Source organism: Niabella yanshanensis, assembly GCF_034424215.1.
GTDB classification, from domain to species: domain Bacteria; phylum Bacteroidota; class Bacteroidia; order Chitinophagales; family Chitinophagaceae; genus Niabella; species Niabella yanshanensis.
Map to the genome: position 1 here is coordinate 1672470 of NZ_CP139960.1, position 57671 is coordinate 1730140.

Sequence of the window (57671 nt, forward strand, 5' to 3'; positions counted from 1 at the left end):
TCACCTTCAATTGCATAGGCAAATCAAGCTGTACTTTATCGCCACTCTTCCAAAGTCTTTCGATTCTTATATAAGACGATGGTGATGGATTTTTCTTAACCACAACACCATTGACCTTTACCTGCGCATCGGCACACCATTCGGGTATTCTTAAATAAAAAGGGAAACGGGTACTTTTTGACAGGGTGAATGTAAAGTCAGCAGCTTCGTCAAAAGGGTAATGTCCTTTGGAAGCAATGCCCACTTCGGTTCCATTGCCCACTTTTGCTTTTACTACCGCCTCACTATATAGTATTGCTGCAATACCATTATCAGGAGTCGCCATAAAAACATGTTCGGCATAATAAGGCCATCCCTGCGCATGATTGTGCTGGCAACAGCGCGAGCTAAAGGGATTCATCATTACAAAAGGACCGCTGTTATCAATACCAGGATGATGATTCTTACTATCACTAACCGACATGTTGGGACTGGTTATATAGCGTAGCGCTTTGAAGTCGGGCATTACAGCCGCGGGATAAGTATTGAATGCAACGTTCTCGGTATGATCGGCCCAAAAAGGATCACCGGTAATACCCAGCAATATCTCATTGGAAGCCATCTGCTCTACCATGCCACAGGTTTCCACGCCCTGGCGGGGGTCCACATAACCTTTGCGGGCATTTTCATCTGCTCCGAACATTCCTCCCGGCACATTACCAAAACGCTCACGTATCAGATTGAACACATTATAGGTAGCATCCCAATCTTCCCGGCTGCCCGTTTGCAGGTAATAAGTAGCGGGCTCCCGAAATCCCTGTGCAATATTTACATTATGCCAGTTAGGTAAATTGTCTTTTTGCTTCCAGTCGGCTGTATTCCGATGCAATTTGGCTGCCAAATCCAGTAACCATTTTTTATCACCTGTAGTCCGGTTGTACAACCAATATACGCTTAGCATATTATCTCCTCCCCGGCTGTTCTCCCAATAATCCTTCAACATCATGCTATCGGGCAAATTGTATTGCCAGCGGAAATAGTTTTCCATAAAAGGCAACACTCTTTGGTCATTGCTATACTCGTAATAAGATTGCAGGCACCAAAGCATGATCATATTACCCCATAAATCCGGTTTTCCGTTTCTTAGAATCATCGGTCCGAAATAACCATCGGGCCGTTGACTTTTTAATGCGGACTCCAGCCAAATACGCGACTCGTCAATGATCTTTTTATCTTTCAACACGTAACCCAGGTTGGCATAGCCTTTCAACCAGTAAGGCACTTCTTCCCAACCATGGTCGCCTTTGCCATCTGCACTCAGCCAGGCGTTATTTTTTTTGGCCAGCCAGGCGCTGATCTCTCCCAGTTGACCAGTAAGACCATCGCGTTGCAGCTCCAGGTATTTTTGCAACCATCCCCTTGGCTGTATCGACCCAACCGGCAACTTTATAAAGTATAACTGTTGCAAAGGTTTTCTATTGGATGCATAAAACCGGTTCGTATAACTATTATCAGGCTTTTGCACTTCAGTAACTTTAGACTGCGCTGATGCCTGTAAACCACCGGCCAGGCAAAATGAAAGTGCCCCTCCTGTTACAATTGATCTATATAGGTTCATTGACTAACAATTAGTATTGACTGCTATTTAACGGTGACATCATACAATTGCTGGTGCAACTGCTTCAGTGTTTGTTCAGGCATCTTCATTACCTTGCGATCATAAGTAAGAATGCCGTTGGTTTCAATTTCTACATCAGTAGTTTGTGTATATACAGCGGCGGATAAGCCCAATGGAATTAATTTCTTCAAGTCATTCATAGACCTGGTATAACGCTGCAGCAGCTCTTCTTTATTTTTAAAGCTCTGGTAGCCCCAGTTATTTTTATCCTGCCAGGTATGGCCATCTACCGGTAAGCCAAAACCTCCAAACTCACCCAACACCAGTGCCTGTCCGCTTTTCCCAAACACTTCCGGATCGGGCATCTGAGGATCGGGGTAATGGTGAATATCCAGTACATGACCGGTATAGAAGAAGTTCCCTCCGCTGGCGCTGTTTACCAAACGCGAAGGATCATATTTCATGGTCCACTCTGTTATTTCCTTCGTTTTAAATTGTCCCCACGCCTCATTAAACGGCACCCATGATACAATCGAAGGAAAGTTGTGTGCTGCATCCATGATCGCTTTCCATTCTTTCCTGTAATATCCTTCCGATTCAGCAGTACGTTGCTTGTCCCTGTTGAATCCGGACACCTGACCTGAACGCATATCCCAATGATTACCGCCGAGGTCACCGCTTGGCATGTCCTGCCAAACCAGGATGCCTACGCTATCACAATAGTAATACCAACGGGCCGGCTCCAGCTTAATATGCTTACGAATCATATTAAAGCCCATCTCCTTTGTTTTAACAATATCAAATAAAAGGGCTTTATCGGTTGGAGCTGTAAACAATCCGTCAGGCCACCATCCCTGATCCAGCGGCCCATACTGGAATAATATTTTATTGTTCAAAGCCATACGGTTAATGCCCGCAGCATCTTTTAGAAGAGATGACTTACGCATAGCGAAATAGCTTTCAGCGTAGTCAATTTGTTTACCAGCCCTGTATAAATACACTTTCAGATTGTATAAATAAGGAGACGCAGGCGACCATAATTTTGCATTTTCTATTTTAATATCCGCATTCACTCCTGAAGGAACGGTTACCTCTCCTATTGGTTGCACACCATCCAAAGCAACGAACTTCACAATATCCCCTGCCTGGGCACCCTCAACAAGGGCCGATACGCGCAGCTGGCTTGCGTCTACATCTGGTGTATGTTTAGTTGATGCGATATGAGTAGCGGGTAGTATCTCTGTCCAAACTGTTTGCCAGATACCTGTTACAGGGGTATACCAGATACCTTCCGGCTTTTTTACCTGCTTGCCTCTTGGCTGGGGGCCCTCATCGGTAGGGTCCCAGACGTGTAAGGCTATCGCTTGCTGTTTGCCTTTACCCAAATAGCTTGTAATATTGAAAGAAAAGGGATCAAAGCCGCCTTCATGTCTTCCCACTTTTTTGCCGTTTACAAACACATCACACTGCCAGTCTACTGCACCAAAATTCAATATTACCTGGTTGGTTCCTGAGGGCTTAGAGAGCGCAATATTGGTGCTATACCACAGTGCCTGGTCTTTACCCACTGTTTTCCCAACACCGGAGAGAGCCGACTCAACCGGGTAAGGCACTAAAATATCTCCCTGGAATGTTGCGGGGATATTTTGTTCGGATGCGGGAGTAATTGCATACTTCCATAAGCCGTTCCAGTTTTGCCAGTTGGCTCTTTTCAACTGTGGCCTGGGATATTCAGGTAAAGGTTTTGCCGGGTTGACATCTGCCACCCATGATGTTTGAGGTTTACCCGGTACAATTTTCCAGGTACTCTGAGCCTTAGCTGTCACTGATAAAACAACGACTGCCAGGCATGGAAATAGAATTCGCATAATTAATTTTTAGTGAACAATGGCAATGAGTCTAAATATGGCAAACTTAATAGCTACATATTACTATGCAGTTAAAATTTGTTTCAAAAATTATACTTTTTGTACCATATTTTATGGTTCAAGGCCTCTTATTTTTTGAAACAGTACATTATAACTGATACCTAATATTACAACTCAGGTTTTTTCATTTTCCCGGCCGATGGCGTTCCATCGTTAACAACGGGCCAACCATCTGCATCCCAATTTACCTTATCAAGCAATAATGCCCGCTGGTTAACTGTATTGATCATCGCCCGCTCCACATCCATAGCGTGATAGAGCATCCAGTCCTGCTTCTTTTTATCGGTAATCAGCCGGGCATTATGACCCGGTCCGGAAAATTGGGAATTTCTTTGCAAGACTAATGTACCGGCTCCCCGTTCCGTTAGATTTTTACCCGCTTTATCGATATAAGGTCCCATTAAATTTCTGGATCTTCCTACCCGAACCTGGTATACGCTGGCCGCTCCATCACAACAATTATTTTTAGATCCGAAAAAATAGTAATAGCCATCCTTCCTGAAAAGATTTACAGCTTCGAAATCGCCTGCAGCAATTTTTATTTTTTGAGCCGCGTCTTTTACACGTCTGCCATCTTCAGTCAGCTCCACACCATAAGTACCCTGCGTCGCTGAAGTATTGTAACTTCCCCAGAACAGGTATTTTTTTCCGCTCTCTTCATAATAAAAAGGATCGATAGAGTTGGGAACACCAATCTCCGAAGAGAGAAACAGTTTTCCCGCATCAATAAATGGTCCGGCCGGATAAGAAGATACAGCTAACCCGATTCCAGGGTTAGCATCGCCCCAGGTTGAATAAGAATAATACAAATGATACTTACCATTTACGATGGCGATATCGGGAGCCCATATACCACCGGACGACTTCCAGGTTGGTTTACTGGTGAAAGCATCATTTACGTAAGTCCAGTTGATCAAATCCCTTGACCGAACAACCGCCACCAGGTGATTTTTATTGTCGGTATGCCAGAAATCTTCTGTTCCGTAAGCATAATAATAATCCGAATTGGGATCCTTAATCACTGTAGGATCTGCCAGGATGGGCGTGAATACCGGGTTCTGATATTCCGCTACCGGTTTAAGTGGTTCGGGAGCGGGCGTCTCACGCTGAGACTTAGCCTTTGAACAACTTAACAATATACCTGACGTAACTATCGCTCCGTAGAACCACCAACGAACACTATTCAATCCCTGTTTATTTTTCATCATAGTCAATCATTCATTTTTTTTAAAAAGAGATTACCACCCGGGATTTTGAATTACCCATAATGCCCTGTCTATCTCGGTTTGAGGAATAGGCCATAAGTAATGTTTGGGAGCTTCGAAGATTCTTCTCTTCAAAACAACGCGTTGGTAAAACGCATCGTCCTGTATAGATGTTCCCTTGTCATAGCTCAACCTGTAAAAAGTTTTATTGCTGGTTTCGGGCGCTATTTTCCAGCGGTTGCAATCAAAATAACGCTGCGTTTCAAATGCCAGCTCAATGCGACGTTCATGCCTGATGCGCTCTCTCATCTGATCTTTTGACAAGCCGGCAGGTAAGCCTGGCAATCCTGCTCTTTCTCTTACTTTGTTCACATTCGTATATACATCGGCAGTTGGGCCTTGCGCCTCGTTAAGCGCCTCAGCATAGTTCAGGTACACTTCAGCCATACGGAAGTAAATCCAGGTTTTAAAAGTAAAAGTCCCAGCTTGAGTAAGATTAATTTGTTCATCAGCAAACTTGCGAAGTAAGTAGCCCGTAACCGGGTAATCCTGGCCATTACCTACCGCACGTCCGTCACGGCCGGAATTGTGAAGTTCCAGTTGCCTGCCTCTCCATCTTTGCCCATTAAAGTTGACGCTTACATAAAAGCGAGGTTCCCTGTTTACATACATGTTTCTCACACCTGCGGGGTAATTCGCACCAGCAGTAGCCGCATAGCCGGTTTCCTGGTATCCGGATGCCGCATTAATAATCGGACTTCCGTCGGCATTATAGCCGGTAATAGGTGTAGTTCCGTTGGCCATCTGGAATGCGTCTACCAGCTCCTGTGTAGGACAGTATCCGCTCCAACCGCCCATTCCCTTAGCGCCTGATGCGTATTCCAGCCTGTTAAAGTTCCCCATATTCCTTGCAAAAAGCACTTCATCATTCCAACGGTCAATAAAAAGCCTGTAAAAGTTCTGATAGGGGTCATTAGTAGGCTTATAAAGAATATGACCTGCAGCTTCAGCCTGCGTTATACAGTCCCTGGCCGCATCTGCCGCTTTTTGCCATTTGGTAGCATCATAATTAGGCGAAATAAGGTTGCGTCCCTGGTCGTCTTTGAAATTGGCGTAATCGGAGTTGCCATTGTACAAAGGACTGGCTGCATACAATAAGATCCTGGCTTTTAGCGCCAATGCGGCCATTTTGGTAGCGCGCCCCAATTCAACGTCTACTCTTCTGGCAGGCAATAAGGCTGCTGCTTTGTCACACTCTTCGACTACGAAAGCCACGCAATCGTCATAAGGCGATCTTTTAATCTGCGTATAATCATCTGCTGTTGAAAGCGACCTGTTCAGGATTGAAACAGGCCCATGTACCCTCATTTCAATAAAATGATAGAAGGCGCGAAGAAAATGCGCTTCCCCCTTAAATTCCTGCCTTTGCTGCTCGCCTGTTCTGCCCCAAGCTGATGGCTCGCGTTCAGAAAAATCGGTTTTATCAATGTTCTCTATGAAGATATTTACTTTACGGATACCCTCCCAGTAAACCCTGTAGATGTTTTGCTCTACTGTAGCGGCGTTCCAGTTGCCGGTGTTCATTTGATTGCCGAATACGCCCCAGGTACACTCCAGATCATCAGAGGCGGTGGTAAAAGGATTGCGTCCCCACCATTCAATCCACTCCGGCTCTTCGGGCAGAGAGAAATATGCCGAGCTTAAAAACCGTTCCGCATACTGGGCGCTCGCAAATACCGAATCGATCGTCAGGTCCTCATCATATACTTTATCCAGGAACCCTTTTTTACAGGAGCTCAATAATGCCGAGGTCAGAAAAATAGCTAGTACAAATTTTATATATTGTTTCATTGTCTTTTATTTATTGGCGATAAGATGAGACTGTTTTAGAAATTAACCTGAAGCCCGAAATTAATATTACGTGTAAGCGGGTAACGACCTGTTCCGTTGTCTGACTCAGGATCGATGATCTTCACTTTATCCCAGGTGAGTAGATTTAAACCATTAACAAAAAAACGTGCCGTGGAAATTTTATATTTACCTGTTAGGTTCTGAGGAAGGGTGTAGCCGATTTCCGCATTCTTTAAACGAAGAAAACTACCGTCTACCATATATAAGGTGTTGCCCCATCTGTAGTTATTCTCACTTATCATGTCTATCACCAGCGGGTACTTAGCACCAGAATTGTCTGCACCGGGAATAAACCGGTTATCATAATATTCCCGTATCACATTGTTTACACCAAACCCTTCGTTAAATGCATACATAGAGGGCCCCTGCAGAAAAATATTGGTTTTAGCGGCCCCCTGGAAGAACATGCTCAGATCAAAACTTTTGTACACTAAGGTTCCACCGAAGCCGAAGATCATTTGAGGCGTACGAGCAAAACCTGTATAAACCCTGTCATTCGCATCAATTTTACCATCTCCATTCACATCGCGGAATTTGATATCTCCCGGACGGACTGTAGATTGGAAGGTTTGAACAGGGCTGTTTTTGATTTCATCTTCATTCTGGAACAAGCCAATAGCTTCCAGCACATAGGGTTGTCCTATCATAGTACCATTAGGGTGTTGGTATGGGAAACGGGTGGGTGGAACAGCTGATTCGATCACTTTGTTTTTTGCATAGGTAAAAGTTCCCCTCAATGAATAGGAAAGGTCATAAGACGTAGCGTTTTTCAACTCTATCATACCATCAAACCCGCGGTTATTCGCTTTACCCAGGTTTCCATAGGGTATAGTCCAGGGATAAATACCCGTGAAAAAAGGCAGGTCTGCTCTTTGTATCAGGATAGCCGAACGGTCTTCATTAAAGAAATCGGCCTGTACCACAATCTTTCCTTTAAGCAACTCTACATCCAGGCCTATATTCGTTTTATTTGCCACCTCCCAGGTTACATCAGGGTTACCTATTGCATTTTCGTCAATACCCGGATAATTCGTCATATTCTCACCAAACATATAAGACTGTGCTGTAGAAGTATTTACAGAAGTCAGGAACAGGAAGCGTCTTCCACCAATCGCATCATTGCCTACCTTTCCATAAGAACCTCTTATTTTGAGCACTGATACAGGGTTATTCTCCCCCCAGAAATTTTCTCTTGATATTACCCAACCTGCAGAGACAGATGGGAAAAAGCCATATTTCTGCCCGGGAGGAAAATTCTCAGAGCCATTATAACCAAAGTTCCCTTCAATTAAATAACGCTCCATATAATCGTAGGTTACCCTTGCCGCATAGCCGCGCCTGCGGTAAGGCACACTATTTTCACGCACAGTAGTAGTAAGATCATTAAATTCATTCTGATTAAACAATAGTAAGCCCGAGACACCATGAACACCAAAGTTCCTATTGTAATTGAGTTTAGCCTCGTAATAAATATTTTTATTCGCGGTATTACCTACCCCCAGACCGAGCGGTGTTTCTTCCCTTATAACCTGGTATCGGTCTTGTCCGTTTTCTTTATAATATCTACGCATTGCAAAATTCTTCGTACGTGCCTTATTTGCAAAGTAATAGTGGTCATATCCAAATCTACCACTCATTTCCAAACCCTTGGTAACAACACGCGATAGATCCCATTTAGCTGAAGCCGTACCCTGCACCGTACTTTTGTCCTGCTGTGTGTATCCGGAATAACCTACCAGTCCCCATGGATTGGCATTGACTGCAGAACCGGCGCCCAAAGATCCATCAGGATTGTATAAAGGAAAGTTCATGGGTGTCACTTTACGAAGCGCACCGAATATACCATCACTGGATGTGCCCGGGTAATTCTGGCTTTCGATAATGCTTGCGAGGCCCAGCTCCAGCACAAAGCTCTTTGATAAATTCATATCAATATTCGAACGAAAATTATATCTCCTGAAATTAGCGTTGTTATTATACTTGCTGCCCTCAGGCTTTTTCCATATACCATTCTGTTCAGTATAACCGATATTGGCAAAATACCTTACGGTTTCACCACCTCCCGAAACATTCAGGTTATTTATGGTTTGCCAGGTTCTTTTATTCATTACTACATCAGTCCAATCTACATTGGGGAAAAGATAGGGTTCGGATCCATCAAAATACTTGTTCACTTCCTCCTGAGTATACTCAGGTCCTTTACCTACATTGGTACGTGCTTCGTTCATTAAAGTAGCATACTCACCTGCATTGATATAATCCGGCAGACGCTGGGCATACAGATTGGCATATTCCGATCTCAGAACTACCCTGGGCTTACCCGCTTTACCACGCTTGGTTGTAATTAATATAACGCCGTTAGCGCCCCTCACTCCATACACGGCTGTAGCGGAGGCATCTTTAAGAATAGAAAAGGTTTCTATCTCCATGGCATTAATATTATTCAATGGGCGTTCGATACCGTCTACAAAAACGAGTGGAGCGGTACTGGCGCCTGCAAATGTGGCTACGCCCCTGATAAACACCTGGGCTGCATCAGCGCCCGGCTCGCCACTGGATTGCCGGGTTATAATACCAGGCAACCTGCCGCCTATGGCATTGGATAACTGGGCTACTGCCGATCGTTCAATATCCTTAACACTAACGGAAGATACGGCGCCGGTAAGCGTTGTCTTTTTCTGGCGGCCAAAACCTACTACTACCACTTCGTCCATCTTTGCCTTGTTCTCATCATAAATGAGCGTAAAAGTTCTTTCACCCTCAGTACCGGTCAATACGCGAAGTGTAATGTATCCGATGTTGCTGATGATCAGGCTATCATTAGGATCATTTACTTCCAGCAAAAATTTCCCGTTAGCATCTGTGATGGCCGTCTTATTGGTTCTGGGGATCAGAGCCGAAGCTCCCACCAGGACATTTCCGTTACCGTCCTTCACATACCCGTTCAACACGTAAGATTGAGCGCTACTTCCTACGGAAATTAAAAGAAATACAGCAATTAATATCTTGACTCTTCGCTTCGCAGGATCTAATGCAAAAAGCGATAATAATGGCAATATGCCACCATAAGCAACTGTCCGGTTTTTGAACATAGCAAACAATTTTTCGTTAAAAATGATGCACAAATATATTTTTGACTTTAAAAGTCCTATTGAAATTTCATCTCATTCTTTCATCAAACCGTCTCATTTTTCAAAATCCACCCTATTTCGCGGGCAGCTACAACATACTCTTAGTTCTTACACAACCGTCAATGATCTTGTAAGCAAAAAATTGTATGTTTGGTTAAACAGATTGCGTTGAGAACTTTCTTCATCCTGATATCCTTATTAATCAACATAGGCCTGTTCAGCTACCGGTCGTATGCGCAACGCTATTATTTTGAACATTTCCAGGTTGAACAGGGCATTTCCAATAATACCGCCAGCTGTGTTATACAGGACCAAAAAGGATTTATCTGGATAGGCACCAAGGACGGCTTGAATCGTTTTGACGGATACAACTTTAAAATATTCAGGAATGAAAGAAATGACCCTACCAGCCTGGGCAATAATTCGGTATGGAAGTTATTTGAAAGCAGCAACGGTACGATATGGGTGGGCACGGAGCATGGTATTTTTGCTTATGATCCTCACCTCGAAACCTTTTCCCATGCGGCCGGAACACCCAAACAACTGGTGAGAGCAATGGTGGAAGATGCTGAAGGTAACATGTGGTTCATCATAAGCTTCCGGCTTTATGTATTATCAGCCAAAACGAAAAAAGTAACCGCTGTTCAGGGAGCACACCTGGATTTTTGTACCGCAATAACACTTTCAAAAAATAAAGAGATCTGGGTAGCCACCATGTATGGCAATATTGGCAGGTATAACGCGGATACAGAAAAATTTAATTTTTTCTCTGTCTTTGACCATTCGCCTGCACCGGTATCTCCATGGCTTGAACGGATATTTGATACGGGAGAAGGATATCTGCTGATAGGCACTGCTACGCAAGGCATAAAAAAATTCAACCTGGCAAGCAATACTTATGATGATGTACTTATATATAATGCTGATAATACAGAAATATTTGCCCGTGACTTCCTGAAAATAAAGCCAGATGAATACTGGATTGCTACTGAGAGTGGGATATACATTTATAATACAACTCATAATAGTTTTAATAACCTAAAAAAAGATTATCAAAATCCGTACGCCATCAGTGATAACGCAGTGTATTCTTTTTGCAGGGATAAGCAGGGCGGCATCTGGATAGGCACTTATTTTGGTGGTATTAATTATTTGCCTAATAAGGGCCTGGTGTTTCAAAAATATTTCCCCCAATTTGGCACAGGCACTATTAAGGCAAATGCTATCCGAGAAATCACCTCAGACAATCACGAAAATTTATGGATCGGTACGGAAGATGACGGCTTATATAAATTAAATCCGAATACGGGAGTCTTTTCAAACTATAAACCTTCTCAAAAAGGCAAAGGCATTGCACATACGAATATCCACGGACTTGCATTTTCCCAGAATAAACTTTGGGTAGGCACTTTCGAGCATGGCCTCAATGCAATGAACCTACCTGAAGCTACCGTCACTGATCATTACACCAGCAACCCCGCTACCGGCCTCAGAAGCAACTTTATACACAGTCTCTATAAAACAGCGGATGATCGGCTATGGGTAGGTACTTCCAACGGCATTTACATCTACAACCGGAAGCATAATAATTTTATAACACCCGGTTATTTTCCCAAAGATGCATTCTATTCTTCTATACTTGAATTATCGGATGGTTCGATTCTGGCTGGCACTTTCCAGGATGGACTACATTATTATTCACCTGCACGAAAAACCTATGGCCGTATCCAGATAATCAAAAACCATATCAATCTCCTGGCTGAAAATCGTATTACTTATCTTTTTGAATCGAATGATAAAACCATATGGATCGCTTCTGAGGATAAACTATATAATGTAAATACCCAAACGAATAATGTTCTGATCTTCTCCACCAGTACCGGCCTGCCTAGTAATATGATCTACACCATTGTAGAAGATGACCAGCACAACAAATGGATAACAACCTCTAAAGGGCTGGTCTTAATGGATCCCCAATACAAAATATTACGCATTTTCACAAAGATGGATGGCCTTCTGAATGATCAGTTTAATTACTCTTCCTGTCACAAAACCAGGGACGGGACCATCTATTTGGGAAGTGTGAAAGGACTTATAAGTTTCAATCCGGGCAATTTAAGAATGGAGCATTATTCACCCCCGGTATATATAACCAATATTTCTTTTTTTAATAACTCTTTATCAGTGAATCCTGAGAAAGGCCCATTACGTCAGTCTGCACTTATTACAGAAGAAATAACACTTCCCTACGACCAGTCTACCTTTCACATAGATTTTGCGGCTCTTAATTTCACCTCTCCCGGTAACATTGAATATGCTTACAGACTAGAGAACCTGGATAAAAAGTGGAACTATATCAAAACAAATCGGAGGGTTTATTTCACCAATCTGTCACCCGGCTCCTACCTGTTTCGTGTACGATCTACTGATGGCAATGGAGAGTGGTCGGCCCATGAAAAAACATTGCTGATAAAAATACTCCCACCCTGGTGGCGCACCCATTGGGCTTACCTTATTTACGCCCTCTTTGCCGCATTAGGCGTTTATGGCATGGTGAGGTTCTATCATAATCGTCAACTGGAAAAACAACAGCGAAACATGGAGTTGTTTGAACGCATCAAGGAAAAGGAAACCTATGAATCTAAAATAGATTTCTTTACCAAAATAGCTCATGAAATACGAACGCCATTAACGCTTATAAAAGCACCCCTGGAAAAGCTTTTACGCGGCCTGGCATCACCCACCCAAAAGGAGAAGTACCTGGCAGTAATGAATAAAAATACCGACCGCCTATTGGACCTGACCAATCAACTGCTCGATTTCAGGCGCGTAGAAGCCGGAGCATTTGCACTTTCGATGGAAGCAAAAAATATCAATGATCTGGTTAAAAACATCTGGAATAATTTTCACCCTCTAGCAGAAAGCAAAGGAATAAAAATGGAGTTTACGTCACAGGGAGTGTATACCTGTAAAATAGATGAAGAAGCTACTACCAAGATCGTTAGTAACCTTCTGGATAATGCCGTTAAATATTGCCAGCATATTGTTACGGTTTCTATAACCAATGAAGGAAATGATTTTGTAACCATACAAATAAGTAATGACGGACCTCTCGTACCAGCTGATGTAAGAAGCAAAATCTTTCAGCCTTTCTTCCGATCCAAAAAAACAGATAAGATAACAGGAACCGGCATGGGACTGGCTTTATCCAGATCGTTAACGGAATTGCAAGGCGGCAGCTTAATCATGCATGTAGCCAATCATTTAAATGTTTTTGTACTTAACTTGCCAACTGAAGCTTAAATAAATAATGGAAGCCAATTCAGAAAAACCTGCTATATTGATCGTAGATGATAACGAAGACATACTCGACTTTTTACAGGATGACCTGGGAGAGCTCTATACCATTTTCACAGCACCCAATGGAGTTCAGGCTTTATCAGTTTTAGATCACCAGGTGGTGCAACTGGTGATCAGTGATGTGATGATGCCTGAAATGGACGGCATTGAACTGTGTGAGAAAATAAAGTCCAGCTTTGAATTGAGCCATATCCCTGTCATATTGTTAACAGCAAAGAATACCTTGCAGGCAAAAATTGAGGGGCTCAATACGGGTGCTGACGCCTATATTGAAAAGCCCTTTTCGCCCGAACACCTGGCGGCACAGGTTTTTAGTTTACTGAATAACCGCAATAAAATAAAGGACTATTTTGCTCAATCGCCATTAGCTCACATTAAAAGTATGGCACATTCTAAAATGGACGAAGAATTCCTTGAAAAGATGAATAATTTTATTGTGGAACATATTTCAGATACCGACCTGGATGTGGATCACCTGGCGATAGCCATGAATATGAGCCGCGCCACTTTCTACAGAAAAGTAAAGTCCATATCCAACCTCTCTCCTAATGAAATGATCAATATATCCCGATTGAAAAAAGCGGTTGAATTGATGAACACCCGCATGTTCCCCCTAAGCGAAATTGCCGAACGGGTAGGCTACCAGACTTTAACTCAGTTGGGAAGAAATTTTCAGAAGCAATTCAAGCTTACTCCCAGCGAATACCTGCAGATGCAAAAATGATCTCTTATTTACGCAATGCTTTTAAGCGTCCCGAAAACTACTGTAAATGTACTGCCTTCGTTAACGTTGCTTTCAACGTGTATGGTTCCGCCTAAAGACTCGATCTGGGTTTTGGTAAGATAGAGCCCTACCCCTTTACTGTCCATACCCTTATGAAACACCTGGTTTAGCTTGAATATTTTGTCGCCATATTTTACCATATCAATGCCAAACCCGTTATCCCGTACCTGCAGCGCAATAGCTCCGCCCTCAACTATGCGGGTACTGATCCATATTTTTGACGCTACAAGAGGATTACAATACTTTACTGCATTGCTTACAAGATTATACAGAATGCTCTCCAGGTAGGGCCTGGGATAGTACATCTTTCCTACGCCAAGATTTCTTTGAATGTCTATGTTCCTTTTCAGTATATCGCCGGCAAGCTGGTCCACAACCGCATTAATCGCTTCATCGAAATCGCAATTATCAAATGGTACTTCCCGGTTTAGCCTGATCTCTGCTATATTCAACAAGGTTTCGAGGCTGTTAGTCATTGATAAACCCACCGTATCGAGCAAAGACGCCAGCTCGTCAATAGTAAATGAGCCCGCTAAAATATTGGCATCCTCATGATCAGATATCCTGCCACATTTAATGTTTAATACCCGGGTCAATAAATTAATATTTTTCGCCGGCCCGCGGAGGTTATGCGCAATAGCATGACTTATCTCCTCCAATTCCTTCACCTTACCCAACAGTTTTTCCCTGGCACTGTTAAGCTCTATATTTTTTGACCGTAGTTTGTTGGTAAGGTCCTTTCTGGCAGTGATATCTACCAGTTGAGAGATAAAGAACAAAGGATGCGATTGCGCATCTCTCACAACAGAGGTTGTCAATAATATCCAAATAACCCGTCCTGATTTGGTGATATACCTTTTTTCAATATGATAATTGTCGGCCTGGTTATTCAGCACATTTTTCATGAGATGCAGATCCTGGTCCAGATCTTCAGGATAAGTAATATCCTGGAAGGTAAGCCTAAACAATTCTTCCCGTGTATACCCAAGCATCTTACACAGGGCATCATTTACCGCATTCCATTTTCCTTCAGGACTTACTACCGCCATACCGGTACCCGACAAATTGAAATAAGTGGAAAAAGTCTTTTCACTGGCGCGTAATTCAGCCTCGGCATGCATACGATCGCTGATGTCCTGTGCAAACGCTATTACATACTGCTCCCCATTGGGGTTGCTGAATACATAATTTTTATAGAGCAGGTGTTTTATACTTCCATCACCGGCTAAAACGCTTAACACCCCTTCGGCAGTTGTTTTTTTCCTGATCACATCCAGGTATTGAACTTGTACATCGCTTCTGAATTTCTCCGGAACAAGATCAGCAATGTTTCTGCCTTTCAACTCATCATATGAATACTGAAGCAGTTCGGTTGCATAGGGGTTTACGTTCAGTACATTTCCCTCCAGATCGTGTGTACAAATAGCAGCCAGGCTATAATCAAATATTATTTTATACTGTTTTCTATCTTCGACATGGGCAAGGTCTGCAAGTTTTTTCTCATGAATATCTTTATGGGTGCCAATAAACCGCAAAGGCTTGCCATCGTCGCTGAAAGCCGTTACGACTCCCCTGCTCAATATCCACCGGTAGCTGCCATCTTTACGCTGAAACCTGATCTCACATGTATAAACAGGTGTTTTCCCCGACACATGATCCTCCATAGCTTTTTGAGAAATCGGCAGGTCTTCCGGATGTATTTTTGTGGCCCACTGCTCGGTGGTTACAATTTCGCTTTGCGAATAACCAAATATCTCTTCCCATTTGGACGAAAAGAAAATCCGCCTGGTTTGCAAATTCACATCCCAGATCCCATCGCCTACTGCATCCAACGCCAAACGCCACTTGTCTTCGGTTACTTCCTTCACCTCAGTTCTTTCTACTACCACCAGGCTGAAGTCGTCGCTATATGACGCGGGTAGTATCTTGATGGCAAACCTGGCAGCCTTGCCATCAAGGGTTATATTGTATTCAAAAAATTGCGGTTTGCCTTGCTGAAATACCTTGCGGATGGACGACACACATTCCCTGATGATGGTATCATTATTAATATCGGAAGCGTATAACCCCAGGTATAAAGCCCGGCCCCGCTCTTCATCTTCACTATTTCCCGCCCATACGTTAGTAATTTTTTCATCGCGTGAAACTTCAAAAATGCGGAACGCAAATGTTTTGAATGCCTTTATGACGGCATCTCTACTCGTATTGACCGGGTCACTATCCATAAGGCAGAATAATTTGATAAGGTTAACCTAAGCAAAAAACAGAAGTTCCTCATTTCCTTTCCTGCTTAGAAGACAAATGAGGTTTCCGGGGTAATGATCTCCAGTGATTTAGTTTCCGAAGCCTCCACGCGACCAATTACCTGCGCCTGCACACCTAAACTTTGGGCAACGCTGATAATAACGTCAGCATCAGCTTCATTGGTATAAATTTCAAGACGGGTCCCCATATTAAACACCTGGTACATTTCGCGGGCATCGGCGCCGCTGGCATCCCTGATGATATCAAAAATTACCGGTGGCGTAAACAGGTTATCTTTTACGATCTTTACATTACCGGGCATATATTTCATGCACTTGGTTTGCCCGCCGCCACTACAATGTATCAATCCGTTAATCGCATCAAAATGCTCTTCCAGCAATACTTTCATTACCGGTGCAAAGGTGCGGGTAGGGCTTAAAACCAGCTTTCCAATAGTAGTTTCAGTGTCATCTACTGTTATTGTATCGGTAAGTCGGTGCTTACCTATATATACCACATCATCACTCAGCTTAGGCTCAAAAGTTTCGGGATATTGTTCCGCATAAAACTTATTCAATACGTCATGCCTGGCACTGGTTAAACCATTGCTCGCCAGGCCACTGTTATATTCGGTTTCATAGCTGGCTTTGCCAAAAGAAGCCAGCCCAACAATTACATTACCGGGTTGAATCTTTTCGTTGGTAACCAGCTTGTCTTTAGGCCACCGGGCCACCATCGTACCGTTTACGGCCACAGTGCGTACCACATCTCCCACGTCAGCCGTTTCCCCACCCATAAAAGTGATATTCACTCCCCAGGCCTTCATGGTATCAAAGAATTCCTGGCTGCCATTGATCACTTCACTGAGCACTTCGGCCGGTATCAGGGTTTTATTCCTATCGATTGTTGATGAAAAAGCCAGCTTATCATAAATACCCACACAAAGCAGGTCATCCAGGTTCATTACGATAGCGTCCTGTGCAATGCCTTTCCAGATGCTGGCATCCCCGGTTTCTTTCCAATACAGATAAGCCAGGATACTTTTGGTACCGGCTCCATCAGCATGCATTACATTTACCCAATCAGGATCGCCCACCAATACATCAGCATAAATTTTACAAAAAGCATTTTCATAAAGCCCTTTATCCAGCTTTTTTACAGCTTCATGTACTTCTTCTTTTTGGGCAGATACACCTCTTTTGGAATATAATGACATTCTTTACTATTTTATTTAACCGGCTACCAACCTTTTTACCGGTGGGACAGCTCTTCTATTTGCCGCGAAGATAGAATAAAAGCAGGTTCATTAACCAACCGCTTATTGTGCACCAGACCTGCTAACTTTTCAACATTTCAATTGGTAAACCTAATTTTGCGTTCCATGCAAATTCATTACGATATTAATCAATTGCCGGTTTTCAAAAATGCCGTGGTTACAATAGGCACTTTTGATGGTGTACATGAAGGTCATAAGAAAATAATCGACCAGCTGACCAAAACAGCACAGGAAGCGGGAGGAGAATCCGTTATCATTACTTTCCACCCCCATCCGCGTAAGATCGTATCCTCGTCTATACTGGGTATTCGCCTGATTAATACGTTAAATGAAAAGACAGAGCTACTGGAACAATTGGGTATCAATCATTTAGTAATCACACCTTTTACCGAGGTTTTTGCCAACCAGGAGCCGGAAGATTACCTGAAGGATTTCCTGATCGATAAATTTCACCCCCATACCATTATTATTGGCTATGACCATCATTTTGGCAAAAACCGCAAGGGGAATTATAAGCTGTTAGAAAGCTACCAGGAAAAATATGGCTACCATCTTAAAGAAATTCCTAAACATATCCTGGATCATATCGGCATTAGTTCTACCAAAATACGGGAATCCATCCTTAACGGTGACACTACCACCACCAATCACCTGCTGGGTTATCCCTTCTTTTTTGAAGGCGAAGTGGTGCATGGAGACAAATTAGGGCGGGAATTAGGCTACCCTACCGCCAATTTAAAAGTGCAGAATGAAGAAAAAATATTACCCTGCGATGGCATTTATGCCGTGTATGCGTCAGTAAAAAATATCGACGGCGGCTATGGCCCCGTTTTAAAAGGGATGATGAGCATTGGCTTCAGGCCTACTGTAGACGGTACCAAAAGGGTTATTGAGGTAAATCTCTTCGATTTTCAAAATGATATTTACGGTAAAACCTTACGGGTATATGTAAAACAGTTCTTAAGGTCAGAAGAAAAATTCGACAGCCTGGAGGCTTTGGTTAAGAAAATAGATGACGATAAAGAAAGGAGTTTGAAAGTGTTGTAACTAACAAGATATTGCAGTTTTGTAAAGTCAAACATCGCCAAACATTGCGCCATCGCTGCTTTCGTATGGACTGTATTTTAGCGATTATCTTTTCAATGATCTTAAATGTTTAATATCCTCCAAATCTTTCTTACGCCCTGTAGCTTCTTTGTCTGTTATTAAATCAACGTAATTCATTACAAATATCTCCACGCCTTCAACACTAATTACTTCCTTTCTTTTATAGGCATCAAAAAAGTCTATATCGGCTACTATTCCCGGAATAAGATCTAACGAAAAATTATCAAGTTCCAATTTGAAATAGGAGGATTTTGGATTGGGTGTTTGCTCGTTTAGAAATTCGGTAATGTCATATTCGAATTCCTCCATCACATGTAAAACTTTGAAATAGTTTTCATAAGTAGGTAGATACCAAATATCAATATCTGGTTTATCAATTAATTCGCCAAAATCACTCACTGAAGGCCGGAAATAGCCGTTAAGCCCCACTGCTGTCCCTCCAATAATAAGATAGTTTACCTGGTGTTTTTGTTAAAGCACTACAAACATGGAGTAAGCTACTTTTTATATTTGGCAACATTGAATGAATTAGACAGAGCTAATTTGCTCTTTTCAGTTTTCAAAGTATAAATTTTCTGAAGTAAAGAAGTGAACTCAACGTGCTTTTTAACGCTCACAACAGTATTTACGGCATTCTTTTCAGCAGCCTTTAATTCTTGAAATGTATTATATTTCTGAACTGTCTTCATTTAGAAAAACAATTTAAAATCGTTTTTAACTACATAAAATTCATGCAAAACAAATCATTTCCGGCATCTACCAATAAAAACAATACAATCCAATTACTATAAATAATTTAAACAAATAAAAATTGTATAATTTATTCTCTTTAAGTGTCTGTTTTTGCACACAGCTATTTGAAATAAATTTATGAATTCATTGACCACGAATGGCAAACCAGCTAATTTTAATTATTGGCAAAGGTTCGCACATTTCAACTATTTTTGATATATGGAAGTAAATGACGCATTGGTTAATAAATTAGCACATCTTTCCAAACTGACTTTTACCGAGCAGGAAAAAAAAGATATTTCAAAAGATCTTCAGAATATGATCGGCTTTGTTGAAAAGCTGAATGAGCTGGATCTGAAAGAGGTGGAACCATTAATGCATATGAGTGAAGAAATTAATGTACTACGGGAGGATGTGATCAAAGGTTCTGCCAGTCGCGAAGAAGCGCTAAAAAATGCGCCCGAAACAGACGGGCAGTTTTTCCTGGTGCCCAAAGTGATCAAGAAGTAAATGAGGGTGATCAATAGTAAATAATGAGTAATCAATAAATATTTAATAGTTGCCAGGTATTATCCATATTGAACAATTGCGTAAAAGCTACTTTATGGGCCAGCAGGAACTGCAGGTGCTAAAGGGCGTTTCGTTGGATATACACAAAAACGAGTATGTATCTTTAATGGGACCTTCCGGTAGTGGCAAGAGTACACTAATGAATATACTGGGTTGCCTGGATAGTCCTACCGCGGGCACCTATATCTTAAATGGGCATGATGTAAGCAAAATGCATGACAATGCTTTGGCCGAAGTGCGCAATAAAGAAATTGGTTTTGTATTTCAGCAATTCAACCTGCTCCCCCGCCTAACCGCACTTGAAAACGTAGCATTGCCGCTTATTTATGCAGGTGTTTCCAAAAGCCAGCGTAATGAAAGAGCTATGCAGGTATTGGAAAAAGTGAATCTTACCGATCGCAGCCATCACAAGCCCAATGAGCTGAGCGGCGGTCAATGCCAGCGTGTGGCTATTGCCAGGGCATTGGTGAATGATCCCTCCATTATACTTGCCGATGAGCCTACCGGCAACCTGGATACCAAAACTTCCTACGAGATCATGGACATCTTCGGAAAAATACATGCAGGAGGCAATACGGTGGTGTTGGTAACCCATGAAGAAGATATCGCGCAACACTCCCATCGCATTGTACGCTTAAGAGATGGTTTAATCGAAACGGACAAAAGAGTTGAAAATCCTACCCTTGCGAAAATCTAATTTTTGAAGTTCAAGGTTTGAGATTCAAGCTTGGCAGTCCTATGTGTTAGTTCAAAAGATATTAAAGCCCCTCTCAACTCTAAACCTTAAACTTTTAATCTTAAACTTGTTCAGCAATGGCCTTTAGAATTTATACAAAAACGGGCGACCAGGGTAAAACATCACTGATCGGAGGTACTAAGGTGTCGAAGGCCGATCTGCGCATTGAAAGCTACGGAACAGTAGATGAGCTAAACTCATACATTGGCTTATGTAAGGATCTTTTGCAGGATGATATAAGCATTACAATTTTACAGGAGGTACAGGACCGCCTTTTTACTATTGGCGCTGAACTCGCCTGCGATCCGGATAAAGCCACTAAAGTATCCATTCCCGGCCTGCACGAAAGCGATATTGTTTTTTTGGAAAAAGAAATAGATCGCATGGAGCTAAAGCTGGAGCCTCTAAAAGCTTTTATTCTGCCGGGAGGACACCTCACTTTGTCACACCTGCATATAGCGCGCACCGTTTGCCGCCGCGCAGAACGTTGCTGCGTACGACTGGCCCATGAATCAATAGTTGACCCGTTCATTATAAAATATCTAAACCGGCTGAGCGATTACCTGTTTGTGCTGGCCAGGTATTCGGGACATTTGATGAATGTAGCTGATATACCCTGGAAGCCCAGAACAAAAGGGCATTGATCGCTCATTATTAATGAATCACCAGGCCAAGCTACTCAACCTAACTAATGGGAACATTTTTATATCTAAAGTTATTCGTGATATTTTGATGCGCAAACAACATTTATGAGGCTTCCTTCAGTATCTAATCTTATCTCACTCATTTTTCTGACTGTATTATCCGGATGTCATTACCCCAACTATTTCTATGTATCTAACCCTTTAACAGAGCCCAGTACTATAAAAGTGAAATACAGTGATAGTTACGGACGATACTCAGCGATTGGTCAAACAGTTCGCTATAAAGACAGCCTTATAAAGAAAGCCACTCCTGAAACCTTTACTACTTTAAACCAGAAACTGAACATCAGGGCTATTAATTCAAAAGAAGCTGAGATTATTTTACCGGCGTCGGGAACTATTCTTATTAGCATCGGGTCTACCGGCATACCCCCTTCTATAGACAGTTTGTATATTACAACCCTCGAAAAAACAACCGCTTATTCCTGGGCAAAGTTTATGAAATCGTCTAAAAGGTCTGGAGGATTTTTTAGTAGTATGCTCACACTGTATAATGTAAAATAACTTTTGCCTTCAAGATAACCACCCTTTGAATAGTTGATAGATCAGGAGTCAGGTGACCTATTCACAAGTCACCTTATTAACTAGCCAACCTACTTGCCACAGTCACCGGCAACACAACCAGTCATCTTAAAAAGAATAGCTACCCGATTGCAATTCATAAACACGATATCCGCCTTCATTGGGAAGCTCTTGAATGCGTCCTTTCAACTCGCTGATCAGTATATGTTCCTGATCGCTTACCTTTAAAACAGCAGTGGTATTAGGTGGCACAGTTAGCTTTAATTGTAGCTGGCCGGCACTGCGTTTCCAGCGTGTTTCAACTCTTCCCGAAGGACCGTCATAGCTGGCTCTAACCCATGATAGCCGGGTATTGCCCATATTGGGTTGCTGAATAATGATACTGGAAAAACCCGGGTCATTTTTCTTTATGCCCGCAAGTCCTTCTATAAACCAGGCGCCAGGAAATAGAAAAGAACTATGTAACAAAGAATGGCCGGGTAAATCTTTTTCCCACATTTCCCAGATAGTAGTAGCGTCATTATCTCTCATATAACCCCAACCGGGATAGGTAGTTTTAGAAAGCATCGTAAATATAAGATCATCGCGCAGCTCCTGCCTTAACAACTTAAAAAGTACCGTACCACCGGTGATACCGGCAGATATATTTCCTTTGTTTTTTATAAGGATCTCGTCCTCCAGTGCCTTCATTACTTTAGCCCGGAGTTCGGCGGGTACCGTTTCCGACAAAAGAGCCATAGCCAGGTTAGCAAGGCTACCATCTGAATACGTATGGGTTGCCGGGTTAAAAAACTTCTTATGAATAGCATCCGCTGCGCTATCGGCCTCACGCTCCCAATTCAGTGCATCTTTATCATTGCCTAAAACCTGCGCTACCCTCTGCGCTGTTCTTAAATTATAAACCCGGTAACAGTTGTTAAAGAACAGCGTTTGAGGCTTATCATTATTCATCCCCTCAGCGGTAGCATTGGGCCATAACCAATCACCCAGGAAATCCCATTGCCCTCCAAATCTTTTCAGCATGTTGTCTTCAACCTGGGTATCTAAAAAAGACAACCAGTTTTTCATCAGCTGGTAGTTTTCTTCCAGAATCTTTTTATCGCCGTAATGCTCATATACATACCAGGGTAATGAAACGACGATACCCCCCCAGGCCGGCCCTCCACCACCCCAATAAGTAGGAGCGGTATGTGGCAGAATGCCATTATTGAACAAACGGCCGCTGGTTACAGTTTTTCGGGCGGTTCTGCCATCATACATATTGCCCACCATGGGCTCAGTGCCTTGTACATCGCGCCAGTCCTGCATCCACTTGGTATAAAATGCGCCGAGTTGATAATTATACATACCCGTTTCGCTGGTTGCATGCGCATCGCCGCCATAGCCCATTCGTTCACGCTGCGGACAGTCTACAACATAGCCGCCCAACGAAAGATTCTCAAAAGTCCAGCGCACTTTATCGTAAATCCAGTTCATTAAGGTGTCGGAGCATTCAAAAGTCGTAGCATTTTTATAGTTGGTTCTCACCAGCCACCCCTTGATCAAATCGAGCCTGGGCGCTTCCTTCAGGCCTTTAATAGTGAGCCAGCGACCAGAGCTGTAATTGAAGCGATTGCGGAACACTCCTTTGCCGGTTGCACCAATAATAAAGCTGCTCCTGATATTAAAAGTAGTCTCCATACTCTTCCTTTCAGAAAAATTAAACCTGATCGTATCTCCCGGTTGACCGCTTACCGGTATTTCCGTCCAGCCCGCGAAATTAGTTCCAAAATCGACCCTGTAACTCCCATCCGGCCGATGTTCTATACCTATTGGTTTTATAGGCGTTAGCCGCCTGTTTTCTTCTACCATTTGAGCAGATACCACTAACTTGGGATGATACAATTCGACAGGCTTCCAACCTTCTTCAGCACCGGTAACTAAATTCCAATTACTGTCAGCTTTTCGATCATCCCACTGTTCGCCTCCCATATTGGAAAAATCCCAGACGCCCAATAATTTATTAGGGCTCTTTTTTGTTTTCCATTCCTGGTTAGTTAGTAAAGTATCAAAAGGAAGATCTGTTTTAGATGGATTTTTACTCTTGTAGAAAAATGCCTGCGCAGAAACAACAGGAGTTAAGGGACGGTTATTGGCCTCGAGATGATACGGTCCGAAAATTGACCACGAAGCACCCAACCAAAGACCTATTATATTTTTTCCTTTGCGAACAAGAGCAGTTATATCATAAGCGATATAGCGGGCTCTTTTGGTATGATCTGTTACCACAGGAGCCAGAATGCCATCTCCCACTTTAACACCGTTTACATACAGCTCATGATAGCCAACAGAAGCCACATATATAAATGCCCGACCCGTTTGTTCTTTTAACGTAAATGTCTTTTTCAGCCAGGGGTCCCATATATTACAATCAGCCCCGCCCGGCGTAAAACGCTGGTCATCCCCGATCCATTGGCCTTTCCATTCTTTTGGATCGAAAAAGCCGGTTGTAAAACTATTCACGTCGCTCCATGCTGATACCTGCGAGCGTTCATCCTTTATGCAAACCTTCCAGTAATAAGTTCTGTCAGACGACAAGGGATGTCCATTATAGGCGATTTGCTGCGTTTGCGATGAATTTACCCACTTAGAGTCCCAAACATCCCCTTTATTTTTTTGTAGTAATTCTTGGCTTGAGGCAACAATCAAACGGTAAGCCTCTTGCGTTTGCCCATACAACTTTTCGTTAAGCGAGCGCAGCTTCCAACCTAAACGGGGCTGCTGCTCATCAATTCCTTTGGGATTTGTGAGGTATTCGCAGGTCAGACCATACAACCCTATTTCTTCTTTTTTATTGAGGTTGGCTAAACAATTAAGGCTGATGACAAGCACAGATAATAATACAGTAACCGGTTTGTGGTTCATCGCGGAGTTTTTGGCAAACAAATAATAAGCTATAAATATACGCCGTTTTCAATAGTGATTAACTTAATACGGGAACGTTACCGGTAGCTACCCTATTCAGTTTCATAGAGTTCATAACTATTTTTTAAAACAAACGGTTGCTCATTTAGCCTGTAAATAAGGAATTGTTCATTATATTAGCCCTTCAAAATACTATTTGCAATGTCATATCCCTTTCAGATTAAATCATTAGAACAATATCATATAGATTATAAAAAAAGCCTTGAAGACCCGGAAGGATTCTGGAGCGGCGTGGCCGACAGTTTTGAATGGAGAAAAAAACAGCCCTTCAGCAAAAAAGGATTGGACTGGAATTTCACAGAACCGTCTGTAAAGTGGTTTGAAGGCGCTAAACTCAATATCACCGAAAACTGTCTCGACAGGCATCTGGATTCTATAGGCGACCGTCCGGCTATTATCTGGGAACCTAATGATCCTAACGAAAAAGTAAGAACACTTACCTATAAAGTACTGCATAAAAAAGTATGTGAGTTTGCACAGGTATTACGAAACAATGGCGTTAAAAAGGGAGATCGGGTTTGTATTTATATGGGTATGATCCCCGAATTGGTTGTAGCTGTTTTAGGTTGTGCCAGAATTGGTGCTATCCACTCTGTAATATTCGGCGGGTTCTCTGCTCAGAGTATTGCAGACAGGCTATATGATGCGGAAGCCGAATATATTATCACCTGTGATGGCGCCTTCCGTGGGGCGAAAGACATTCCGCTAAAATCGATTATCGATGATGCATTAATTGGAAATCGCACTGTAAAAAGAGTAATTGTACATACGCGTACCCGCACGCCGGTAAGTATGATCAAAGGACGGGATGTATGGTGGAGAGATGAGGTGGAAGATGTTGTGGAAAGTATGCACGAAGAAGTATTGAAAGTACCTGCAGAAGAAATGGATGCCGAAGACCCACTTTTCATCTTATATACTTCAGGCAGTACCGGTAAACCTAAAGGAGTGGTGCATACTACAGCCGGATATATGTTGTGGACTACCTATACTTTTGTGAATGTATTTCAATACAACCCCGGGGATGTGTTTTTCTGTACAGCAGATATAGGCTGGATCACAGGCCATAGCTATATTGTATACGGCCCTTTATTGGCAGGCGCTACCTGCCTGATGTTTGAAGGGATACCCACCTGGCCTGATGCAGGCAGATTCTGGGACATCGTTGATAAACACAAGGTAAACACACTTTACACCGCTCCTACCGCTATCCGCTCTTTAATGAGTTACGGTATGGATCCATTAAAAGACAAAGACTTGTCGAGTTTGAAAGTATTGGGTACGGTTGGTGAGCCCATTAACGAAGAAGCATGGCATTGGTACGATGAGCATATCGGTAAGAAAAAGTGCCCGATCGTTGACACCTGGTGGCAAACAGAAACAGGCGGCATATTAATATCTAACCTGGCAGGTGTTACACCCGCAAAACCAAGCTGGGCAACACTACCGTTACCGGGAGTAAAACCGGTATTGGTAGATGAAAAAGGTGAGGAAGTAACCGAATTAACGGATACACATTATAGCGGCAACCTCTGCCTTACGATGCCTTGGCCCGGTATTTTACGTACTACCTGGGGAGATCATGAGCGTTGCAGGCAAACTTATTTCAGCACTTATGAGAATAAGTATTTTACGGGCGATGGCGCCTTTAAAGACGAGGAAGGCAACTTCCGCATTACAGGTCGTGTAGACGATGTATTAAATGTAAGCGGACACAGGCTAGGCACTGCAGAAGTGGAGAACGCCATTAATATGATGGCAGGGGTTGTGGAAAGCGCTGTAGTAGGTTATCCGCATGAGTTAAAAGGACAGGGTATTTACGCATACGTAGTGCTGGATGGACGCAACCGGCATGAAGAAGATGACCAACTGACCAAGCAGGATCTGTTAGCAACTGTTTCCCGTATTATTGGCCCGATTGCCAAACCAGACAAAATACAGTTTGTTAGCGCACTGCCCAAAACGCGCAGTGGAAAGATCATGCGCCGTATATTACGCAAGGTAGCTGAAGGAGAACTGGAAAACCTGGGTGATACTTCTACCCTGTTGGATCCTGCAGTTGTAGATGAAATAAAAGAAGGGAAAATATAATTTTCCCCGAATAAAAAAAATCAGGCCATGGTTTAAACCCCGGCCTGATTTTTTTATTGGATATCTTGTATAAAATGTTTTACCCGCTCCATATCTTTCACACCCGGCTCTATCTCAAACTTACTATTTACATCCAGTGAAAAAACATTATTAGTTTTAATAAAGCCCTTCACCTGTTCTACATCATCTGCCCCTATACCGCCACTCAAAAAATAAGGTTTGTTAATAGACGTATTTGTCAATACCGACCAGTCAAACTGCTTTCCTGTCCCCCCGTACTCTTGTGCCCTGGTATCAAACAAAAAATAATCCACACTATCTTCATAAGAGGCCAATAACTCAGCCAAAGCCGTTTCATCACCCCTGACCCGAAAAGCTTTGATAACTTTAACCTTATCCAATAAAGTCTTACAAAGTTCGGGCGCTTCATCACCGTGTAACTGTACGGCGTTTAGGCCAAAATCCGCAGCTGCCTGCAGAATAGCTTCTACAGTTTCATTGACAAATACACCAACTTTTTGTATACCTGTCAATGATTTTAAATCTTCGCCAGCGATCTTACTGCCCACAAAGCGGGGCGACCCTTCATAAAAGATAAATCCTGCATAGTCTACTCCTAACGCAGCCAGTTCCTGTACCTGTTGTATGGAGGTCATGCCACATACCTTTATCCGGGGTTGGTTCATTCTGCTGCTTTTAGTTGCTCCACAAATGATTGAAACGCTGCAGGCGTATCAGGTTGCTTCATAAAATACTCTCCGATTAAAAATCCTTTAAATCCATTTTGCTTGAAAAGCAGAATGTCTTCAATTTTATCAATGCCGCTTTCAGCTATCTTTATTTTATCTGCAGGCAATTGTTCAGCCATGCGAAGACTGCGCTCAATATCTACGTTAAAGGTTTTCAGGTCGCGGTTATTAATGCCAACAATTTTTGTGGCATCGCAGATATGCTCCAATTCTTCTTCCGCATGTAGCTCCAATATGGCTTGCAGCCCCAGCGATGTAGCAAATTCAGCGAGGTGCTTCACCTCAGCCGGAGTAAGGCAGGCGGCTATCAACAAAACAACATCAGCACCGATCGATTTGGCTTCGGATATCTGGTATTCATCCACAATAAAATCTTTTCTTAAAACAGGGATATCATTAGTCCTTGCCTCAATTAAATCGGCGTCTGAACCTCCGAAAAAATTCTCGTCAGTCAACACAGACAAACAAGCCGCACCACACCGGGTATAAGCAGATGTAATTTGCGTTACATTGGCATCTTGTTTTATAAATCCTTTGGAAGGAGATTTGCGCTTAAACTCGGCAATAATACCTGTGCTATCCGGTTTTAACAAGGAGTCGGACAGTGATCGAACCGGTAAAGCAAAAGCAGGTTTGGCTTCCAGTTGTTTTACAGAAGCTTGTGCTTTCCGGTCTGTCACTTCTATTTTTTTATGAGCTACAATGGTATCTAAAATATTCATGATCTTATATCTGGAAAACCGTATCAAAGAATCTTAATACGACTTATTTATTGTAAAGAAATTAACTTTTGTAAGCAGGCATTGGCCTTACCCGATCTCAGACTTTCCTTTGCTGCGGCAAAAGCGTCATCATAGCCGGTAAACTCATCTGTTACCTGCAAGGCAATGGCTGCATTAGCTAACACCACAGCTTCCTGTTCGGGTGTGCCATTACCTTCCAAAATAGATTTAAATATTTGTGCGGCTTCGGCCACCGTACTGCCACCTGATATAGCTTCCGGCTTCACTTCCAGCCCGGCTAATTGAATAGCAGATAGTATCTTTTCTCCCTGTGGCGTTAATAGTTTACTATCACCCGTGAGGGACACTTCATCATAACCATCCAGTCCATGCACTATTGCAAATTGATTAGACTGCTGTTGCAAGAGGTAGTTATACAACCGTGCCATCTCCAGGCTATAAACGCCTATAATGCTGTAAGCAGGAAAAGCCGGGTTTACCAAAGGGCCAAGCATATTGAAAAAAGTACGCATGCCCAGATTTTTACGTATCGGTCCCACGTTTTTTAAAGCAGGGTGAAATAACGGTGCATGGAGAAAACAGATATTGGCTTCCTCCAGCTCCTTCCGAAGTGCATCACCGTCGTTCTTGAACCTATATCCCATTGATTCTATCACGTTGGACGAGCCGCTGATTGCGGATGCTCCATAATTACCATGCTTGCTTACCTTAACACCAGCGCCGGCAACAATAAAGCAGGATAAGGTAGAGATGTTAAAAGTATTCTTCCCATCGCCACCGGTACCCACAATGTCCAGGGTGGTTAAACCGCTAAAATCAACACGCACACAAAGTTCCAGCAATGCGTCCTGGAAGCCTTGCAGCTCCTGCAATGAAATACTACGCATCAGGAATACGGTCATAAAAGCCGTTACTTCATGTTCATTATAGACGCCTTTACCGATATTCACCAATGCCTCTTTAGCAGTCTGCCGGTCCAGTGTTTTATGCTCAAATAATAAGCTTAATATTTTTTTCATTTGAATTGTTCAATATCCAATAATCAATATCCTGTCTCTTATTTTTTCAACCAGTTTCTTAATATCTGCTCTCCCTGCGGCGTTAATACACTTTCGGGGTGAAATTGTACACCACGCACATCATAAGTTTTATGCTGTAATGCCATGATCATATCATTTTCATCTACAGCCGTAATTTCTAACTCACCAGGAAATCCGTCTCTTGAAACTACCCAGGAATGATAGCGGCCTACTTCGAACTCTTCGCTTAATCCCGCAAATAGCTCAACACCCGATTTTATAATTTTGCAGGGAGTAGCAATGCCGTGATATACTTTTGAAAGATTCGTGAGCTTTCCGCCAAAGGCCTCGCCAATAGCCTGCTGCCCCAAACAAACACCCAGTATAGATTTGGAAGCAGCATATTCTTTGATCAGCGGTAATAACAGCCCTGCTTCTTCCGGAATACCGGGACCCGGGGAAAGAATTATTTTATCATAGTCTTTTACCTGTTCCAAAGGTATCTGGTCATTGCGGTACACATCTACTTTCTGATGTAATATTTTTTCAACCAGGTGCACCAGATTGTATGTAAAAGAATCGTAGTTATCGAAAACGAGAAGTTTCATATTGAATGTAAAATGTAGAATAATAGTTTTATAATGTAGCGTATTACATAATCAGGGTGCTGCACCTAAATAGTCTGGGCAACTACAATCGCCTTTTTTAAGGCCCCCAATTTATTGTTCACCTCCTGCAATTCACTTTCCGGAACGCTGGCGGCTACCACACCCGCACCGGCCTGGTAGTATAAAGTATTATTCCGGCTAAGGAAAGTACGGATCATTATAGCCTGGTTACAGCTTCCGTCAAAGCCCATAAAACCAACAGCTCCGCCATAGTAGCTACGCAAAGTAGGCTCATACTGGTTGATCAGCTGCATGGCTTTTATCTTGGGAGCACCACTTAAAGTGCCCGCCGGGAAAGTTTTTGCCAGCAGCTCGAATGCGTTAGTGGTATCATTCACCGTACCGACTACTTCGCTTACCAGGTGTATGACGTGAGAGTAAAAATGTGTTTCCCTGAAGTGTGCCACTTTCACATCATGACAGCCCCTGCTCAAATCATTACGGGCCAGATCCACCAGCATCACATGTTCCGCATTTTCCTTCGGATCTTTTTCAAGCCGTATCGTCTCTGCTGCATCCTGCTTATCATCACCGGTACGCTTTACAGTACCCGCTATCGGATGCACAACCGCCTTCCCGTTATTAATGATGAGCTGTGATTCGGGAGACGAACCCATGATCTTATAATCTCCATAGTCGAAGAAAAATAAGTAGGGCGACGGGTTGATATTGCGCAGTGCACGATAAACGTTAAACTCATCGCCATTAAAAGATTGCTGAAACCTGCGGCTTAAAACAATCTGGAAAACATCACCCCGGTAACAATGTGCAATTCCCTGCTGTACCATATTGCGATAATCATCATCGCTCATGTTCGAGCTTTCTCCACCACTGGTTGTAAAAGGGTATACCGGAACATCCTTCCCACGGATAAGTGACATCAATGCCGCTTTATCACTGCCTATACCCGCTATTTCGTTTTCGCATATAAACAATTCATCTCTGAAATGATTAATAGCTATAACATATTGGTACAAACGATAGCGCATTAAAGGAATGGCATCCTCATCCACCTTGAATACGGCACCCGGTACCGTTTCAAAAAACCGGATCGCATCATAAGATGTATAACCATAAAGCCCCTGTGCATAAGCGGCTACTTTATTCGCCGATGTCTCTATTTCAAAACGCTGCATAAACCCGTTCAATACATCTGTGATGGATGATTGCTGCTGAAACGGAAACGTTTCTGCAGTCTGGCCGGGAAGCTTTATTTCCATTTTTTCGGCAGAGGAAATTTCAATGCCTCCAATGGCATTTACACCTATAAAGGACCAGCTGTTTTCAGCAACATGATTATCTGTACTCTCCAACAAAATGGTATCCCGAAACCTGTCCCTTAAACGCAGGTATATCCCTACTGGCGTAAATACATCAGCCAGCATGGAAGTGACGGTAGTTTTAATTGTTATTTTTTGCATGTTTATCAAGCTAAGGCCAAAGGCTATTATTTTATTTTAATTCCTTGTATATTTTTTTATTGATTTCCTGCCAAGGGGAACTCCCATTCATTGTTTTATTCATTCTTCGATAATTGGCGAATAAAAAATTGAATGTACGTTTGAAACCAAAAAAAACCCCGGTACTACCGGGGTTCTTGTATATCATTCATCTTTATGATGCGCAGCATTACAATACCCCATTAGAGTTTGCGTGCCACCACCAAAAAAGATTCTTTTTATTTTTCATCGTCACAAATATAATAGTTAATTGATTGCAGACAAATTTTTATTTGCATGAACATTAATAGCACTCCTTGATCCTATTGCAGGATACAACCTATCGCAGATCGTAAATAGCTACATAAAAAAAACCTGCAACGCAGGTTTGAATAATTTACCCAACTGAAAAATGTGCAGAGGGCCTGTAGCTCTTGTTGTAAATAAACAGGCAACTTCCATTTTTTATAGTTTGTATAATAGGCTTTGTTAATGCCGTTGGTATAGCTGGGCAGCCATGACTGCGGCCAATATATCCCTGCGCATCAATAAAAGACTGACTTACATAAGGAGCCCCATGTATAACAATGGCCCGGCGCATCGCATTCGTATTCAGGTTTTGCTCAAGACCTTTCAGCTTTAATGAATAGCCCTTGCTTCCACTATAAGTTTGATCGGTAATGTAAAAACCTAAACTGCTTTTATGCGATTCATTCGTATTACTGAAAAATTCTGCCATTTCTTTACCCGTATTCCGGCCATGAGCCACCCAGGTATTGAATAACATTTTATAATTCTTTACATCAATAATATACATGCGCTTCTGGCTGCTGGGCTGGTCAAAATCGATGATCGTTAGTACTGAATCATTTTGTAAAGCCCCTTCTTCGTCCAGCTTTTTGAAACCATTCATTGCATAAATAAATGCTTCATGCGACAAGCCCTGATCATCTAATTCAAGGCTATCATATACCAACTCCAAAGCATTTGCCCCGCTACTGCTGGGCTCATTTGAAACTTTGATATCTTTTGCTACTTCTGGCTCGCTAATTGCTTCTATTTTATTAATCGTCCAGGATAAAAAGGCTACTGATAACACACAAAGTCCTAGTAGCCGCAAATAATTCTTTAATTGCATGCGTTCTCCTTTAATTCTTTTTTATATTAAAAATTATCGGTATGTTTTTCTATAAGAACTTGTAGAATTTTCGGTAGGCGTCTATATAAACGCATGTAAAATGCAATTATTGTCCATTTCTACTGCTATAAGAAAATTTTAACACCCTTAGGCCTAATGTTTTTACAATCATCTGGGAATCAATTTGCATAGTTTTTTGCAGGTCAATTGTTTTTATTGTTCCTTTGCAATATGGCAATAGAAGTTGGAATCATCATGGGCAGCGACAGCGATCTAAATATTATGCAGGCTGCCGCAGATATCTTAAAAGAACTGGGTGTTGAATACGAGCTAACGGTTGTATCGGCTCACAGAACACCTTTGCGCATGGTTGAATATGCACAGCAGGCAAAAGCAAGGGGTTTAAAAGTAATTATTGCCGGTGCCGGCGGCGCAGCCCATTTACCCGGTATGATAGCATCCATTACAGCGTTGCCGGTAATTGGCGTTCCGGTTAAATCAAGTAACTCTATTAATGGATGGGATAGCGTACTTTCTATTCTGCAAATGCCCAACGGTGTGCCCGTGGCTACAGTTGCATTAAATGCCGCGAAAAATGCAGGTATTCTTGCTGCCCAGATTATTGGCACTACGAATGAGCAGGTAGGTAATAACGTGGAGTTGTACAAGCAAAACCTTGAAAAAGAAGTACTGGTAAAAGTAGGTAACCTGAAAGAAAAAGGGTATACCAACGCTTTCGACTAATGCTGGGCAAGAACCACCAGCTGCTGCTCAAAAGCATAAGAATTTTGATATAGGGTACTAATGAGATCTGGCCCCCAACATGCCAGGTAAGGCAATATATTGTCTACTCTTTCCTGTAAATTATTATGAGGAAATAATTGCTGTTTTAAAACATCAATTTGTCGCATGGCATCGTTGTAGTTCTTCTTTTCTGCTCTCAGGAATTTCTTTCCCAATTCCACGATATTCTTTTGCCCCTGTTTTTGCAACGCATAAATATGTCTTTTCAAGGTGGGATCAATAGGCGTCGCCTGGTCAGCCAATGTTTCAAATAAACTTTTAACAGCAAGCTGTGCCTGCTCTGTTGAAAGATCATGCTGGCTATTAGCCTTTACCCATTTATTTTTCAAACCCAACGGGCTCAGAAACAATTCCTGTTCGCTGAAATTCAACTTATTAATTCTTTCTACCTGCTTGCTATTAACAATCAAAAATGAATTGCGTAACACCAACAGCGGGTAGGGTACTTTGTAATGATTAAATATGCCTTTTAATTCCAGCCAGTAAGCCAGTTCTCCACCTCCTCCAACAAATACGATATTAGGTAATATCATTTCCTGGAAAAGTCCACGCAGGATAACATTCGGACTAAACCGTTCGGGATGCGAGGCCAACTCGTTAAAAAGTTCTTCCTCTGTGAACCGGATATTGCTATCAACAACCATCCAGGCATCCTCATTTCTTTCTATCCTCAACCGTTCGCCGGTATCTTTCAGGTAAAAAAGATTAATATCCCTGCCATGGGCCTGCGCCTTATACCCCGCATTCACCAGCTTTTGCGCAGTCTCAGCCACGATCCCCGAAGAGCGCTGGTTCAATAATTCATCCTTAAAGAGATCAATGGCAACCGACTTTAACACCGGGCTATCCGGTACCACCACCACCAGTCCGTAACTACCAAACAGGTAATTGACAAAACCCAATGTAGCGGTTTGTATATTATTTCCCCTGGTATAGAATTTCCTCACGGCTTTCATGATATCGGCTCCATGAGGCTGTACACCTATTTCAGACTCAATGCGGTCAATAAGTCGCAACAACTCAGCATCGATGGCCATTCTACCCACTGCCCCGGTTTGTTTGGTATTCCAAACCAGTTTTTCCCCATTCAAATGAATATGACCCAGTTCATCCAGGTCAGCATCTTCACTTCCCATATAGTAAACCGGTACAAAATTGTAGTCGGGGTAAAAGGAATGACAATATTCCGCCAGCTTAATGGCATGGAGAATTTTATAAATGAAATATAAGGGACCCGTAAAAATATTAGGCTGATGTGCTGTAGTGATCGTGAAGGTATTGGGTTGTTTTAATAGCTCAATATTATTGGCTAAGGCTTCGGTTTGATCAAGATTTTTATATTGAGCCTGTAAGGCGTCGCTAAGCAGCTGCCTGTTTTGTTGATACTCACTTTTGGCTTTAATTATTGCCGCTAAAGATTCTTTCCGGGGAAATTGTTCGTAAAATGGCTGAAGTGCTTCCGATTCATTTAAATAATCCAACGCAAGTTTGGAAAATGAATAAGTTTGACCATAAGGAATTCCGGTTGCTTTAAAATTCATATTATCTATAACTTATGAAATAAACCCGCAATTTCTCCCATTTTTTATATTAGGCATTGCTGTCGGCGAATTCCCTGCCCGTTCCGTTCAGGCTGGGATCTGACTATTTAAAAGATAAAAATACATGGATGAAAATACTATAACGCTTTTATTTCGAAATAGTTTTTTTGCACTGCGGGGCTTATAAAATAAAAACCACCCAAAAAGGGTGGCCATATTTTTAATTGTTCAAAATTTATCCGCGTTTTCGGGTAGCCATACCATAAATCCACAGTAGCAATATAGCCCCACCTACAGCAAATAAAAATCCTCTTAAACTCCAGTTACTGTTAATAGGTGTATCAGTAATTAACCCGTTTATCCATCCACCCACAAAAGCACCGGCTATACCAATTAAAATGGTAACAATCCAACCACCCGGGTCTTTACCGGGATGTAAAGCTTTGGCTATTGCACCAGCGATTAAACCAAAAAGTATCCAGGACAAAATGCTCATAGTTTTAATTTTTAAGGTTTGGTAAATTATATTACCATATATACTATTAAAAAACATGCCAAAGCATTTGTCTAAAGTATTTTTATTCACATCCTAATGCGCAATAAAAAATACTAAACTATACGGGGAATTTTCTGCTCCTGCATCATCAGGTCTGCCAAAACTATGGCCGTAGCAGCTTCTACAATAACGGGTGCCCTCAAAGCCACACAAAGATCATGGCGACCTTTTACCGAAAAATCTTCAGTTTGACCGGTTTCCCAGTTTAAGCTATGTTGCTGTTTAGGAGTTGATGCAGTAGGTTTTACTGCAATGCGAAATACTAATTCATTTCCATTCGTAATACCTCCTACGATCCCACCCGCATGGTTGGTAGTTGTTTTTCCATCCATATTTTCAATGGCGTCATTATGCTGGCTGCCGAACATTTTAGCTGCAGCAAAACCACTTCCGAACTCCACTCCCTTAACTGCCGGAATAGAGAACATTGCATGCGCTATTAAAGACTCGACCGAATCGAAATGCGGCTCACCTAAACCCAGCGGTAAACCGTTTACCCGGCATTCAATAATGCCCCCTACCGAATCCTTCGCGTCAATACCTTTTTGGAGGCCCTTTTCCAGGTCGGTTTCGCCGGCAATCTCCGTAACTCTTGCTTCTACAGTAATACCTTTCAGTAGTTTTTTGGCGATCACGCCGGCTCCAACCAAACCAGTAGTTAGCCGGGCGCTAAAATGGCCGCCGCCACGATAATCTTCAAAACCACCAAACTTTTTATGGGCAACAAAATCTGCATGGCCCGGACGTGGAAAACTGCGCTGTTTTTCATAATCGCCGCTACGGGTATTCTTGTTTTCAAAAAAGATCATGATCGGAAAGCCCGTTGTCTTCCCATTAAAATTTCCACTCCTGAAAATAGGTATATCATCCTCTTTTCTTGGTGTTGCACCTTTTTGTGTACCACCTTTCCGGCGTTCCATATCGGGCAGAAAATCTTCCACGGGAATATCCAAACCGGCTGGGCAACCATCGATCACCACACCCACCCCATCTCCATGAGACTCACCAAATATCTGCACCCTGAAAATTCTGCCAAAAGAATTCATAATAATTTAATTTTATGTACGGTGTACGAGGTCATTTGTACGTTATGTAATGTACAATGCATTTATAACGCGCCAAAAATCTAGCCTTTAAATCCTTCTTTTAATGCGGATAAATCAATTCCTCCTTTAACCCGGGCGCCTAATGTTTTGATATGGTCGTAAAAATCAGGGTAAGATTTATTAACAGCATAAGCTTCTTCAATAGTCGTATCACCTTCTGCCCTTAAAGCAGCAACCGCACAAGCCATGGCAATGCGATGATCGTGGCGAGAATGTACCAGTGTTCCTTTTAAACCATTACCGCCATGCACATACATCAGGTCTCCATCCAGATCTACTTTTAAGCCCATTTTACCAAACTCCTCCTGTAAAGTAATACCGCGATCACTTTCCTTATGCGCCAACCGGCTCACTCCTTTTATTTTTGTCACGCCGTTACAATAAGCCGCTAATGCTACCAATGGTGGAAATAAATCCGGGCAATCTGTAGCGTCGAACTCAAAAGCGTTCATCTCTGTTTGATGCAGCTGAATCGCTTTAGCATCAATAGCAATGCCTGCATTAGCTGCCATCAAAGCTTCGGTAATTTTTTTGTCAGCCTGTGTGCTGCTCATGCTTAGGCCACGTACAGAAATATTACCTGCGATAGCGCCTGCAACCAGCAGGAAAGCCCCGCCGCTCCAGTCACCTTCTACTGTATAGTTAGATGTTGTTTCTGTAGCAGGGGCATCTTTATGAAAAACAAACTCTTCATAATTCTTATTCTCAGGAACTTTTAAGCCAAACTTCTTCATCACATCCAGTGTCAGGTCTATATAAGGCTTACTTTTCAAGTTGTTTACCTTTATAGAAACGCTGTCGCCTTCAAACGGCGCTACGGCATAGGCCAACAATAAGCCTGTTAAAAATTGTGAGCTTAAAGATCCGTCGATAGTGATGTTTTTAGGCTGTAGCGGACCTTGTATAACTAATGGCAATTTACCACCGTTAGATTCCACTGTAACACCTATCTGTGGCAGGATCTCGTCAAAAAAATCCATGGGCCGGGTCACCAAACTTCCTTCGCCATTGATCGTTATTTTATTGCTGGTTAAAGCAGCCAGCGGCGTAAACATACGAATGCTCAAACCACTTTCCCCGCAATTAATAGCACCTCCCTGATCTCCGTTCATAAAAGCAACTTCAGCAGCTGGTGAGAAACCGGTACTATCAATCACGAGACCCTCATTTCCTTTCTCTATAATAGCCCCTAAAGACTGTATAATGCCCATGGCAGCTATATCATCGTTGCTATGCCCCGGATTATACACTACAGATCTTTTTGCTGCTACCAAACCCGCTGCACAAGCACGTTGCATAGAGCTTTTAGATGCCGGGGCCAAAATATCACCTTTTAAAGCGGAGGGGGAAATCGTTACTTTCATCCGTATTTTTTTGTTGCGGCTTAGCCGCGATTATTTTTGTCGTAGAACGTCCTGAACATGCCTGCCCGTTCTGTTCAGGCGGGCGTCTAACTGTATGTGAAAAAATGTTATATGGTCGTTTCGTTCGAATACTTTTAGCACAAGACCAATATGCCTCGTAACCTATCTTATAATTTATTAATTATTTTCTCTAAACGTTGTAATGGAATAGGGTGTACCACAGCCTTTCCAATTTTATTCAGCAGCACGAAATTCATTTCCTTCTGAACTCGTTTTTTGTCCATCGCTAAAACTTCAAATACTTTTTTGGCGTCAAAAGAAATTGAGGTAGGCAACTGGTATTTTTCGATCAAAGCCTTCACTCGCTCTTTACTATCAAAGCCCAGTAATTGCTCTGAGATCTGTCCCGCGTATACCATACCTATAGCAACCGCTTCCCCATGCATCAAACCATACTGTGTTTCAATGGCATGGCCAATGGTATGACCATAGTTCAATAAGCGCCTGTCGCCTTTTTCAAATTCATCTTTCTGCACCACTTTGGTTTTGATCAGGGCATTGCGCTGAATGAGTTCAGCCAGCAATTTTTTATCCTTCATATAATCGGCCAGGCGATGTTGCTCCAACTGCTTAAACATAGCGGCATCTTTAATACAGGCATGTTTAATAATTTCAGCAAACCCGTTCTGCCACTCCTTTTCAGGCAACGACTGCAATAAAGACAGATCATGCAACAGGAAGGAGGGCTGGCGGATAATACCGACCATATTTTTATATAAACCTACGTCAATGCCGTTCTTACCTCCAATGGATGCATCTACCAAACCCAGGATAGTTGTAGGAACAAAACCAAATTGTATCCCACGCATGTATATCGATGCTGTATAACCTGTAATGTCCGTAATCACGCCTCCACCTACACCGATCAGCACTGATTTACGGTCTACTTTTTTATCGATCAGCTGTCCAATGATACCATCAACCAGAGATTGGTTTTTCTGGTCTTCTCCCGGAGGAATAACGATGGTTGTAAAGCCTTTGAATTTTGATTCATGAGCTTTGAAGATATTTTCGTCAGTAATGACGATCGCGCTTCGTTTATCAACTATTTTTCCAAGCTCCTTTAAAGAACTGTCAAAATAAAAATCGGTAGAAGCGTTGGAAAACTTAATGGTCTGAGCCAAAGTTGAAAAGTTTTAGACGATGGAGAAATAAGCAAAAGTGTACAATGTAACGTACACCATGTACGATGTAAGATGTACGATGTACGACCTTATCATCTCTGTCCGTACATCGTACCTTTAATATCGTACTTTCCACTTAGGCGTCTAACACCTGTTTCTGGTGGTTGATACTTTCCAGGTGAACCGCATCTAAGTACTTATTCAAAAAGTCGCGGCTTAATCCCAGTTTTTCACCACGGGCGGCTGTCTTTTCAATAATTTCCTGCCAACGGCCCGGCTGTAAAATAGTGATGTTATTATCCTTTTTATATTGACCGATCTGATCAGCAATTTTCATACGTTGTGCCAGTATTTGCAACATTTCATCGTCCAGGTGGTTGATTTGCTGACGTAATTTTTCCAAAGCCTGGTGGTAGTCCTGGTTGTCCACATCTTCTTTTCTCCAGATGATCGCTTCCATCATTTCTTTCAAACGAGCGGGGGTTACCTGCTGTTTTGCATCGCTCCATGCATTATCCGGATCGATATGGCTTTCGATCATCAAACCATCATAATCCAGGTCAATAGCTTTTTGAGAAACCTCTAACAGGTTATCGCGCTTACCACAGATATGAGACGGGTCGTTAAAGATCGGCAGTTCAGGGTATTTTAATTTCATTTCAATAGCCAGGTGCCACATGGGTGCGTTACGGTATTGGGTATTACCATAAGAAGAAAAACCACGGTGAATTAAACCCAGGTTTTTAATACCGGCACGGGCAATCCTTTCTACACCACCAGCCCACAATTCCAGATCAGGGTTGATCGGGTTTTTCACCAATACCGGTACATCTACACCACGTAAGGCATCTGCTACTTCCTGAACACTGAAAGGGTTCACCGTAGTACGGGCACCTATCCAAAGCACGTCAACATCAAAAGTTAAAGCATCCTGTACCTGTTTGGCAGTCGCCACTTCAATAGCAGTAGGTAACCCCGTAATCTGTTTGGCTTTTTGTAACCAGGGTAAACCTTTGGCTCCTATACCTTCGAACATACCGGGTTTGGTACGTGGCTTCCAGATACCAGCGCGTAACATATCTACTTTACCGGTTGCTGCTAATTGCTGTGCTGTTTCCAACACCTGCTCTTCTGTTTCGGCGCTGCAAGGACCGCTTACGATGATCGGTCTTTTAGCCCATAGTTCCTGGATTTTTTCTTTTGATGAAACCTGCTGAGTGCTCATTGAAATATAATTATTGATGTTTATTTAATAACCGAAAGAATTTTTTTTAAAATTTATTCATTTATAGTGAAAACATTGAATAGTTTTTAATCAATTTTTCATCCGGCAAATTTAATTGTTTATTTGATGATTCTTTTTATTTTATTAGCATCCGCTATTAACGACTGTAAGTTTTCCTGGTCACTATTAGCGATATAATCTTTAAATTTTGTAAGCTGGTCGATATGCTCTGATAATACATCCAGTATATTTTCCTTATTCTGCAGGAAAATAGGCACCCACATAGCCGGGTTACTTTTTGCCAGACGCACTGTACTTTCAAAACCTGCTGATGCTATCTGGAAAATAGCGCTCTCCACCTTTTCCTTTTCCAATACAGTATTAGCCAGTGCGAATGAGGTTATATGAGAGATATGACTTACATAAGCCACGTGTAAATCATGCGCACGTGCATCCATATCTGTCACGCGCATGCCTATTTTCTGGTACATTTTCTCAACCCATTCTACCGCATCGGCATCGCTTTCGCTGCGATTGCAAATAATCACCGCCTTTCCTTCAAATGCACCTCTTACTGCGGCAGCCGGACCACTATATTCTGTACCCCACATGGGATGCGAAGCTACATAGCGTCCGCGCCTGGGATGATTTTGGACGGCAGCAATCAGGTCAGATTTGGTAGACCCCATGTCCATTACAATCTGGTCAGTCACCTTATCCAGGATCTGTGGCAGCAGGTTTACCTGCACGTTTACAGGAACTGCCAATACAATGACGTCGGCAGCTATAATCGCTTCGTCTAGCGGCAATACCTCATCCACCAGTTCATATTCAAGAGCCTGCTCTGCATGTTGCGCACTGGCTTCCACACCAATTAACCGCGAGGAAAGCTTTTTCTCGTGCAACTGCAAAGCCATTGATCCGCCAATAAGCCCCACTCCTACAATTGCTATTTTTTTCCGGTTGTTCATGCCACTAAACATTTCGCTGCTATGCAGCCTTTATTATAACCCTGCTTTTATTCTTTTAATTGCTTCATCAAATCGTTCCACCGATCCACAAAGACTAATTCTTATATACTCATCGCCCGCGCTTCCGAAAATACCACCTGGGGTAATAAACACATTCGCTTTATATAGCACATCGTCTGCTATTGCATAACCATCTTTATAACCCGCCGGTATTTTAGCCCATACAAACATGCCCACCTGGTTTTTCGAATACACCGCGCCTAACAGATCCAGTAATTGAAAAACCTTTTCTCTTCTCTCCCTGTAAATGGCGTTTACCTCATCATGCCAGTCTTTACCCAATGTTAAAGCTTTCGCAGCAGCCAGCTGCAGAGGCAGGAACATACCGCTATCCATATTACTCTTAAAACGAAGTACTTCGTTAATTCTTTCGGCAGCACCACAAAGAACACCTACCCGCCAGCCGGCCATATTATGTGACTTACTTAGAGAGTTCAATTCAATAACAACGTCCTTTGCACCTTCAATGCTCAATAGACTGGTGGGCTCTTCATTCAGGATAAAGCTGTACGGATTATCATGTACAATCAAAATACTGTGTTTACGCGCAAAGGCGATCAACTTTTCAAACACCTGCTTATCCGGCTGCTGACCTGTGGGCATTTGCGGGTAATTCACAAAGAACAATTTTACCTTGCTCAGGTCCGCCGCTTCAATAGCTTCAAAATCCGGCTGGTAATTATTTTCTTCCTTCAGGTCATAATCGATACAAACACCTCCGGCAATCGTCACATTACTGCGATAAGTAGGATATCCCGGGTTGGGCACCAAAACCGCATCGCCCTCGTTTAAATAGGTCATACAAATATGCATGATGCCCTCCTTACTCCCAATCAACGGCAAAACCTCTGTATCTGCATTTAATGCTACCCCATACCAGTGCTGGTACCAGTCAGCAAACGCCTTCCTTAAAACGGGGCTCCCTTTATAATTCTGGTAACCGTGCACATTAGGTTTTTGGGCTTCTCCAAATAATACCTTTACCACATCCGGGTGTGGGGGAAGATCGGGACTCCCAATACCCAGGTTCACAATATTCTTTCCCTGCTTATTCAGCTCATCTATTTCCCGCAGTTTCTGAGAAAAGTAATACTCTCCTACCCCCTGCAATCTTTTTGCTACTTCCATATGCCTTTATTATAAATGCCGTAAATTTTAATAGCTTCTGTTAATGGTTTTAATTTTTCAATTACCCTTTCAAAAGTTTTTATATTGTCAAATTCAAGGTCTGCATGAAACTGGTACTTGAATTCTGAACCGGGAATAGGGAAGCTTTGCAGCTTCGACATGTTTACTTTATGTATGGCCATCACTCCTAAAACCCTTGCCAGCGCCCCTTCCTTGTGAATCGTCTGAAAATTGATCGACGCTTTATTCCCGGTTTGAGGTTCTTCAATATCTTCCGGCCTTTTAAGAACCAGGAAACGGGTATAGTTCTTTTTTAAGGTTTGTATTTTGGGAGCAATAACATTTAGGTCATAGATCTCCGCCGCCAGGCTGCTGGCGATAGCGGCAGTATGCTTGCTTTTATATTGAGCAATATGTTTGGCGCTTAAAGCGGTGTCATCACTCTCTACCAGTTTCCACTTGTACTGGTCCAGGTATTCATAACACTGCTGCAGGGCCATGGTATGCGAGTGTACTTCTTTTATATCTTCCAGCGTTACACCGTGGTTTACCAACAGGTTCTGGTGGATCTGCATATATACTTCTCCCACGATCTTCAGGTTACTGCCCTGTATCAAATTGTAGTTGGCGAGGATACTGCCCGCTATGGAATTTTCAATAGCCATGATACAGCCGTCTGTACGTTCGGCATCTTTTGCTGCAGCCATCACATCTTTAAAAGTGGTACAACATTCCACCGTTACGTTCTTGTTAAAAAAATGATTGGCGGCCTGCTGATGAAAACATCCTTCAAAGCCCTGGATCGCCATATGAGGCGTGCTGTTTGGTTTACTTACGGTTTGTTCCTGCGAACTGTCAGCTTTTGGCACCATTGTATAACTTTTACTTATTCCTGCGAGCCCCGGGTATAAGTGCTAAAAAAAAATCCCGGCTTTCTTTGCCAGGATTCTTTTTATGTTGATTATTTTTTATTTGTTTGATTTCAACTAAAGCATTCCCGGCTTCATTTCAAAAAAGAAGCTAAAATAAAAACCGGTAAAAAATCGAGTTGCTTTCATTGTACCGCAAATTTAAATGATAAAATCAAATAACCAAATATATTTTTATGCAAACGTTTGAGCAACATGCCCGGGCCAAAAACTAACAACTGGTAGCCTAAAATGCAGTACAGTGGCCTATCTTGCATGATGATGCACCCCGACTTCCGGATATTTTTACTGGTTATATTGTCAGGTATGGTGGCCAGTGTTGTGTTTAAAAAATTAACACCACCTGCTGCCATAACCGGCGGTATATTGAGTTGTTGTATTTATGCGGGAGCGGGATTTGCAGGCATTACCCTGATGGCTGCTTTTTTCGTTCTGGGTGTACTGGCCACCTCGTGGAAACTGGATCAAAAAATATCGGAGGGGTTAGCTGAAGCTCAAAAAGGTAAAAGAACCGCGGCACAGGTTTTTGCCAACGCGGGTATGGCAGCTATCACGGGCCTGATCACCTGGATACTTCCTGAGTTAAGACCGGATGCCCCATTAATTATTGCGGCCTGCTTTGCATCTGCTACGGCTGATACCATATCCTCCGAACTGGGAAATGTGTACGGTAAGCGTTTTTACCATATACTATCCTTAAAAAAAGCTACCGGGGGCGCCAATGGTGTTATCAGCCTGGAGGGCACGCTGGCAGGATGTACCGGGAGTTGCATCATTTCAGTTATTTATGCCTTTTGGCAGGGCTGGAGCATTGATCTGCTCTTCATTGTCATCGCCGGCACCTTGGGTAATTTTATCGATTCCATTTTAGGAGCTACCCTGGAAAACACCGGGTATATCAGCAATAATGCGGTCAATTTTTTCAATACCTGTGCTGCAGCTGTTTTTATATTGATTCTGAACTTAATGAGATCATGATTTTTGTCTTGAGCCACGCAAGCCATACTTTAACTAACTGTTAGTATTATTTTGTTCTAATTTACGCTGTTGAGCTTTATTAATTATCCCGATTGCAATTAACTTTGTGAAGTTGAAAACCCTTTGGAAATATTGTTTCTGCGCACTAACTGCTACAGCTTTTGTATGGCATACCCGTGCGCAAACGGCTCCGCCGGCCGATAGCGTGCGTATCCCTCCGAGACCCAGCATGCAGGAGATCATGAAAGACTGGGGGCCTAATGACCTTACCAAAATTGGCGCGATCTGGTACGGAACCGACTACAACTCATTTAAAATGCTGCCTTTTACCGAGGAGGAAAACGTATGGATATCCAAACTCCCCCCGGCAAAACTGGAGCAGGTGAAAAAAGAATATAACCGGCTGAGAAATGCCGTATATGTATGTTATCCTTATGCCCGCATTGCCGGCAATACCATTAACCAGATCAACCTGGAGGCAGAGAAGCTGGACAAGAAAAAGGACAAAAAAGCACTGATAAAGGCGAAAGAAAAGGAACTCAAAAAGCAATTTGCAGACCCGCTGACCAATCTTTCGGTATACCAGGGGAAAGTACTGATGAAGCTGATCAACCGGCAAACCGGCAATAACTGCTACGAAATTTTAAAAGAATACAAAGGGGGGTTGAATGCCCGTTTATACCAAACCGTTGCTTTCTTTTACGGAGGCAGCCTGAAGCAGGACTATAACCTGAAAGACAATTTTGACCGTGATATTGAGAACTTCGTAAGAGAAATTGATGCCAGCTGGTATAACAACCCCTATCAGAATCCTGCATATATCAGGCAATAATTTTATTTTCCCCAACCTGTTGCACTCCGTAATTCATTTGCGTATTATAGACAATACCAATCAGTTAAAATTAACATCTATGAAATTGGAAAAGTCACTGCTTATTATGATTGCTGCAGCCGTAACAATAGGAGTAGCTGCCCCGTCCTGTTCTAAAGAAAAAATGGAAAAGAAGAGAGAAGAGAAGAAAGCTGCAAAAGAAAGAGAAAAAGCTTTGCTATATGGATGCCCTGGTTGTGGAATGGGTTAATCATTTAAAATACCATGCCTGAAATTTTCTCATCCATTGCCTGTAATCTGGATAATGATATACTGGCGGCCTGCCTCCCGCTTTTCGAGTCTGAAAAAGTAGAGGCTATTGAATGGGCTTTTGACACCATTTTCAGCAAAGAAGTTATACCCGCCTGGTTTACCGAACTATTGCAAGCCTATAGTTCGCAAGGCAGGCTTATAGGGCATGGCGTATTTTTCTCGCTTTTTTCAGGCAACTGGTCTAAAGAGCAGGAAAACTGGTTATTAAAGCTTAAAGCGCTTTCGAAGCAGTTCAGGTTCGACCATATCACCGAGCATTTTGGTTTTATGACGGGTAGCGACTTCCATAAAGGAGCTCCCCTAAGCGTCCCTCTTACTGCTTCTACAATGCGTATAGGTATAGACCGGCTTCAACGCATCCAGGATGCCTGCAATTGCCCGGTAGGTTTGGAAAACCTCGCTTTCGCCTGTTCTGCTGAAGAAGTAAAAAGGCATGGCTCTTTTTTGCTGGAACTAATTGAAAGTGTTAATGGCTTTATTATCCTTGATCTTCATAATTTTTATTGCCAGTCTCACAATTTTAATATTCCTTTTGACACATTGATAAAGTATTACCCCCTGGACAAGGTTAGGGAAATACATATCTCCGGAGGTAGTTGGGAACCGGTATCTGTACAGCCAGCAAGAACCATAAGAAGGGATACTCATGATGATGCCGTTCCTGAAACGGTTTTCGGATTTCTTGAAAAAACGCTCCCGCGATGCCCCAATTTAAAATTTGTAGTATTAGAACAGTTAGGCAACGGGCTCACTACACCCGAAAGCCGCCTGCAATTTCAAAAAGATTTCTATCGAATGCGAGCAATTGTCCAGTCAGCTCAAAAGAATAAAAAAGATGGGAGCCCTGATCCGTTTCTCCCCCCCATGGGACAGCGAGTATTTTCCACTCCCACTGAAGACCCTTTATTAGGCTTACAGCAACAAGAGCTCTCCGATATTTTTGAAAATGCTGAAAGTGTAAACGATGCTATTCGCCTGCTAAAGCGTTCTAGCTTAGCACAATCGGCGTGGAAAATAGAATATTGGGATGAAGCCATGCTGGAAACAGCGATCAATATTGCTCAAAAATGGAAAAACGGTTTTGACTAGATCCATCTCAATGATTTGCTGAAAATTTGGCCGGTTGATAATTTTCTCCTAATACTACCCCTAAAAACTGTAAATGCAGGCTTTATCCCTATTTTTGCGAGCGTTATAAACTAAATTTTCAGATGAACTTTAAAAAAGTAAACAACATCACCGGCTGGCTGGTTTTTTTAGTAGCCACGCTTACCTACACACTAACCAGAGAAGCCAGAGGCTCTTTATGGGATTGCGGTGAATTTGTGGCCTGTGCCTTCAAATTAGGAATGCCCCACCCTCCTGGTGCGCCTTTGTTTACTTTACTGGGGAGGTTCTTCATTGTATTATTTGGAGATAATCCCCAAACCGCTGGTAATGCAGTGAACTTCATGAGTGCCCTGGCCAGTGCAGGCACTATTCTTTTCCTCTTCTGGACGATCACCCATTTTGCACGTAAAATGTTTGTAAAAGCAGGTGAAGCGCTTACCCAACCGCAAATGATCACGGTGATGGCTTCGGGTGTTGTTGGTGCCCTGGCTTATACTTTCACTGATTCTTTCTGGTATAGCGCTGTAGAGGGTGAAGTGTACGCCTTATCATCCTTCTTTACTGCTTTTGTATTCTGGATCATGTTGAAATGGGAGCATGCCGATGAGCATGCAGGTGATAACGAAACCGGAAGAATCAGAGCCGACAAGTGGATTATATTCCTCTTCTTTATGATGGGATTATCGATTGGTGTTCACTTATTGAACCTTTTAACCATACCCGCAATTGTAATGATCTATTACTACCGCCGTTATAAGCCTACTACTAAAGGTGCTATTGCTGCCTTTTTAATTGGTTGTGTAATCACCGGTATTGTACAGGTTGCCGTAATTCAGTATAGTATGAAAGCAGCTGGCTGGTTTGATATTCTTTTCGTCAACAACTTCGGGCTTCCTTTTTTCTCTGGTTTTGCGGCTTACTTTATTATAATAGCAGTTTTAATTGGCTGGGCATTAACTTTCAAAGCCAATGTATCTAAAGGCAAGATCATAGCCTGGACCGCACTGTTCTTTGCTTTGGCCTTTTTACCATTTGCTTTCTCAGGCACCATGGCAGTATTCAAGATCATTCTCTTGTTAATTATTGGGGCCGTTTTAGGATATTTCATTAAAACTTCTGCCTTAAAAGTGCTGAAATTATCCCTCTGGTGCTATGCATTTATGATGCTGGGATACTTCATGTATTTCACTTCTCTGATCCGCAGCCATGCCAACCCGGGTATTGATATGAACAATGTAGACAACCCGATTAACCTGGTTTACTACCTTGGACGTGAGCAATATGGCAGCGCGCCGCTGATTTACGGTCCTCACTTTGCCGCCGAAGTGGATTACGACGAAAACGGATCTCCATATACAACCGGGGAGATGAAATATACCAAAGGGAGGGAGAAATACATTCCAACAGGTCCTGCCAGGGAAGTGCGGTATCAAAGTGGTGACAAAATGTTATTCCCGCGTATCTGGGACTCCAGCAACGACCAAAACCATGCGCAGTTTTATGCCGATTGGTTAGGAATAGGCCAGCAACAAGACCCCAACACTGGCCAAACCAAATATGACGCTCCAACTTACGGACAAAACATCAACTGGTTCCTTACCTACCAGACTGACTTTCTTTTCATGCGTTATTTTATGTGGAATTTCGCGGGACGCCAAAACGATTTACAGGGATTTGGTAATAAGCGGGATGGCAACTGGATTTCGGGCATCAGCCTGATCGACAACGCGCGCCTGGGCGATCAAAGTAAAATGCCGGATAGTTTAAAAGCCAACAAAGCCAATAATAAGCTATTTATGCTACCGCTCATTTTGGGTATACTTGGATTTGTGTTCCAGCTTCTCAGAAACAAGAATGACTTTATTATTACAGCTATTCTCTTTTTCTTCCTGGGTGAGGCCATTGTACTATACCTGAACGCCCCCGGTAATATGCCGAGGGAAAGGGACTATGTATTTGTGGGTGCGATGTATGTATTTGCTATCTGGATCGGCATTTCGGTATTGGCTTTCGTTAAGCTCGCGCTGGAAAAAACCGATAAAGAACTGTTTAAAAAGGTTTTAATATATGGAGCTACGGTAACCTTCCTGGTAACTGTCATTACCAGCCTCACCGGATCTCCCGGCGGAGCGATCATAGCAAGTTTGGTTGCTGCTATCTTATTCGTTGCGGTAGTTGCCGCGGTTACCTATATTGTAAAAGCGGCTTCCGGTAACGGCACTAATTTAAAGATGGCGGGTATAACCGCTGGTGCCGTATGCTTACTGGTTCCTGTACTAATGGCACAGCAAGAATGGGATGACCATGACCGTAGCCAAAAAACATTAGCGCCGGACCTTGCCAAGGATTACCTGGAAAGCTGCGCGCCTAATGCCATCCTGTTCACCTTTGGCGATAATGATACTTACCCGCTTTGGTATGCACAGGAAGTGGAAGGCATCAGGCCCGATATCCGTATTATCAATACCAGCTTGTTGGGTATCGACTGGTATATCAACCAGCTTCGTTACAAGATCAACAAAGCCGACAGTGTGGATGTGATCTGGTCGCCCGAACAAATCGAAGGCCATAACCGGGAGTATATCCGCCTGGGGCAACAGCAACAGGGACAAGCTATCGATGCTAATGCGTTCTACCCGCTGTACGATATCATGAAAGATTACCTGGGACAGGAAGTGAAAGACGAAGATGGCAATGATGTAGGACCTAATACGATGCCTTTCAAAAAGTTCTTTGTACCGGTAGATAAACAATTAGTTTATAAAAACGGAACAGCAACTCCGGCAGACAGTGTAGTAGATCAAATGGCATTTGAAATTCCATCTGGTGCTATTGCGCGTAATGATCTCATTATGCTGAACATCATTGCTACCAACAAATGGCAAAGACCTATTTATTTTACTGCAGCCTATGGTGAATTAGGTTTTGGTCAGCACCTGCGCAAAGATGGTTTGACTTACAGGCTGGTTCCGTTCCTGGCTAAAGCGCCTCAGCAAAACTGGGTAACAGACCAGGCTATGAGAGCCATGAGGGCCGGCGGTTCTTCGGTGAAGGACAACAATCTTAAAGCCATTTTTGAGAATCTTCAAAAATTTGAATTTGGCGGTGCTAATAAAAAGGGCGTTTATTTCGATGAAGTAAACCGCCAATATCTTTTAAACATCAGGGGCATCTTTGCTGAAGCAGCCGGTAACCTGGCAGATGCAGGTAAAATTGATGAAGCGGTTAAGTTACTGAACAGGGAAGCTGAAGGAATTGATCCTGAAAACCTTCCTTATGGGATGACCAGCCGCTATAGCCAGCATAATCAAACCGGCATTTTATTAACTGAAGCGTATTACAAGGCTGGCAAATTGGACCAGGCCCGTAAAGTGGCAGAAGATATTAAAAAGGATATTGCCAGCCAGAGAAGCTACTATGAATCTCTGAAAGCCGAAAAGCCCGAATACTACGCAGGTTTAGAACATACTGAAGTTATATTGAATGAAATAATGGGTGAGGTTTTAAGCCAGGTGGAGCAGCAATATGATCCGCTGAAAAAAGCAGCTAAGAATCCAGCACAGGAACTGACGCCCGAAGCCCTGTTAAAAGCGGCTGACAGCGCAAAAAAAGCAGGCGCCGCCGATTCGGGAAAATAATATCAACGGAATAGAATCTCAGTGAAAGGCTGTCCCTAACCGGACGGCCTTTTTTTGGAGCAACCTCTTCCCATTCCCCACTCACTATTACCCCTTCACTATTATCTATTATCTATTCACTATTCACCAGTAAACCATTCAACCAGTAAAATGTTATATTTATATATGCGTGGGTTTCATTTTTCAAAATTTGATGGTAGCCAGGAAGGGAAAACTCCCTTTGAGAAGCTTCTGGATATTTTTATGCAATTGCTCACTTACACCAGTGGTGATGTGGGCGAGGCTTTGGAATGGCTGAATGAACTGGATAAACAATACCAGCTTACCGACCAGGAATATGGCATGGGCGACTTTATAGAAGATCTGAAACAGAAGGAGTACATCACTGATGACGAGCAAAAAGGCGAAATAAAGATCACTCCTAAAACAGAACAGGGCATTCGTAAAAAAAGCCTGGAAGAGATCTTTGGCAAACTGAAAAAGAGCAAACAGGGCGATCATAAGACCTTTAAGCCAGGACAGGGAGATGAGATCAACCCCGAAACAAGGCCTTTCCAGTTTGGGGACATGCTGGAGCAGATCGACTTCACCGAGTCCATCCGCAATGCCCAGATCAATCATGGGGTGGACAGCTTTTCACTTCGGGAGGATGACCTTAGTATCCGTGAAACGGATTTCAAAACCCAGACTTCAACGGTGTTGATGATCGACATTTCCCACTCCATGATCCTTTATGGAGAGGACCGTATTACGCCTGCTAAAAAAGTAGCGATGGCACTCAGTGAACTGATTACTACCCGTTACCCAAAAGATACATTGGATATTGTAGTTTTTGGAAACGATGCCTGGCCGGTTGAGATTAAAGACCTTCCCTATTTACAGGTAGGCCCCTATCATACCAATACCGTTGCGGGTTTGGAGCTGGCCATGGACATCCTAAGACGAAGAAAAAATCCGAACAAGCAGATTTTTATGATCACGGATGGTAAGCCTACCTGTCTGAAAATTGGGAAGCGCTATTACAAAAATGCTTTTGGTTTAGATCGTAAGGTAGTAAACCGTTGTATGAATCTTGCAGCACAGTGCAAGAAAAATAAAATACCGATCACTACTTTTATGATTGCCACCGACCCCTATCTGCAGCGGTTTGTACAGGAATTTACAGAGATGAATCACGGTAAAGCCTACTTTGCTTCTTTAGACAACCTCGGAAGTTTTATCTTTAAAGACTTTGAAAGCGGTAAGTCGAAGACCGTGATTTAATGATTAACCACTAAGACACAAAAATCAGTAAAATTCGCTTAGCGCCTTTGAGCCTTTGCGGTTCCATAAAAAATAACATATTAATGAACGCAAGCACAATCGGAGAACTGAAAAAATCCGGATACCAATCCAAATCTATAAAAGAAGAAATAAGACAGAATCTTATACAGAAATTAAAAGAAGGTGAGACTACTTTTCCTGGAATTGTTGGCTATGAAGACTCGGTAGTTCCGGAAACGGAAAGGGCTTTACTGAGTAAGCACAACATATTATTACTGGGTTTGCGCGGGCAGGCGAAAACCCGCATGGCGCGCCAGATGACCGCTTTGCTCGATGAATACATCCCTTTCGTTGCCGGCAGCGAGATCAATGATGATCCGCTGAATCCCATATCAAAATATGCGATAGACCTGATCGCTGAAAAAGGGGATAATACGCCTATCGAATGGCTGCACAGAAGCCAGCGCTACGGCGAAAAGCTGGCCACCCCCGATGTAAGTGTTGCCGACCTGATTGGTGATATCGATCCTATTAAGGCAGCCAATTTAAAGCTGAGCTTTGCAGACGAACGCGTGTTGCATTATGGTATTATTCCGCGCAGTAACCGGAGTATTTTTGTGATTAATGAGCTGCCCGATCTTCAGGCACGTATACAGGTTTCTTTGTTCAACATACTGGAAGAGGGAGATATACAGATTCGTGGCTTCAAATTGAGAATGCCGCTGGATATACTGTTTATATTCACCGCTAACCCGGAAGATTATACCAACCGGGGCTCTATCGTAACGCCACTAAAAGACCGTATTCAGAGCCAGATACTGACCCATTATCCCCGTACGCTGGAGCATGCTCTTGACATTACTGAACAGGAAGCCTTTGTGCATGATGACGTGGTTGAGAAAGTGCTCATAAGCGACCTGGTGAAAAAGCTTATCGAACAGGTGGCATTTGAAGCCCGCAGCAGTGAATTTGTAGATAAGAAAAGTGGTGTGAGTGCACGTCTTACTATTTCAGCCAGGGAGAATGCAGTAAGCGCTGCTGAGAGAAGAGCATTGATCAATGGCGAATCAACCACGCAAGTCTGGATATCTGATCTTGCTGGTATTATACCTTCCATAACGGGTAAAGTAGAACTGGTATATGAAGGAGAACAGGAAGGACCTTACCAGGTAGCTATGAACCTGGTGGATAAAGCCATTCGTTCGCAGTTCGTAAAATATTTTCCCGATCCGGACCAGTTGAAAAAACGCAGGAACACCGGTAAGCCCTCTGCACAGCAAAAGGCAGACGAAAATCCGTACCGCTCTATCACAGCCTGGTTCGATAAAGGTAACCAGCTCAACATCCCCTTTAATGCTAAGGATGATCAGAAATTACAATTATTGTATGCAGTAGATGGCTTGCATGCGCTGGTGAAAAAATACTTTCCTGGAGCTAATGAAATGCAGTTGGGCTTACTAATGGAGTTTGTATTACATGGGCTGGCCTCCTACTCTTCTATTAGCAAAAAGCTATTTGAAAACAAGATCGAATTTAAGGACTTGTTTGGAAGCATGATGAGTATGGGGAATGATGACCAGGATGAGGAACTGGGCTTTGATGACGAGAACTAAATAAAGCTACACCCGGTCATTAATTCCGGACTTATATAATTATAATTGTAAAAAGACATCCTTAAATCAGGATGTCTTTTTTTATAGAATACCCGTCACAATTAATTCAGAGACGGATCAGAAAAAGTATCTCCCTGTGAAATATCCCCGGTTTGAAAGCCTTTTTTAAACCAGTACATGCGTTGAGCAGAGGTTCCGTGGGTAAATGCATCGGGAACCACCGTCCCGCTACTTCTCTTTTGCAGCCGGTCGTCGCCAATAGCGTTGGCAGCATTTAAAGCCTCTTCGATGTCACCCTCATCAAGGATATCTTTTGTTTTTTGTGCGTGATGAGCCCAAACCCCGGCCAGGAAATCAGCTTGTAATTCCATTTTTACTGAATACCTATTAAACTCAGCCTCGCTTAATCTACCGCGCAATCGCTGTAATTTTTCGGCTGTGCCATTCAAGTTCTGAATATGATGCCCTACCTCGTGAGCTACCACATAAGCCATGGCAAAATCACCACCAGCACCAAGCCTGGACTGCATTTCATCGTAGAAAGCAAGGTCTATATAAAGCTTACCGTCGCCGGGGCAATAAAACGGTCCGGATGCTGCACTTCCATAACCGCAGGCCGTTTCGGTTTGCCCCCAATACAACACTAACCCTGGTTGTGAATAAGTTTGACCTTCTTTCGAAAAAAGTGCTCCCCAAACATCCTCAGTATCAGCCAACACCACTTTCGTGAAAGAGGCCAGGTCCTTTTCTTTTTCCATTCGTTCTTCCACCGGCCCGGCAGATGCTTCATCATTTATTTGGGGCATCACCGGAGGTTCTCCAGTGCCTCCTAAAAAATTATAGAGCAAATAAATGATCAGGCCTACCACTCCTCCACCAACGGCCATACCACCGCCCGACATGCCCCGCCTGTCTTCAACATTTCCACTTTCGCGTCTTCCTCTCCATTTCATAATAGCTGGTTTATATATAAATATTTTCAATTAAAATATCGTGCCATTATATAAACCGCTCATTGGAATATCTTCCCGGCCCTGAAACGAACTTTCACAGGAAAAGAGGAAGGGGATCTTTTAAATCCCTGAGTTCTAAACAAAATTTCTTATAGTACTTGTGATGGGTCTAAAATAATTCTTAATGCCTGTTATACGTTTCATGTCATTTTATTTCAATTGCAGCAATTACGGGCAGGTGATCAGATAAATCAGTTATGGGTACCTGATGTTGCTTTACACTTACCAGGTTCTTTTTACTCACCAAAATATAATCGATCTTTTTAGTGGCTACGGGTGCAGGATAGGTCATTATTTGTTTTGGATCCGTTCCTGTAAAATAAGATTCGAGGTATTGTATTTCAGGCGTCCCGGGGGTGGCATTTAAATCCCCGGTTAATATTACAGGATACCGATCAGTACCCAGGTAATTCACGGCTTCGCGCGCCTGAACCATCCGGGAAGAATCATCCAGGGCGAAATGAGCCGAAGCAAACCTGACCTTTTTGTTCTTCGGTAACCTGATCACCGCACTGATCATTGCAGTAGACGGCGTCTTGCTTTTCAACAAACTCATTCTTTTATTATCCACCTCTTCAATGGGGTAACGCGATAAAATACCCATTCCGTATGCGCCGCCCTGGTAAGCATAATGCCGAACAAAAGCATAGTACATGCCGGTTAATTGCGCCAGTTCTTTCATCTGATCTACTCCACTGGTTCTTGTACAAATACTATCCACTTCCTGTAAACCGATGATATCAGCGCGGGATGCTTTGATAAACGCCCCTATTGCTGCTAACTGATCTTTTTCATCCTGATCGGCGCCATGATGAATATTGTAACTCATCACAGTAATGTTTTGCGCAGGTAAATCAACGCCATTCAACAGCAGTATAGAAAACAGCAGATATTTTACAGAATGCATATTTTAAGGATTTAGCCATTCAAAATCTTCCGATTTAGGCATTTCATCATAGGTACTCACCACTAATTCAGGCGGAGCAGCCAGCTTTCGTTTTGCGGTGTCCATCCAGGCGCCATCGAGGTTCATTATGGCAGCTACAGTGTCGCCGTTCTTAACAATGGTATGCCGCATCGAAAAGCGGCTGAAGTCTTTCCTGGCTTTTGTAAGCTCTACGTTGATAGTAACCTGATCTTCCTGTCTTATTTCCCGCCTGAAAACACATTCCTCCCTGAAAAGAACCGGCCCGATCTGTAGCTCATGCATTTTAGTAGTGGAAAGGCCATGTTCCAATAAAAATTCTATCCGGCAATAAGCGCCCCAGTCATAATAAACACTATGACGTAAATGCGCATTGGCATCTAAGTCTGACCAGCGTATCTGAACGGGTTTAATAAATCCAGTCATTGAAAATCAATTTAAACGATAAAAATGGCGTTTATCAGTTCCGTAACAATGATACGACTATTTTTGCACCTCCCTGAAAGACCAGAAGATTGAAGGGAAACGCTTCAGGTTAATGAAACCAGGTGTTTATATACGTAATTAAAAAATGCACGAAGAATGAAACAGATCGCAACCATAGTTCTAACAGGTTTAGTAGCCGTAAGCGCCAACGCCCAAACAAAACCAAAGCCTAAGCCTTCTCCGGCTCCGGTTAAAAAAACAATAGCAGCGCCGACAGCCACTATTTCATCCACCCCTTTAAAAAACCTGGCAGATTCGGCGAGTTATGCCATCGGACAAAACCTTGCTCAATCCATTACCAAAGACCTGAAGAACCTGAACAAACAGGCTTTTATCGAAGCGATCAAAACCGTATTCGATGGCAAAGATGCGAAGTTTGGGGAAGACGATGTGCGCTCCATTCTAACAGAGTTTTCCCAGCAGGAACAACAAAATGAGCATAAAGAAGTTATTGAAGCAGGAAGAACCTTTTTAGAAAAAAATAAAACAAATCCGAATATAAAAACCACCGGCAGCGGATTACAATACGAAGTAATTCAGGAAGGCAACGGTATTAAACCTGCTGCTACCGACACGGTGGTATGCAACTACAAGGGCACACTGGTAGATGGAACTGAATTTGATAATTCTTATGAACGCGGAGAACCGTTAACCATTAAGGCTTCTAATGTAATTCCGGGCTGGACCGAAGGATTACAATTAATGAGTAAAGGATCTAAATATAAGTTTTATATTCCCCAGGAGTTGGGCTATGGTCTGCGCCCGGCAGGTCAAATACCGCCCGGCAGCGTTTTAATTTTTGAAGTAGAATTACTGGATGTAAAGAAAGAACAATAAGGCGCGTTAATCATGATTTTTTGAAGCGGCAACTTATTCAACCATGTTGCCGCTTTTCTTTTAAAATAATTATGAAATAAAATTTGGAAATGAGATTTACTTCATATTAACTTTAGTAAAAATTCATTTCCCCATTTATGGAAACACACATTTCAATTGATGAGCCTCCCTCGGAAGCTCTTTTTTTTAACCTATACTCATCTTTTTTAGACACGCTAACCGTTACGCACTTACCCGCACCTTAGCTATCCTTACATAACCATTATTGGGCGCATTTTCAGTGCCTTCCTGTATCGTTCACCCAACTTTATATACAATCCCCTATTATCTTAAAACACATTTCAATGAAATCTATTTTCCCTGTCGATGAGCCTCCGTCCAGACTTTCTTTTACTTACTCAACGCTGATGGTATTGCTGTTTATAGCTGCCTGTCAATACAAAAAAGAGACGCACACTACAACCGCTACACCGGTTATTAAAGACTCGGCAATACTATCCAAAGCCGATATTATTTCATGCAGTATTCCGCCGAAGAAAACATCGAAAAGAAAAAAGATCTACCTCACTTTTGATGATGGTCCTAATAAAGGCACGCGCACCGTACTCGACATTATGAAGGAAGAGCAAATACCCGCTACTTTCTTCCTGGTAGGTGAGCATGCTATTGGCAGTACTGAACAAAAAGAATTGATGGACAGCTTAAGAAGCCTGCAAACTATCGAGCTCTGTAATCATAGCTATTCGCACGCGCATAACAAGTTCGATAAATTCTATATGCAACCTGACTCTGTATTGGCTGACTTTGATAAGGCCCGTGCCGTTCTGCAACTTACTTGTATGACAGCCCGCACACCCGGACGCAATATATGGCGGATTGATAGTATTAATGGTACCGATATTAAAGCCAGCAAAGCCGCGGCCGACACTTTGCAGAAATATGGGTACCAATTGGTGGGATGGGATATGGAATGGCATTTTGAAGCCAAAACCATGCAACTAACCAAAACCGCTAACGAATTAAAAATGCAGATCGATAGTCTTTTTATGCGCAATAAAGTAAAGCAGGAAAACCACCTGGTACTACTCGCACACGATCAGGCTTATAGAAGTCCCTCCAATATTGAAGAACTGCAAAAGCTGGTACGCAGTTTAAAGCAGGATGACAATTATGACCTG

Annotated in this window: 45 protein-coding genes (2 of these 45 cut by a window edge); 18 read left to right on the forward strand and 27 right to left on the reverse strand. The window is 42.6% G+C overall.

Annotated features, from left to right (window positions below; all coding sequences use genetic code 11):
* The 5 genes from U0035_RS06505 to U0035_RS06525 form a co-directional block, all read right to left on the reverse strand.
* On the reverse strand, positions 1 to 1597 hold the 5' portion of the coding sequence (locus U0035_RS06505) for a beta-L-arabinofuranosidase domain-containing protein (RefSeq protein WP_114789208.1). 464 nt of this gene lie to the left of the window's left edge; the window shows 1597 of its 2061 coding nt (coding positions 1-1597); its start codon is at positions 1595 to 1597; its stop codon lies off the left edge, out of view.
* 23 nt (positions 1598 to 1620) lie between these two features.
* Positions 1621 to 3465, reverse strand: coding sequence for a glycoside hydrolase family 2 protein (locus U0035_RS06510; protein ID WP_114789209.1), 1845 nt, complete (start codon positions 3463 to 3465; stop codon positions 1621 to 1623).
* A gap of 167 nt (positions 3466 to 3632) precedes the next feature.
* Positions 3633 to 4733: a family 43 glycosylhydrolase gene (locus tag U0035_RS06515; RefSeq protein ID WP_211316334.1), complete on the reverse strand. Its 1101-nt coding sequence runs from the start codon at positions 4731 to 4733 to the stop codon at positions 3633 to 3635.
* 30 nt (positions 4734 to 4763) lie between these two features.
* Positions 4764 to 6581 carry a RagB/SusD family nutrient uptake outer membrane protein gene (locus U0035_RS06520; RefSeq protein ID WP_114789210.1) on the reverse strand — a complete coding sequence of 606 codons (1818 nt, stop codon included), beginning with the start codon at positions 6579 to 6581 and terminating at the stop codon, positions 4764 to 4766.
* Positions 6582 to 6616: 35 nt separating this feature from the next.
* Positions 6617 to 9733 (reverse strand): SusC/RagA family TonB-linked outer membrane protein, encoded by a 3117-nt coding sequence (locus tag U0035_RS06525; protein ID WP_114789704.1) that lies wholly within the window; start codon positions 9731 to 9733, stop codon positions 6617 to 6619.
* A gap of 189 nt (positions 9734 to 9922) precedes the next feature.
* On the opposite strand from U0035_RS06525, the gene U0035_RS06530 reads away from it, so the two are divergent.
* Both U0035_RS06530 and U0035_RS06535 read left to right on the forward strand, forming a co-directional pair.
* Entirely contained in the window at positions 9923 to 13075 is a 3153-nt protein-coding gene (locus U0035_RS06530) for a ligand-binding sensor domain-containing protein (RefSeq protein WP_245957580.1), read from the forward strand.
* Positions 13076 to 13082: 7 nt separating this feature from the next.
* Positions 13083 to 13856 carry a response regulator transcription factor gene (locus tag U0035_RS06535; RefSeq protein WP_114789211.1) on the forward strand — a complete coding sequence of 258 codons (774 nt, stop codon included), beginning with the start codon at positions 13083 to 13085 and terminating at the stop codon, positions 13854 to 13856.
* Between the two features lie 8 nt (positions 13857 to 13864).
* Here the strand turns inward: U0035_RS06535 and U0035_RS06540 are convergent, their stop codons facing one another.
* A complete protein-coding gene (locus U0035_RS06540) occupies positions 13865 to 16141 on the reverse strand; it encodes a PAS domain S-box protein (RefSeq protein ID WP_114789212.1) in 2277 nt (758 codons plus the stop codon).
* A gap of 65 nt (positions 16142 to 16206) precedes the next feature.
* The gene (locus U0035_RS06545; RefSeq protein WP_114789213.1) at positions 16207 to 17376 is read right to left on the reverse strand and encodes an AIR synthase related protein; all 1170 of its coding nucleotides are present in this window, start codon (positions 17374 to 17376) and stop codon (positions 16207 to 16209) included.
* A gap of 165 nt (positions 17377 to 17541) precedes the next feature.
* Here U0035_RS06545 and U0035_RS06550 point away from each other — a divergent pair, with 165 nt between their 5' ends.
* Entirely contained in the window at positions 17542 to 18483 is a 942-nt protein-coding gene (locus U0035_RS06550) for a bifunctional riboflavin kinase/FAD synthetase (RefSeq protein WP_114789214.1), read from the forward strand.
* A gap of 84 nt (positions 18484 to 18567) precedes the next feature.
* Here the strand turns inward: U0035_RS06550 and U0035_RS06555 are convergent, their stop codons facing one another.
* On the reverse strand, positions 18568 to 18852 hold the full coding sequence (locus tag U0035_RS06555) for a hypothetical protein (RefSeq protein WP_211316335.1): 285 nt from the start codon (positions 18850 to 18852) through the stop codon (positions 18568 to 18570).
* A 642-nt stretch (positions 18853 to 19494) separates the two neighbouring features.
* On the opposite strand from U0035_RS06555, the gene gatC reads away from it, so the two are divergent.
* The 4 genes from gatC (at position 19495) to U0035_RS06575 (ending at position 21789) form a co-directional block, all read left to right on the forward strand.
* Positions 19495 to 19785: an Asp-tRNA(Asn)/Glu-tRNA(Gln) amidotransferase subunit GatC gene (gene gatC / locus U0035_RS06560; RefSeq protein ID WP_114789217.1), complete on the forward strand. Its 291-nt coding sequence runs from the start codon at positions 19495 to 19497 to the stop codon at positions 19783 to 19785.
* A 49-nt stretch (positions 19786 to 19834) separates the two neighbouring features.
* Complete coding sequence (locus tag U0035_RS06565; RefSeq protein ID WP_317048830.1) at positions 19835 to 20542, forward strand: ABC transporter ATP-binding protein; 708 nt, start codon at positions 19835 to 19837, stop codon at positions 20540 to 20542.
* Positions 20543 to 20658: 116 nt separating this feature from the next.
* Positions 20659 to 21225, forward strand: a complete 567-nt coding sequence (locus U0035_RS06570) for a cob(I)yrinic acid a,c-diamide adenosyltransferase (RefSeq protein WP_114789219.1) — start codon at positions 20659 to 20661, stop codon at positions 21223 to 21225.
* A 105-nt stretch (positions 21226 to 21330) separates the two neighbouring features.
* Positions 21331 to 21789 (forward strand): hypothetical protein, encoded by a 459-nt coding sequence (locus U0035_RS06575; RefSeq protein WP_114789220.1) that lies wholly within the window; start codon positions 21331 to 21333, stop codon positions 21787 to 21789.
* Between the two features lie 126 nt (positions 21790 to 21915).
* Here U0035_RS06575 and U0035_RS06580 read toward each other — a convergent pair whose 3' ends face one another.
* Positions 21916 to 24711 (reverse strand): family 78 glycoside hydrolase catalytic domain, encoded by a 2796-nt coding sequence (locus tag U0035_RS06580; protein ID WP_114789221.1) that lies wholly within the window; start codon positions 24709 to 24711, stop codon positions 21916 to 21918.
* 201 nt (positions 24712 to 24912) lie between these two features.
* Here U0035_RS06580 and acs point away from each other — a divergent pair, with 201 nt between their 5' ends.
* Entirely contained in the window at positions 24913 to 26862 is a 1950-nt protein-coding gene (gene acs, locus U0035_RS06585; protein WP_114789222.1) for an acetate--CoA ligase, read from the forward strand.
* A gap of 53 nt (positions 26863 to 26915) precedes the next feature.
* Here the strand turns inward: acs and U0035_RS06590 are convergent, their stop codons facing one another.
* The 6 genes from U0035_RS06590 to U0035_RS06615 all read right to left on the reverse strand — a co-directional run bounded on the left by U0035_RS06590 (position 26916) and on the right by U0035_RS06615 (position 32618).
* A complete protein-coding gene (locus U0035_RS06590; protein ID WP_114789223.1) occupies positions 26916 to 27548 on the reverse strand; it encodes a phosphoribosylanthranilate isomerase in 633 nt (210 codons plus the stop codon).
* Positions 27545 to 28333, reverse strand: coding sequence for an indole-3-glycerol phosphate synthase TrpC (trpC, locus tag U0035_RS06595; RefSeq protein ID WP_114789224.1), 789 nt, complete (start codon positions 28331 to 28333; stop codon positions 27545 to 27547). Before trpC ends, U0035_RS06590 begins: the two co-directional genes overlap by 4 nt.
* Before the next feature lie 47 nt (positions 28334 to 28380).
* Entirely contained in the window at positions 28381 to 29373 is a 993-nt protein-coding gene (gene trpD / locus U0035_RS06600; protein ID WP_114789225.1) for an anthranilate phosphoribosyltransferase, read from the reverse strand.
* A 38-nt stretch (positions 29374 to 29411) separates the two neighbouring features.
* Positions 29412 to 29981, reverse strand: coding sequence for an anthranilate synthase component II (locus U0035_RS06605; protein WP_114789226.1), 570 nt, complete (start codon positions 29979 to 29981; stop codon positions 29412 to 29414).
* A gap of 65 nt (positions 29982 to 30046) precedes the next feature.
* Positions 30047 to 31462 carry an anthranilate synthase component I family protein gene (locus tag U0035_RS06610; RefSeq protein ID WP_114789227.1) on the reverse strand — a complete coding sequence of 472 codons (1416 nt, stop codon included), beginning with the start codon at positions 31460 to 31462 and terminating at the stop codon, positions 30047 to 30049.
* 415 nt (positions 31463 to 31877) lie between these two features.
* A complete protein-coding gene (locus tag U0035_RS06615) occupies positions 31878 to 32618 on the reverse strand; it encodes a murein L,D-transpeptidase catalytic domain family protein (protein ID WP_114789228.1) in 741 nt (246 codons plus the stop codon).
* Between the two features lie 231 nt (positions 32619 to 32849).
* On the opposite strand from U0035_RS06615, the gene purE reads away from it, so the two are divergent.
* A complete protein-coding gene (purE, locus tag U0035_RS06620; protein WP_114789229.1) occupies positions 32850 to 33362 on the forward strand; it encodes a 5-(carboxyamino)imidazole ribonucleotide mutase in 513 nt (170 codons plus the stop codon).
* Here the strand turns inward: purE and bshC are convergent.
* The 9 genes from bshC to U0035_RS06665 form a co-directional block, all read right to left on the reverse strand.
* Entirely contained in the window at positions 33359 to 34963 is a 1605-nt protein-coding gene (gene bshC, locus U0035_RS06625; protein ID WP_114789230.1) for a bacillithiol biosynthesis cysteine-adding enzyme BshC, read from the reverse strand. The genes purE and bshC overlap by 4 nt on opposite strands.
* A 235-nt stretch (positions 34964 to 35198) precedes the next feature.
* Positions 35199 to 35459 (reverse strand): GlsB/YeaQ/YmgE family stress response membrane protein, encoded by a 261-nt coding sequence (locus U0035_RS06630; RefSeq protein ID WP_114789706.1) that lies wholly within the window; start codon positions 35457 to 35459, stop codon positions 35199 to 35201.
* Between the two features lie 113 nt (positions 35460 to 35572).
* A complete protein-coding gene (locus tag U0035_RS06635; protein ID WP_114789231.1) occupies positions 35573 to 36565 on the reverse strand; it encodes a chorismate synthase in 993 nt (330 codons plus the stop codon).
* Positions 36566 to 36645: 80 nt separating this feature from the next.
* Positions 36646 to 37989: a 3-phosphoshikimate 1-carboxyvinyltransferase gene (gene aroA / locus U0035_RS06640; protein WP_114789232.1), complete on the reverse strand. Its 1344-nt coding sequence runs from the start codon at positions 37987 to 37989 to the stop codon at positions 36646 to 36648.
* Between the two features lie 167 nt (positions 37990 to 38156).
* Positions 38157 to 39173 carry a 3-dehydroquinate synthase gene (gene aroB / locus U0035_RS06645; protein ID WP_114789233.1) on the reverse strand — a complete coding sequence of 339 codons (1017 nt, stop codon included), beginning with the start codon at positions 39171 to 39173 and terminating at the stop codon, positions 38157 to 38159.
* A gap of 136 nt (positions 39174 to 39309) precedes the next feature.
* Complete coding sequence (locus U0035_RS06650; RefSeq protein WP_114789234.1) at positions 39310 to 40398, reverse strand: chorismate mutase; 1089 nt, start codon at positions 40396 to 40398, stop codon at positions 39310 to 39312.
* Positions 40399 to 40517: 119 nt separating this feature from the next.
* A complete protein-coding gene (locus U0035_RS06655; protein WP_114789707.1) occupies positions 40518 to 41369 on the reverse strand; it encodes a prephenate dehydrogenase in 852 nt (283 codons plus the stop codon).
* A 33-nt stretch (positions 41370 to 41402) separates the two neighbouring features.
* Complete coding sequence (locus tag U0035_RS06660) at positions 41403 to 42557, reverse strand: pyridoxal phosphate-dependent aminotransferase (protein ID WP_114789235.1); 1155 nt, start codon at positions 42555 to 42557, stop codon at positions 41403 to 41405.
* The gene (locus tag U0035_RS06665; RefSeq protein WP_245957582.1) at positions 42548 to 43429 is read right to left on the reverse strand and encodes a prephenate dehydratase; all 882 of its coding nucleotides are present in this window, start codon (positions 43427 to 43429) and stop codon (positions 42548 to 42550) included. The genes U0035_RS06660 and U0035_RS06665 overlap by 10 nt, the downstream gene beginning before the upstream one ends.
* Positions 43430 to 43717: 288 nt before the next feature.
* Here U0035_RS06665 and U0035_RS06670 point away from each other — a divergent pair, with 288 nt between their 5' ends.
* The 7 genes from U0035_RS06670 to U0035_RS06700 all read left to right on the forward strand — a co-directional run bounded on the left by U0035_RS06670 (position 43718) and on the right by U0035_RS06700 (position 53232).
* Positions 43718 to 44464, forward strand: coding sequence for a DUF92 domain-containing protein (locus tag U0035_RS06670; protein ID WP_245957584.1), 747 nt, complete (start codon positions 43718 to 43720; stop codon positions 44462 to 44464).
* A gap of 112 nt (positions 44465 to 44576) precedes the next feature.
* Positions 44577 to 45296 carry a DUF4294 domain-containing protein gene (locus tag U0035_RS06675; RefSeq protein WP_245957585.1) on the forward strand — a complete coding sequence of 240 codons (720 nt, stop codon included), beginning with the start codon at positions 44577 to 44579 and terminating at the stop codon, positions 45294 to 45296.
* A 79-nt stretch (positions 45297 to 45375) separates the two neighbouring features.
* Positions 45376 to 45546, forward strand: coding sequence for a chryseobasin-related MNIO class RiPP peptide (locus U0035_RS06680; RefSeq protein ID WP_162817744.1), 171 nt, complete (start codon positions 45376 to 45378; stop codon positions 45544 to 45546).
* A gap of 14 nt (positions 45547 to 45560) precedes the next feature.
* The gene (locus tag U0035_RS06685) at positions 45561 to 46697 is read left to right on the forward strand and encodes a multinuclear nonheme iron-dependent oxidase (protein WP_114789236.1); all 1137 of its coding nucleotides are present in this window, start codon (positions 45561 to 45563) and stop codon (positions 46695 to 46697) included.
* A 122-nt stretch (positions 46698 to 46819) separates the two neighbouring features.
* Positions 46820 to 50356, forward strand: a complete 3537-nt coding sequence (locus U0035_RS06690; RefSeq protein WP_114789237.1) for a DUF2723 domain-containing protein — start codon at positions 46820 to 46822, stop codon at positions 50354 to 50356.
* A 150-nt stretch (positions 50357 to 50506) separates the two neighbouring features.
* Positions 50507 to 51619, forward strand: a complete 1113-nt coding sequence (locus tag U0035_RS06695) for a vWA domain-containing protein (RefSeq protein WP_245957587.1) — start codon at positions 50507 to 50509, stop codon at positions 51617 to 51619.
* An 83-nt stretch (positions 51620 to 51702) separates the two neighbouring features.
* Positions 51703 to 53232: a MoxR family ATPase gene (locus U0035_RS06700; RefSeq protein ID WP_114789239.1), complete on the forward strand. Its 1530-nt coding sequence runs from the start codon at positions 51703 to 51705 to the stop codon at positions 53230 to 53232.
* 101 nt (positions 53233 to 53333) lie between these two features.
* On the opposite strand, the gene ypfJ is transcribed toward U0035_RS06700, so the two are convergent.
* The 3 genes from ypfJ to U0035_RS06715 form a co-directional block, all read right to left on the reverse strand.
* Positions 53334 to 54185, reverse strand: coding sequence for a KPN_02809 family neutral zinc metallopeptidase (gene ypfJ, locus U0035_RS06705; RefSeq protein WP_114789240.1), 852 nt, complete (start codon positions 54183 to 54185; stop codon positions 53334 to 53336).
* Positions 54186 to 54390: 205 nt separating this feature from the next.
* On the reverse strand, positions 54391 to 55152 hold the full coding sequence (locus U0035_RS06710) for an endonuclease/exonuclease/phosphatase family protein (RefSeq protein ID WP_114789241.1): 762 nt from the start codon (positions 55150 to 55152) through the stop codon (positions 54391 to 54393).
* A gap of 3 nt (positions 55153 to 55155) precedes the next feature.
* Positions 55156 to 55596 carry an acyl-CoA thioesterase gene (locus U0035_RS06715; protein WP_114789242.1) on the reverse strand — a complete coding sequence of 147 codons (441 nt, stop codon included), beginning with the start codon at positions 55594 to 55596 and terminating at the stop codon, positions 55156 to 55158.
* A 156-nt stretch (positions 55597 to 55752) separates the two neighbouring features.
* Between U0035_RS06715 and U0035_RS06720 the strand changes: the two genes are divergently transcribed.
* A complete protein-coding gene (locus U0035_RS06720; protein ID WP_114789243.1) occupies positions 55753 to 56493 on the forward strand; it encodes an FKBP-type peptidyl-prolyl cis-trans isomerase in 741 nt (246 codons plus the stop codon).
* Between the two features lie 344 nt (positions 56494 to 56837).
* A protein-coding gene (locus U0035_RS06725) for a polysaccharide deacetylase family protein (RefSeq protein ID WP_114789244.1) crosses the window boundary here: on the forward strand, positions 56838 to 57671 show its 5' portion. It continues 39 nt past the right edge of the window; the window shows 834 of its 873 coding nt (coding positions 1-834); the start codon lies at positions 56838 to 56840; its stop codon lies beyond the right edge, outside the window.

Coding starts and splice junctions, on each gene's coding strand:
- U0035_RS06510 (WP_114789209.1), bottom strand. CDS start 3,465: ATGCGAATTCTATTTCCATGCCTGGCAGTCGTTGTTTTATCAGTGACA.
- U0035_RS06515 (WP_211316334.1), bottom strand. CDS start 4,733: ATGATGAAAAATAAACAGGGATTGAATAGTGTTCGTTGGTGGTTCTAC.
- U0035_RS06520 (WP_114789210.1), bottom strand. CDS start 6,581: ATGAAACAATATATAAAATTTGTACTAGCTATTTTTCTGACCTCGGCA.
- U0035_RS06525 (WP_114789704.1), bottom strand. CDS start 9,733: ATGTTCAAAAACCGGACAGTTGCTTATGGTGGCATATTGCCATTATTA.
- U0035_RS06535 (WP_114789211.1), top strand. CDS start 13,083: ATGGAAGCCAATTCAGAAAAACCTGCTATATTGATCGTAGATGATAAC.
- U0035_RS06540 (WP_114789212.1), bottom strand. CDS start 16,141: ATGGATAGTGACCCGGTCAATACGAGTAGAGATGCCGTCATAAAGGCA.
- U0035_RS06545 (WP_114789213.1), bottom strand. CDS start 17,376: ATGTCATTATATTCCAAAAGAGGTGTATCTGCCCAAAAAGAAGAAGTA.
- U0035_RS06550 (WP_114789214.1), top strand. CDS start 17,542: ATGCAAATTCATTACGATATTAATCAATTGCCGGTTTTCAAAAATGCC.
- U0035_RS06555 (WP_211316335.1), bottom strand. CDS start 18,852: ATGGAGGAATTCGAATATGACATTACCGAATTTCTAAACGAGCAAACA.
- gatC (WP_114789217.1), top strand. CDS start 19,495: ATGGAAGTAAATGACGCATTGGTTAATAAATTAGCACATCTTTCCAAA.
- U0035_RS06570 (WP_114789219.1), top strand. CDS start 20,659: ATGGCCTTTAGAATTTATACAAAAACGGGCGACCAGGGTAAAACATCA.
- U0035_RS06575 (WP_114789220.1), top strand. CDS start 21,331: ATGAGGCTTCCTTCAGTATCTAATCTTATCTCACTCATTTTTCTGACT.
- U0035_RS06580 (WP_114789221.1), bottom strand. CDS start 24,711: ATGAACCACAAACCGGTTACTGTATTATTATCTGTGCTTGTCATCAGC.
- acs (WP_114789222.1), top strand. CDS start 24,913: ATGTCATATCCCTTTCAGATTAAATCATTAGAACAATATCATATAGAT.
- U0035_RS06590 (WP_114789223.1), bottom strand. CDS start 27,548: ATGAACCAACCCCGGATAAAGGTATGTGGCATGACCTCCATACAACAG.
- trpC (WP_114789224.1), bottom strand. CDS start 28,333: ATGAATATTTTAGATACCATTGTAGCTCATAAAAAAATAGAAGTGACA.
- trpD (WP_114789225.1), bottom strand. CDS start 29,373: ATGAAAAAAATATTAAGCTTATTATTTGAGCATAAAACACTGGACCGG.
- U0035_RS06605 (WP_114789226.1), bottom strand. CDS start 29,981: ATGAAACTTCTCGTTTTCGATAACTACGATTCTTTTACATACAATCTG.
- U0035_RS06610 (WP_114789227.1), bottom strand. CDS start 31,462: ATGCAAAAAATAACAATTAAAACTACCGTCACTTCCATGCTGGCTGAT.
- U0035_RS06615 (WP_114789228.1), bottom strand. CDS start 32,618: ATGCAATTAAAGAATTATTTGCGGCTACTAGGACTTTGTGTGTTATCA.
- purE (WP_114789229.1), top strand. CDS start 32,850: ATGGCAATAGAAGTTGGAATCATCATGGGCAGCGACAGCGATCTAAAT.
- bshC (WP_114789230.1), bottom strand. CDS start 34,963: ATGAATTTTAAAGCAACCGGAATTCCTTATGGTCAAACTTATTCATTT.
- U0035_RS06630 (WP_114789706.1), bottom strand. CDS start 35,459: ATGAGCATTTTGTCCTGGATACTTTTTGGTTTAATCGCTGGTGCAATA.
- U0035_RS06635 (WP_114789231.1), bottom strand. CDS start 36,565: ATGAATTCTTTTGGCAGAATTTTCAGGGTGCAGATATTTGGTGAGTCT.
- aroA (WP_114789232.1), bottom strand. CDS start 37,989: ATGAAAGTAACGATTTCCCCCTCCGCTTTAAAAGGTGATATTTTGGCC.
- U0035_RS06650 (WP_114789234.1), bottom strand. CDS start 40,398: ATGAGCACTCAGCAGGTTTCATCAAAAGAAAAAATCCAGGAACTATGG.
- U0035_RS06655 (WP_114789707.1), bottom strand. CDS start 41,369: ATGAACAACCGGAAAAAAATAGCAATTGTAGGAGTGGGGCTTATTGGC.
- U0035_RS06660 (WP_114789235.1), bottom strand. CDS start 42,557: ATGGAAGTAGCAAAAAGATTGCAGGGGGTAGGAGAGTATTACTTTTCT.
- U0035_RS06665 (WP_245957582.1), bottom strand. CDS start 43,429: ATGGTGCCAAAAGCTGACAGTTCGCAGGAACAAACCGTAAGTAAACCA.
- U0035_RS06670 (WP_245957584.1), top strand. CDS start 43,718: ATGCAGTACAGTGGCCTATCTTGCATGATGATGCACCCCGACTTCCGG.
- U0035_RS06680 (WP_162817744.1), top strand. CDS start 45,376: ATGAAATTGGAAAAGTCACTGCTTATTATGATTGCTGCAGCCGTAACA.
- U0035_RS06685 (WP_114789236.1), top strand. CDS start 45,561: ATGCCTGAAATTTTCTCATCCATTGCCTGTAATCTGGATAATGATATA.
- U0035_RS06690 (WP_114789237.1), top strand. CDS start 46,820: ATGAACTTTAAAAAAGTAAACAACATCACCGGCTGGCTGGTTTTTTTA.
- U0035_RS06695 (WP_245957587.1), top strand. CDS start 50,507: ATGTTATATTTATATATGCGTGGGTTTCATTTTTCAAAATTTGATGGT.
- U0035_RS06700 (WP_114789239.1), top strand. CDS start 51,703: ATGAACGCAAGCACAATCGGAGAACTGAAAAAATCCGGATACCAATCC.
- ypfJ (WP_114789240.1), bottom strand. CDS start 54,185: ATGAAATGGAGAGGAAGACGCGAAAGTGGAAATGTTGAAGACAGGCGG.
- U0035_RS06710 (WP_114789241.1), bottom strand. CDS start 55,152: ATGCATTCTGTAAAATATCTGCTGTTTTCTATACTGCTGTTGAATGGC.
- U0035_RS06715 (WP_114789242.1), bottom strand. CDS start 55,596: ATGACTGGATTTATTAAACCCGTTCAGATACGCTGGTCAGACTTAGAT.
- U0035_RS06720 (WP_114789243.1), top strand. CDS start 55,753: ATGAAACAGATCGCAACCATAGTTCTAACAGGTTTAGTAGCCGTAAGC.